The organism is Asticcacaulis sp. MM231, from assembly GCF_964186625.1.
Classification (GTDB): Bacteria; Pseudomonadota; Alphaproteobacteria; order Caulobacterales; family Caulobacteraceae; genus Asticcacaulis.
In genome coordinates this window covers 3148839-3206288 of record NZ_OZ075108.1, presented here as the reverse complement: position 1 = coordinate 3206288, position 57450 = coordinate 3148839, and the positions used below count along the sequence as shown (strand labels likewise).

Sequence of the window (57450 nt, the reverse complement as noted above, 5' to 3'; positions counted from 1 at the left end):
GCCTGAAAGAGGGTGCGCAGGCGTAAGGCCGGATGCGCCCGCCACAGCACGGTCAGGGAATGGATCAGCCGCACATAGGTGGTCTTGTGGTCGGGCTGGCGGCGCGGCAGGGTGAGGGCGAGCAGGCCGCCCATCAGCACCATGAAGGCGGCCGCGGTGAAATAGACGGCGCGCCAGCCGAAATGATCGGCGATCAGGCTGGACAGCGGCCGCGATAAAAGGATGCCCAACACCAGTCCGCCCATGATGTTGCCGACGATCTGCCCGCGCTTCTCATCGGAGGCCATGTGCGCCGCCAGCGGGATCAGCACCTGCACGGCGACGGTGGCCAGGCCGATCAGCAACGACACGATCAGGAACAGCGCGCTATTGCTGGTCAGGGCCGCCGCCAGTAAGCTCACGAAGGCAGCGGCCAGCAGGATCAGGGTCAGGCGGCGGTTTTCGGTCCGGTCGGCCAGTGGCACGATGAACAGGAGGCCAAGGCCATAGCCGATCTGGGTCAGGGAAACGATCAGCGAGGCGGTATGGTCGGACAGGCCAACCGCCGGCGCGATCAGGGCGATGATCGGCTGGGCATAATAGAGATTGCCGACGATGACGCCACACGCCAGGGCGAACAGACCGACAAGGCCGGGTGTGAGTTTTTGTGTGTTTGGCATCACAATCTTCCCCCCTCGCCCCTTTTTAGGGGAGAGGGTGGCTCGATACATCGAGCCGGGTGAGGGGTTTCAGATGGTAGAATTCCCTCTCACCTCTAAAAAGGGGCGAGGGGGCAGGAAAGGGAACGGAACATTTTGCGGATATAGAACTTCGGCTGTTACGGAACAAGCCGTAAGAACCGGTCATCTGTCTTGATAAATCCTGACCTTTGACTTGTGATGTGTTTTCAAGTTTACGTGAGCGTTAGCAATCCTGTCACTATGTTGTGGTATACGTGATTGGCAGTGACCTCCGAAAAGGCGTAAAACGGCAGCATGACCTTCGAGCAAATTAGCGAAAAACTGCAGCATTACCCGACGCGCTGGGCCCGCCATGCCGATCTGATCGTGCATATCGTTGGTCTGGCCTTTGCGCTGTTCGGCGGTGGCGTGGCCCTGGGCCTGGCGGTCAGTCACGGCCTGCTCGGCAAGGTGGCCGCCATCACCATCTATGCGCTCGGCATGATCGCCATGCTGGCCTTTTCGACCGCCTATAATTTCGCCGTGCCGCGCTGGCAGCCCCTGCTGCGCCGTCTCGATCACGCCGGCATTTTCCTGATGATCGCCGCGAGTTACACCCCCTTCACGACGCAGGCGCTGAAAGGCGGCTGGGCCTTGTGGATGAGCGTCGGCGTTTGGTCGCTGGCCGCCCTTGGCATACTGGCCAAGCTGTTCCTGCCTGGTCTGGGTAAGGGGTTCTGGATCGTGCTCTATCTTATTCTTGGCTGGCTGGTGGTTATAGCCATCAAGCCGATGGTGCAGGAAGTGCCGCTACCGGCCATGATCCTGCTGGCGCTTGGCGGTGTTGTTTATTCCGTCGGCACCATCTTCTACGCCATGAAAACCCTCAAGTTTCGCCGCGCCATCTGGCATGGCCATGTGCTGACCGGCGCTGTGCTTCATTATGTCGCTGTCCTGACCGGCGTCATATTGGTCGGGGGCCATTAACTACACTTGATAAAGTGTGACATTTATAATAAGATTCCCCTCAACAGGGTGGAGTATCAAAAAAATGTCTCCTTTAGTCGTAATCGTTGTTGCGTGGTTTGTGGCGATTTGTGCGTGTTTGATGGCGTTTGCCCATCGAAACAAGCATAAGAGCTAAGCAGAACTCGCGTTCGGCGCTTTTCAGAAACGCACAGAGTTCGTGTGCGTCTGTCGTGACACGGGTCTATTGCCCGGTCGTTGCCTAAAACTTTGACTTTTCAGCCTTGACGCTTTATCCGCTCAGGCATGTCAAATACACCCGAAACCGAAGCACCGCGCCGCAGAACCTTTGCCATCATCTCCCATCCGGACGCCGGTAAAACGACGCTGACCGAGCACCTGCTGCTCGCCGGCGGATCGATCCGCGCCGCCGGTCAGGTGCGCGCGCGGGGTGAAAACCGCCGCACCCGTTCCGACTGGATGAAGATCGAAAAGGAACGCGGCATCTCGGTGTCGTCCTCGGTCATGACCTTCGAGCACGACGGCAAGATGTTCAATCTGCTCGATACGCCGGGCCACGAAGACTTCTCGGAAGACACCTACCGCACCCTGACCGCCGCCGACGCCGCCATCATGGTGCTGGATGCCGCCAAGGGCATCGAGCCACAGACGCTCAAGCTGTTCGAGGTGTGCCGCCTGCGCGATATCCCCATCATCACCTTCATCAACAAGATGGACCGCGAGGCCGAGGATGCTCTGGCCCTGCTTGACGAGGTGGCCTCGAAGCTGCAACTCGACCCGTCGCCGCTTTACTGGCCGGCCGGTTCGGGTAACCGTTTCCGTGGCATGATCGAGCTGAAAACGGGTCTGTTCTATCCCTTCACCAAGCGCGATTCCGGCGCCGAATACGATCAGGGCCACGATGATGCCGTGCCGGTCGATGAAGCTGTCTCCAAAGGCTGGCTCTCGGCTTCCGAACTGACCGAGTTGAAGGATAACGCCGAACTGCTCGAAGGCGGCTTCAAAGCGTTTGACGAGGCGGCCTTCCTCGAAGGCCATATGACGCCGGTTATCTTCGGCTCGGCACTGCGCCATTACGGCGTCAACCAGCTTCTGGCCGCCATCGGTGGCTTCGCGCCGCCGCCCAAGGTGGTGAAGGCCTCGAAGGCCGGCGTCGATACGGTCGTCAACCCGATCGACAAGGAGGTCACCGGCTTTGTGTTCAAGGTTCAGGCCAATATGGACCCGAACCACCGCGACCGCATTGCCATGCTGAAACTGACCTCCGGCAAGTTCCAGCGCGGCATGAAACTTAAGGTGCAGAACACTGGCAAGCAATTGTCGGTCAACGCGCCGATCATGTTCTTCGCGTCTGACCGCGAACTGGCCGAGGATGCTTTCGGCGGCGACGTCATCGGCATCCCCAACCACGAAGTCCTGCGCGTGGGGGACAGTTTGTCGGAAAGCGGCACGATCCGCTTCGCCGGTCTGCCCAACTTCGCGCCGGAAATCCTGCAGCGCGTGCGCGTGAAAGATCCACTGAAGGCCAAGCACCTGAAGAAGGCGCTGGAATCCCTGGCCGAAGAGGGCGTTACGCAGTTGTTCCGCCCGAGCATCGGGTCTGACTTCATTGTGGGGGCCGTCGGTCAGCTCCAGTTCGAGGTCATGGCTGATCGCCTGGCCAATGAATATGGTCTGGATTGCGTGTTCGAGCCTTCGCCTTACGCCGAAGCCCGCTGGCTGGGCGGCACGGCGGAAAAGGTCGAGGATTTCGCCGGTAAGTATCGGGCGCAGATGGGCTCGGACATCGATGATGCGCCGGTCTTCCTCGGCAAGTCGGGCTGGGAGATCAACTACGTGTCCGAACGCTTCCCGGATGTATCTTTCCAGCGGACGAAAGAGCGGGGATAGAAAAAGCACCCGGCAGGTGCTCGACCTGCCGGGTGAGGTTTAGCACCGGCTTAAGGGTAAGCCGACGCCAGCAGATTGAGGGCGGCGCGCAGGATCATGACGGCCAGCACCAGCCAGGATGCGCCAAACAGAACCATCCGTATGCTGATGATATTGATCAGCGACTGCCACAGCGAATGCGCGAGGCGTAAGATCACATAGAGCCAGGCCAGCGCCACAAAGAGCGGATCGGCCTGTCCCAGCAGCACAATCACGATAACGACGGCGTAGAAGAGGGGCGGGGCCTCGGTCAGATTGTTGTAGTTGGCGGCCGGATTGAGCGCCCAGTTCGGCAGCTTGCGCATGGTGGCGTAGGTGGCGGTCGACGTGGTGACGCCTGCCTGTTTCATGGCCCACAGGCGGCTGACATAGAGCCAGACCATCATGGTGAAGTGCAGCGCCCCCATGGCGAGAATGGCGGCCAGCATCAGGTTCGCGGCATTTGCCATAACATCCCTTCTTGTATTTTTGTACTGAAATGCATAAATTAAGTTTCGAGGTCGCCTGTCAAGAGTTTTATGCAAAATGGTACAAAATAATCCCGATAAAGTCAGGGGCCGCCCCAGGGCCTATGATCGCCCGACAGCGCTGAAATCGATGCGCGAATCCTTCTGGGAAAACGGCTTTTCCGGTACGTCGCTCGATGATCTCAGCGCGGCGACAGCGATGAACCGGCCGAGCCTCTATAACGCCTTTGGTGACAAGTCGGCCGCCTTCATGGAGGTTCTGGAGGACTATATCGCCGAGACGCGCGCCCTCTATGTGGCGGCTTTCACCGCCGAGGTGCCGCTGCGCGAAGGCCTGAGGCGGGTCTATGATACCGCGATCCAGATCTATGCGCGCGAGGACGGCAAGGGGCGCGGCTGCTTCATGATCAGCGCCGCCCTGATCGACAGTCTGCGTGACCGCGAGATCGCCGAAGTTGTTCTGAAGGCCCTGCACGAGCTCGACCGCGCGTTTCACCGCCGCCTGAAGATAGCGCAGCAAAAGGGCGAACTGTCGCCCAATGCCGATATCGACGCTCTGGCGACGGTGGCTATTACCCTGCACAATACTCTGTCGGTGCGGATGCGCGCCGGCGAGGATATGGCGACTGTGCGCAAGTTCATTGACCAGACGATCGGTGTGATCTGCGGGTAGGGGAAGAAGGTTTATCCACAGATTGCACAGATTAACACAGATTTAGAAGGGCTTGAGGCGTCTGAGCCGTCTCTCGAACACGTTGTGCAGTACCAGGTAAGCAAAGGCGCTGACGCGCATAAATCTGTGTTAATCTGTGCAATTTGTGGATTCCTAACTTTCCTTCCGACTGGCGGGAAAGGCGGCGCGTACCTATTTTTGTATAAATAGAGAGAGACGCATGAGCACCACCTTCAAAATCGGCAACGACATCGCCATCAACCGCCTGGGCTATGGCGCCATGCGCATCACCGGACGTGGCGTCTGGGGCGAACCGACCGACCGCGCCGAAGCCCTTCGCACCTTAAAGCGTCTGCCGGAACTGGGGGTTAATTTCATCGATACCGCCAATTCCTACGGCCCCGATGTCTCGGAAAAACTGATCCGCGAGGCGCTATATCCTTATGATGGTCTCCTGATCGCCACCAAGGCAGGCTTTACGCGCTCAGGCCTGGATCGCTGGACGATGAATGGCCGCCCGGACTACCTGATCGCGCAGGCGGAAAAGAGCCGCGAGCAACTGGGCGTCGAACAGATTAGCCTGTGGCAACTGCACCGCATCGATCCGCGTGTGCCGGCCTCCGAACAGTTCGATGCGGTCAAAAACCTGCTCGATCGCGGCGTCATCCGTCATGCCGGCCTGAGTGAGGTTTCGGTGGCCGATATCGAGGCGGCGCAGAAGGTTTTTCCGGTGGCAACCGTGCAGAACCATTACAACCTCGTTCAGCGCGGCTATGAGGACGTGCTCGACTATTGCGAGGCCCATGGCATCGGCTTTATTCCGTGGTATCCGCTGGCCGCCGGCGATCTGGCGCAGAGCGGTGGTCCGCTTGATCATATCGCGCGTCTGCACAAGGCCACGCCGTCGCAGATCGCCCTGGCGTGGATGCTCAAACGCTCAAATGTCATGCTGCCAATCCCCGGCACCTCGAAGGTGAAGCATCTGGAAGAGAATGTCTCCGCAAGCAAGATCACGCTGTCGGACGAGGAGTTTGCAGCGCTGGATCGTGCAGGAAAGTAAGTTAAGGTTTGACCACGGATAAGCACGGATGATGCGCAAGCGCATCGACACGGATATTCAGGATATGTGAAAAATGCAGGTGTTTGTCGAAGTAAGACGGCCTTGCTATCCAAAACCGTGGTCAGCACGTTGTAAATACTCATCCGTGCTATCCGTGGTTAAAATCTTAAATTCGCCATCTTGCTCTACCGATAGTTTTGCTCCACAACCCAGTATAAGCTTTTCAGCTTTAAGGTGAAATATAGGGGCGAAACAATGAAGGGTATTTTTAGTGGGCTAGGAGCCCGTCCGAGTAACCAGTTTTGGGGTTAGGTATTTTCTGATTTGGTTCGGCAATATCGGGCCCGGCCATTTTTTCGTTGCTGCCAGTCTGTTCAGAAGGTGTTTTGTCTTTAGGTTGCCTTGGCGAGCTTCAGGATGTTGTGAACGGTACAGATCATTGCCCATTCGGCGGATACGTTTTCTATGCCTCGCATTAGAAACTGACGGAAGCCTCTGGCGTGTTTGATCTGGCCAAACACAGGTTCTACCGTCTGCTTTCGTAAACGGTATGGACTTTCATAGCCGCCTTCGCGCAATCGTTTGCGCATCTCTTCCGTTTTGGGCGTTTTGGCCCGGCCGCCATCCGCAGCCGGGCTGTTATGCTTTTGACGTCCGGTTGCAATAAAGGCGTCTATTTTCCGATTTTCCATGGCCGCTATATTGGCTTCGGAGCAATAGCCTGCATCAGCCGATAATTCGTCTGGAGCCTTGCCAGTATTGGCAATAACGGCGTCAACCATAGGCACCAACTGGGTGCAGTCGGCGGCGCAGTTGTTTAAGTCATGCGCCAATATGATCTGAGCCCTGGCGTCCACGGCCACCTGGGCATTATAGCCTTGGATAAATCCATCACGTCCCAGCATGATTTTGCTATCAGGGTCAGTGAAGTTCCGTTGTGTCTTATCGGATGGCATACCTTCGGGCGTTTTCGGCTTAGGTCCACGCTTCTTCCCGGATGATGCTGGTGGGTCATCTGGATCTTCCGGGTCTTTTCCGGACTTTGCCGCTTCAGCCTTTTTGTTCTCAGACTTTGCTTTGGCCTCGGCCTCAAAGGCGGCTCGTGCCTCCTTGATTTTCGCCAGCCTCTTTTCCTTCGAAGTCATCCAGTCTGGCGTTTCATCGCCACGCTTGTCACCAAACTCTGCATCTTCAGCGGCATCTGCAGCTTCTGCGGACTTAAGCCAACGCGCAACCTCAGCTTCCAGGTCAACCTCGGCGGTCTTCATCCGACCGTAGCTCATAGCCTTATTTTTTGACGCATTGGCCTTCATCTTCGTACCGTCCACAGACACATGGTTTAAGGCAACAAGACCAGCCTTACGGCATAGCGTCAACACCTGCAGAAATAGGCCGGACAACGCGCTCAAGTGACGTTTGCGAAAATCGGAGATCGTCCGATGGTCAGGACGGTTCATCGCAGTAACCGCCATAAAATCTAACCGCTCATCACACGACCTTGCCAGGCGACGAGACGAATAAATACCCCGGCTATAACCATAAAGTAGCAGGGCCGTCATCATGCGAGGATCATAAGGCGGATAACCACGATCCTCGCTGTAAACATCCAAAATAGAAGACAAATCAAGATCTTACCTGACCATGTCTCGGATAAAGTGAGACAGGTGACCTGCGGGAACGAATTCGTCCACAGAAGGTGGAAGAAGCTGAAGTTGGTCAACTAGCCAGGGCCGGAATGTCTTGGTGCTCATAGGAAATGAGTGAATCACCAAGACACACAACTGTCGACCAAAAACCTCAAAAAGGCTGATTACTCGGACGTGCTCCTAGCGTTTTTGATTGTGGCTGGCTTTCTGGTTTTCACGATGTTTGGAATACCAGTCTTAGCAATTTGGTTAGCGTGCATATACATCGGTGGCGATTCTCGCGCCGCGCAACTCGATAAGAAGATCAGCTCAACTTTGATGTCAGGCGAAACAGTTGTTGCACAAGCCGTGCAATATAGGGTCTTCGCACTTTTCAATCGTCGCGCATTTGTGGCCATCACCAACAGCCGAATTATCAAGATCAGCCGTGGCTTGCTTGGCGGCTTCAAAATGCAGGATATTCAGTGGAAAGACCTGAGAGACGTACAAATTGAAGAAAACGTACTGTCCGATTTGTGTGGGTCAAATTTGACCTTTAAGAATCCGAGTATCCCGCTTTTAGAAGTGAACGGTATCAAGGGGGATATCGCTTCCGCGATGTATTCCAAGGCGCAATTTGAAGAACAGGCATGGGAAGAAAAGCGCCGCGTTCGCGCTATGGAAGAGCAACGTGCAAGGGCCGGCGGGGTTGTCGTTAACACAGGGCAAGGCAATGAAGCGGCAGCCGCCGCACCTCTTAGCGATAGCAACCGTATTTTTGGCGAAATCGAGAAGGCGAAACAGTTACTGGATATGGACGCAATCAGCGACTCTGAGTTCCAGGAAATGAAAGCCAAGATTCTTGGCAAGGCCTGAATGATCAAGGCAAACGCCTGATTGTCCTGGGTTGACGGAGAAACGCCCCTCCGTCATCTCGCTTTGCTTGATGCCACCTCCCCAGCTTCGCTAGGGAGGAGGGAGACCACGCTCACCTGTGTAGAAGATCGCTGGCCGCCTAACTCCGGCACCTCCCTTGCATTTGTCCTTCCATCTCCCGGCAGAGCGTATCGTCCTGATACGTTTCCCGACCGGAAGGGCGATGGACAAGCGATGTTTGAATTCGGCCGTGAACTGAGGCGCATATTTCGTAATTCGGGCCGGATGGACTCCGACTCCAGCCTCTATGAGCTGCTGAACCTGCAATTGCTGATCACGCAAGGCCGCCAGCTCGATATCGAAGGCGGCCGCGTCTCGACCAAGGATCGCTTCGCCCCCTATCTCGAAGCCGCGCAGATCTGGCGCGAATATGGCCGCCGCACCGGTGATCCGGTGGCGCTGCGCCGCGCCGCCGCCGCCGCCGAAAACGCCGGCAAGGAAGCCAAAAACGCCGCCCAGGCCGCAATAGCTGCGCTCGAACAGGCCCAGACCTGCATCCTGTCGGCCGATCTTTTCGAGACCCACGAACTGTTAAGCTCAGCCGAAGACCTGCTGGCCGGTGGCCGCGCCGCCATCCAGGATGACGAGGCGGTCCGTGCCCGTTTCAACCGCGTGGAAGCGCAACTGGCGGCGCGTCTGGCGGTCAAGCAGGGCGTCGGCGAAGACCTGGAACTGGCCCTGCTGGCCATGTCGCATATCGACCGCGCCGTTGAGCGCGCCGACAAGCGCGTGCAGCACAGCCACGCCACCTGCGACAAGATTGATGCGGCGCAAGCCCGTTTCGAGCGCGGCGACCTGCTGATGATGGTCGGGCTCGATCGCTGCGATTCCTCGCTCATGCTGGCCGTGATCAAGGATTTTGAAGCCCTGCAATCGCGCCTCGATCCGGCCTATGAGCCGGTGACCTATTCGCGCGTCGTGCTGCGGCTGGCCATGGCCTACATCTGGAAAGGCGAGATCGAAGGCCGTCCGGACGTGATCAGCGAGGGCATCGCCCTGCTCAGCACCGAAGACGAGCCGGTCGATTTCGAACATTCGCCGCTCGATTGGGTGGCGCATAAACAGGCGCTGGCACTCGGTCTGCAGGCGCTTTCGGAGTTGATTGTTAATGACGATCTGCACGAAAAGGCGATGCAGGTTTATGGCATGGCGCTGAAACGGCCGTTGCAAAAGGGCCTGAGCCTGCGAGGTCAGCTCATCAACAACCGCGCCATCTGCATGGTGAAACACGCCGAACTGAAGGGCGACCTGAAGGCGCTCGACAAGGCCGAGGCCGGTTTCAAGGCCGAACTGCGCGCTATCAAGCCGGACGCCGATCCGATCGGCTGGGCCATTCTGCAAACCAATCTGGCGCGTCTCTATATCTCGCGCGGCGACAGCACCGGCTTTATGATGGAGCGCACCGAGGCCGCCTATGCGCTGGAAGCGGCGCTCGAAATCTTCGACGAGCATAAGCTGAAAAGCCTTGCGAAAGCCGCGCAAAGCCAGTTGGAGCGCGTGAGGGATCAGGGCTGATACGGTATTGTTTCTTAATGGCGATGCGTGGATTTTAGGCGCGCCATCAAGGGATACAGTTATGACCTATGCCATGGACCGCCTGATCGTGACGCCTGACGATATAGATCTGTCGCGTTCGCCGCTGACCGGGCATTTGCCAAAAAGCGTCCTTGGGGAGACCTATGTGCTGGGCGCCTTCAATCCCGGTCTGACCCGCCTCGATAACGGCAATCTGTTGTTGCTGGTGCGGATCGCCGAGGCGCTGAAAAACCCGATCTTCGATGGCCATGTCCATGCGATCCGCTGGGATGACGGGCGTTATGTGCTCGATGCCTGGCCGCTCGATCTGGTCGATAGCGCCGATCCGCGCGTCTTCAAACTGCGCGGCGGCGGCTGGAAGATCATCGCCCTGACCTCGCTGTCGTGGCTGCTGCCGGTGGAGCTGACCCCCGACGGGCTTGAGGTCGTGGCCATGCACTACGACAAGGCCGTGGCGCCGCAGGACAGCCTGCAATGCTACGGTATCGAAGACCCGCGCATCAGCCGGGTTGAGGGGCGCTTCCTGATGACCAGTTGTTCGGTCAGTCCGGAGCGCCATTCGACCACGCTGTACAGTTCGCCCAATGGGCTTGACTGGACGTTTGAGGACATTGTGCTCGATCACCAGAACAAGGACATGCTGATTTTCGAGGGCAAGGTCGGGGGTGAGTACTGGGCCCAGACGCGGCCGCTGGGGGATGTCTATTTCGCCTATCCGCCGGGCAGCGAATGGCGCGCCGGCCCTTCGATCAATCTGGCGACCTCGAAGGACGGGCTTTACTGGAAGCCGCACCGCAAGCCGGGGATACGGCCGCATTCGGCCACGGTGGCCACGGCGCGTATGGGCGGAGGCACACCGCCGATCCTGACGCCGGAGGGCTGGCTTAGTCTGTGGCATGGCGTCGAACCTAAGGAACTGGTCGGTATCTATCGCACCTACTGGTCGTTGCTCGATAAGGACGACCCTGCCTGCCTGGTGCGCACGGATCATGCGCCGCTGATCGAAGCCAGCCCGGAACTCACCCGGCCGATTGAGCACCAGATGTATCTGCGCGATGTGGTGTTTACCACTGGCATCGTTGATGGTGGTGACCACTATATCGTGGCGTCGGGTGAGGCAGATCTGGCGTGTCGGATCACGCATATTCCGAAGTCGGTGTTTGCGGCCAAGGTGGAGAGCATGAATTAGGCAAGTAACAACCCCCATCACTTCCCTTGCAAGCGAGGCGGTATGAGAAGAAAATTCATACTTCCCTGAAATCCTCTTGGATTTTTTTTGGCATGACCCGAAGGCGAAAGGGTGATGGGGCTTCTTGCTTTTTATGACGTGCCGAGTTGCTCCTAAACAAACGCATGCCTGCGCGTGTCCGACGGCGTTTCGCCAAACAGATCGGCGTAATATTTCGAGAACCGGCTGATATGCGCAAACCCCAGACTGCGCGCGATATCGGCGATCGGCCGCGTCTCTTGCGCCGACAACAGGGCCTGCCGTGCCATACGCAGACGCAAGACCCGCAGATAGGTGCGCGGCGTCATATCGAGATAGGTGCGGAAATTGACCTCCAGCGTGCGCACGCTGACATTAGCGACACGCGCCACATCGGCTATCGACGGCGTCTCCAGAACATGCCGCTCCAGATACTTCTGCGCCAACCGGATATGGTTCGGCAGCGGCATGGCCTGCTGCGATTGCAGGCGCTGACTGTAACGATGCGGGACCGTTTCCAGAAGCAGCTGCGTAAAGGTCTCGATGATGCGCTTTTGCAGCGAGGCCGACAGGGTCTGGCTCAATACCGAAAAGGTCCGGCTGCGCAGGCTGGTGATGATGCCGCAGAAGAACTGATGGCGCTCATCGGCCATGTCGATGAGCGGCGTGAGATTAAGATTACGCTCGATCGGGTGATGCAGTGTCTCCGACAGGAACTGCTGGGCATAGACAAAGCTCATCTTGACGAAGCAGCCCTCATACACGGCTTTCGCTGGGAAAAAACTGAGGCTCGAAGCCGCCAGAGGCTGGTAGATTGCCGCCTGGCCTTCACCAGCCCTGACATTCATGCCAGGATAGCTCATCTCGATATGGCCATGCGTTGGGATATGAACAACAAAGTCAGCACTCTCCGCTGCCGGCGTCTGACGAAAAGCAGCGTTGACCGTGAAGTGACCGACCAGCATTCGACCTTGCGAACTCTCAGGACCGCGCAGGATGGTGATGTTGAGCTTCCAGGTGAAAGGCAGTTCTGGCGCCAGCGGCGCGGCGTGCCACTCGAACAGACTGTTGAGCAGTTTGTGGCATGAGGCGAAATCATCGCCTTCATAGGCCCAAATCGCCTCACCGTCAGTTGTGTCTGTCACCATGAAAGGTTCCCGGTTGCAGGCGTGCCCTGCCGTTCACGGTTTCGATTATCGCAAACATCTGAAGTGATAAAGAGAACGACTATCCGTTAAGGGTAAGACTAGGACGCAATACGCAGAAAAATAACACGAAAACGACAATTCGCCTGACAGGCGTAAATGTTATCGTTTGCCTCTCTTTTTTCGACTGCGAGTTGTCATAAGTAAAGCACCAATTTACACCAATTAACTTACCCATCCGTTTACTGCGCAAGTTTGTCAGTAAACGCAAAAGCGCACCCTACGGTATCATTTGCATACTTTGTCAGGGCTAAAATCCGTTTACCAACTATTAGTAACTCACACGCAACTCTTAGTGCGCGCGATGTATACATTATATCTCCAGGCCAATAGTGTTCTTTTTTTTGGCTATAGACGTATAAATAAGTGGCATCGATGCGCATGACAGTAAGTGTAGGGTCCACGCCTGAGATCAGCGGCCGATGCCGGTGATCGCAAGGGGCCGGCGTAAAGCGTATCTGGGGCGTATGCCATTGCCTGCCTTGGCTTTTTTGAAGCGGCATGGTCATGCACCCCACCTTTCGCCTGTATTTACGGTCATTCAGACTATACTTATGTTTTGAACCCTGGTGTTTTGATGCCCCATATTGCCGTTTACAGATTTTTCCGTCGCGACCAGGACACCGGTGTCGACAGCATCGATGCACGCATGGCAACGGCGCTGGCGATCAGCACAGCCGGCTATGATATCATCGAACAGGATGTGATGGATGTGCCGGTAGACCACATCGATGCCGAAGGCTTTACCAGCGAAGGCTACTGGGATCGCTTCAAGCCGCCGCTCTATCTGTAACCAGACGGTAATTTTGGGCAAAAAAAAGCCGCGCACAACGGCGCGGCCAAGTTTACAGGGAGGAAACGCCCAGGAAGGGCAAAGGCCTCGAAAAAGGCCTAGAGCCAATCTATAGCAGGGTGATAGCGCTAACGCAAACAAATAATGACAGCGCTGTCATGTTTTTTGCCTTTTCTGCCATCTTGTCATGCCGCCCACGATCTTCGATAGTCATGGCTCACTCAGGGAGCCGGTCGATGCTGGGCAAACGCACATTTCTGACAACCGGCCTGGCCCTTATCGTCGCCGCCTGCTCCAAACCGGCCAGCCAGCCTGCGCCAAAGCCGGTCACCCCGGCAGCCGCACCGCCGCCAGACACCGTCAAGGTCATCCTCGTCAGCAGTGAAGGCGAGATCGTCCTTGAACTGGAAGCGAAAAAAGCGCCGGTCACCACCGCCAATTTCCTGCACTATGTCGATACCGGCAAGCTCGACGGCGGCCATTTCTGGCGCGCGCTGAAGGTCGGCAAGACGGACGGTTTTATTCAGGCCGCCATCACCACGCCGCCCTATCCGCCAATCGCGCATGAATCGACACAGCAGACCGGCCTCAGCCACACCGACGGCACCATCTCCATGTCGCGCTACGCACCAGGCACCGCCACCATCGATTTCACCATCTCGGTCGGCGACATGACCTATCTCGATGCCGGCGGCAGCGGCTCGGCCGATGGCGAAGGCTATGCCGCCTTTGGTCATGTGGTCAGCGGCATGGACGTGGTCAGGCGCATCCTGCGCGGCCGCACTGATCGCAAGCGCGACGAGGATGGTCTGGAGGACCAGATGCTGGCCAAACCGGTGACCATCACCACAGCGCACCGGCTTTAGAGAGCGCCGATCTGATCCAATCAGATCGGCGCTCACACACTAGTCGAGCCGCGTCCAGTCAACGCCCTTGCACACCAGACCGCCCAGCACGCAGCCGCGCGTCGTCATGCGACTTTCGGCCACCTTCATGGACAAACGATAGGTCAGCTTGCGTTGCGGATCATAGGCCTTGCCCTTCCAGTGGCCGTCGCCGTTGTGCGCCACGGTCATGACCAGCTTGTCGCCGGTCTTTTCGTCCTTGGTGCCGGCCTTGATCCAGGTGTTGACGGCGCAGAGATCGTCACCGCACGGCGCGATCTTCACCTTCGCCTTGCCGTCGCCGCGCGACCAGTTGCCTTCGGGCGAAGGCTCGGCGTGCGCCGCAGGCGCCAGGGTCGCGGTTGTCAGGGCCATGCTAGCCGCGACAGCGATGAGGGTCTTTATCATCACATCTCTCTCCGTTTTGCCGCTGTCCCTGACAGTCCATACGGCGGAAGACGGCATCCGGATCACGGCAAAATTTTTGACCGCGGCATGAACCAGCCCCTCCCCGCCGCCGTATCCGTCATAAGCCACATGGAAACCCACATGCCTCTGCTCACCACCAAAACGCTTGTCCTGCTCGGTCTCGCCGCCGGTATCAGCCTCATCATGATGGCCGCCACCGCTGTGCAGCTCGTCACCAAGAAAAGCGGCTGGATCGATACCCTGTGGACCTTCGCGGTCGGCGCCGGTGGCATCGCCGCCACGCTGCTGCCGGCCGAGGGCGCCAATGACACCCGCCGCCTTGTGGTGGGCGTTCTGGTCGCCGTATGGGCGTTGCGGCTTGGCCTGCATATCGCCAACCGCACCCATTCGGGCGACGACGATCCGCGCTACGCCGCTATCCAGAAAGAGCATCCGAAGGACTGGCCGGTCTATCTGTTCGGGATGTTGCAGGCGCAGGCCCTGGCCGCCTTCGTGCTGGTGCTGGCCGTGCGCTACGCCGCCATCAACCCTGCGCCCTTTCCGGCCCTGCTTGATATCGTCGGTGTCGTCATTCTGGTCATCGCCCTGATCGGCGAAGGCGTGGCGGATGCGCAGGTCAAGACGTTCGGCAAGACGCACAAAGGAGCCGTCGCCAATACCGGCCTGTGGAAGTATTCGCGCCACCCCAACTATTTCTTCGAATGGCTTAGCTGGTGCGGCTGGGCGCTGATCGCCCTTTCGCAACCCTTCGGCTGGCTGGCCCTGCTGGCACCGATCCAGATGTACGTTCTGCTCGTCCACGTCTCCGGCATACCACCGCTCGAAAAACACATGCTGGCGACGCGCGGCGATAAGTTCCGCGCCTATCAGGCCCGCACCAACGCCTTTTTCCCCGGACGTCCCAAAAAGGAAAAGCTATAAATCTCGCCACCACGCTCGCCGAACGCACGCCCCTGCCCAATGGCCTGACCCTGGCCGCCATCGACTGGCTGGTCGGCCGCAGCAAGCGCCAGATCGCCGAAGCCGCCCTGCCGGAAGAGGCCTTCGTGGCCGCCATGAACGCCTATCCGGTCGCCGTCCATGCCGATGCCGCCAACGCCCAGCACTATGAAATCCCCGACGCGTTTTTCGGGCTTATCCTGGGCAACCAGCGCAAATACTCGTGCTGCCTCTATGCCGATGACAGCACTACGCTCGACGAGGCTGAAACCCTGGCCCTGCTGGAAACCTGTCGGAACGCCGATTTGCGCGACGGGCAGACCATCCTGGAGCTCGGCTGCGGCTGGGGCTCCCTTTCGCTGCATATGGCGAAGGCCTATCCGAACGCGCGCATCGTTTCGGTGTCCAATTCGCAGTCCCAGCGCGCCTATATCGAACGTCAGGCCGTTTTGCGCAAACTGCCCAACCTTCGGGTCATCACCGCCGATATGAACGATTTCACCATCGACCAGACCTTCGATCGCATCGTCTCAGTCGAGATGTTCGAGCACATGTCGAACTGGCAAGAACTGCTGGCCCGCGCCCGCGGCTGGCTGAAAGCCGATGGCAGCCTGTTCCTGCACGTCTTCACCTCCAGCCGCCATTCCTACCGCTTCAACCACGCCGAAAACGCTGACGACTGGATCGGGAAATACTTCTTCACCGGCGGCATCATGCCGGCGCGTGACCTGCCGCACCGCTTCCCCGACCTGTTCACGGTCGAGGCCGAATGGCACTGGTCGGGCGAGAATTACCGCCGCACCGCCATGGACTGGCTCGATAATTTCGACGCGCAGTCTGAGCATATCTGGCCCATCCTGAAAACGGTCTATGGCAAGGACGCCAACCTGTGGCGCCGGCGCTGGCGCCTGTTTTTCCTCGCCACCGCCGGCCTGTGGGGCCATGACGGCGGCCGTGAATGGGGCGTCGGGCACTACCTGATGAAGCCGGTGGCTTAAGCAGGAAGTCCCGCCACCAACACGCAAGTGCGCGTCGGTCCCCCTCCCCAGCGAGTGGGGAGGTTTAAGAAAGGGTAGAGTATCCTGCAAAATCTCCAAATGTGAAGGTATCGTGCCTCACGTTTGGCAAGCGCGACTGCGCGCCGCCGCCGTTGCGGCGTATCTCTTATGCAGAATGCTTAATCGCAATTTGCTCCGCAAATAACGATTAAGCGGCATAACCTTCGGCGCGGCGCATGCGCCAGAAACGGATGGTGCGCAGGGCGGTGTCGCGAGGCAGTTCGGCATAGAGCCTGGCATATTCGCTGGCCTTGCCCATGGCGTTATCCTGATCGGCCAGCATGATCATGGCGTAGGTCAGGAAGAGGGCCTTATCGAGATCGGCGGCCTTGCAGGCAATCGCCAAAGCGTCGATTTCCTTCTTCTCGACGACATGACGCGCGGTCAGGAAATCGATATCGGCCATCTGCGACAGGGCGACGAGGAAATAGGTCGGGTTGGGATCGCGCATATATCTGGCGAGCAGGGCGGGGGTCAGGCGCGAATTGCTGCGAAGGGCCTGTACCTCCTGGGTGATGCGGGCGTAGTCTTCCGGGAAGCTGCCATAGGCTACGGCCACCTTTTCGCGGCCGCGCGACAGAGCCTGTTCGAGCATGGAGGGATCGAGCTTGTCGTTCTCCTGCATGATGCGTTCGCGCAGGCGGGCCTCGACGACGAAATACATGTCGTTGACCAGATCGACCGGCATGTCGCGGCGGTTGACCACCACTTCGTGCAGGGCCGGATTGGCCTGGGCGCGCTGGATGGCTTCTTCGTTGGAGGCGCGCGACAGGCGGGCACCGTCATTGCTCAGAAGGCTGTGCAGGGTGTCGTCGTCGCCACGGGTGACGATAACGCCGGATACGCTTTCGGACACTTCCTCGCGCTTCGAGACGGCGCGCAGGTGGTCCTGGCCCTGCGTCTGGACGATGTGCATCAGATCGTTTTCGCTCAGCGCCTTGGAGCGCGTCAGGATCGGCTCGGCGACGGCGATATCATCGCTCGCCAGGCGGCGCAGCATGCCCATCGGCGCATTGCGGACCTGAGAGATCGTGGTCGATATCTCAGCACGCACCATGGTTTCCATATCGGCCGATAACTGGCTCATCACCGTGTCGTAGAGTTCCATCTCGGTGCCATTGATCTCTTCCGGATGGCTCATGAAGATGCCGGTCACCTGACGCAGGAGGTCGCGGCGGCGGGAGCTGGAGGGCTCCTTGGCAAGCTCGATCAGATCCATCAGGGAGGAAGTCGGGACGCGGGACATTCTTATACCTTGTCTGGGTGGTTGGGCGCCTGCTGTTCTGGCAGGGCATTTTCGGCTGTATCAGTGCGAGGCGGATTTTTTATCTAAGTTGGCGGTCTTGCCAGAGGTGTTGTCAGTGTCGTTGTTCGGATCGCCGCCTTCTTCACCGGCTTCGACCGTATCGATCGTGCCGCCCGGCAGGGCGCCGCTCGCTTCGTGCGTGGCTGGGATCGGATCGGGCCGCAGGCCATACTGGCGGTGCAGGCTGTAATAGCGGGGTTCGTCGGCTGCGCTGGTATATTGTTCGCCGGGGATAAAGACGTGGTCGGTTTCCCGCACGGCCATCGAAACGCTCGGTTCCGGCGCGGTGGCGACGGCGGGCTTTGCGGCAGTCTTTTCCGGCGCCTTTTCGTTGGAGATCTTGTCACCCGGCTTCTTGTCGTAGGGTTTAGCGACGGTCGCTACCGTCGGGTTCGTTTGGGCCTGGGCGGCACGCGCCGATTCAATGCGCGCGGCATATTTGCTGGTGGCTGGCACCTGATAGCCGGCATCTGGCTGTTTAGCTGCAACCGGCGCCGCCGGGGCAGGTTTAGGCGCCGGAATAGGCCCTGGAATAGGCTTTGAGGCGGCCATCTGCTCTGCATGTGACGTGGCGGGCTTCGGCTGAGGGGCCGCGACCACTGGAGCCGGCGCGATATAGGGGGCATCATCGGCCATACCGGGATCGTCGGCGAGGCCCGGGTCTTCGCGCTCGACCGGTGGCACGGGCACGATTTCGACCGGGCGCGGCGCGCTCAAAGGGACCGGCGTGGAGATCGAGGCGGCCTGTGGCGCGCGGACTGGCGCTTTCGGCACGGCCACGAAGGTGTGTTGCGCTGCTTGCGGTTGGGGAGCCTGTGTTTCCTGAGGCTGATTCTGGGGTGCGGGCTCAGGTGCCTTGGCAGGCCAGCGCAGGGCGCGGGCGTAAGGGTCACCGACCTGACCATAGGGCGAGGGCGGCACCGGGTAGGGGCCATTGCTGGTGTTGACCACATTGGCGGAAGCTATCTGAGTCGGGGCGTTCGCTGCCTTGCTCTGCCAGTTGAGATAGGTGCCGGACGCATGGGCGAGGCCGGCGTACGGCAGCGCGATCATCGTTACGGTGATAGCGCTGATCAGCGAAGAAGCGGCGCGGCGGGCAGGCTGGGTCATGGCGTGCGAATAAACTTCCGGTCGGCATGGAGAGGTTGCAACACCTTAAACCTAAGCCATTGAGTTTAATTAAGGCCTAATAAGGCCGTAAAATTCGCCTTTATCGCGCAATACGGCTATGAATCGCGCGGGGTTTTCATACCGCGCTTTCAAGGTCCTTTGGGACAATATGGCCAGGGTTGGTCACTGGGGCAGTCATTTGGCCTGTCAGTGCCTCCAGTTGCGTGGTGATGAGATTGGCATCGCCGTAATTGGGGGGGGGCGCAATGCTTGATGCTTCAGGTGAATCAGCACAATGCGCACATGCTTCAGGAATTCGCCACGCGGTGCAAAAAAAGGCGCCGCCAGCAAGACAAGAGCGCTGAGCGTCACCCAGACCTGCCGCTTGAGAGGGCGGCCGGAGGTCAGCACCGCCTGATCGTTGACGAATGACGGCCATTGCATCGAAAAGGCCTTGAGGCAGGTCTCGATATCGTCTTCATAGGTTTTGTTGGCGAAGCCATTCAACGCTTTTTGCGTGCCGATGGCCCGCATGTACTGCACCTTGATGCTTTCCAGAACGGCGAAGCGTCGCGTCGGTGCGTCGGTCAGGCTGCACCAGTCCAGATCAATGCCGACTTCACAATCGATGGCAAACAGCGGGATCAGGCGTTTGAGGTAGGCGCTCTGAAAGAAGGGGCACATCATCTCGATGCCATTGATATACCGCACAGCGCACAGCGGGTTATGCAGCAGGCCTGCGAAGGTAGCGTAGCTGTTCCAGGGGTCAGCGACGGCTGCCACATCAGAAGATCGAGCCGCAGGCCTTCATCAAAGCAAAAATTCAGGGCGGCGGCGTCGGTATCGATGTCATCGTCGATCATGGCGATGTAGTCGTATTGGTCGAGCAACTCGGGCATCTTGGCGAAGGTTTGGCGCCAGCCCCTGACCTTGGGCATGGGCTCGTAGTCGTAAGATACGCCCTCTACCGGATTCTCAAGGCCTGCCTCGTTGTAGGCTACCACCAGCAGGTCAAAATTGCGCTCCGCGCCTTTTAACCAGTTACGTTAAAGGGCCTTACCGCCTGCGCGGGTGATAATCAGGTTTTTGCGCTTGAGCATACGGCATCCTCTTTGAATTGCCTTTATGGTTTGCAAAAAGGACTGATCCTGTAAACCCTAAGTTTGGGCTTATGTCATACGTGTCATGACGCTTGCCCCAGGGCGGCGCGCTTTTCTTCCAGTTCGAGCCATTCCATCTCGCCGTTTTCCAGCGAGGTGCGAGTATGGGTCAGTTGCCGGGTGGTCTGTTCGAAGGCCTTGGGCGCCTTGGCATAGAGGTTGGGATCGCTCAGGATCTCTTCCATCTTGGCGATTTCGGCCTGCCATTCAGGCATCAGACGTTCCAGATCTTCGAGGCGCTTCTGGTCCTTATAGGACAGCTTCTGCGCCGGCTTCTTGGCCAGGGTCGTCACTTCGACCGGCTTTTCAAACAGCACAGACGGCGCCTCGCCCTTGATCTTGATCGATTCCATACGCGAAATCGCCGAGAAGAAATCGGGGTTCTGGCCGATGAAATCCTGCCAGCCGCCTGGGGTTTCGGCCGCACCGCCCTTGCCGTTGAGCGCTAGGGTCGAGGTGGCCAGACGGTCGATGAAGTCACGATCGTGGGAGACCAGGATCAGGGTGCCGTCGTAATCGGCCAGCATGTCTTCGAGCAGGTCGAGCGTGTCCATGTCGAGATCGTTGGTCGGTTCATCGAGCACCAGCATGTTGGTGGCCTTCGCGAGCGCGCGGGCCAACTGGAGGCGGTTGCGCTCCCCGCCGGAGAGCGATTTCACCGGCTGGCGCAACTGGTTGTCGCGGAACAGGAAGTCCTTGGCATAGGCGGCGACGTGCTTCGGCGTGCCCTGCACCATGATCGAATCCGAACCGGAATTGGCCAGAACGTCCCACAGGGTCTCATCGCCTTTCAGGGCGTCGCGGCCCTGATCGAGATAGGCGACCTCCAGATTGGTGCCGAGCTTGATCTCGCCGGAATCGGCCGCCTGCTGGCCGAGTAGCAGCTTGACGAGGGTGGACTTGCCGGCGCCGTTAGGGCCAACGATGGCGAGGCGATCGCCGCGCATGATGCGGGTCGAGAAATTGTTGAGCAGGGTGCGTTCGCCGAAGGCCTTTGAGACATTTTTCAACTCGGCGACGAGGCGGCCGGAGGTGCCGCCGGAATCGATGCTCATCTCCATGGTCTTGGAGCGCTGCATCAGGCGGGCGGAGGCATCGGCGCGCATGGCGTTGAGGCGGGCGGCGCGGCCTTCGTTGCGCGTGCGGCGGGCGGTGATCGAGGAATAGAAGGTCTTGGTTTCGCGCTCGATCGCCTTTTGCAGGCGCGACAGCAATTCCTCGGCGTCCTTCATCACCTGTTCCGACCACGGTTCAAAGCCGGAATAGCCCTGATCGAGTTTCATTACTTTTCTATCATAGAGCCAGAAGCAGCGCTGGGTGGTGCGCTCCAGGAAGGTACGGTCGTGGGAGACGATCAGGGCGGCACCGCGGAAACTGCGCAGGCGGTCTTCGAGAGTCTCGATGGCGAAGATATCGAGGTGGTTGGTTGGTTCGTCGAGGAACAGCAGATCGGGTTCTTCGGCGAAGGCCTTGGCAAGCGCCGCGCGGCGCTTTTCTCCGCCCGACATCGAGGTGGTCGGGGCATTGGGGTCGATCTCGAAGGCGTAGAGTTCGGCCTCGGCGGTATAGTGCTCGGCGCCGCCGGAACAGGCCCAGTCGAGGATGGTATCGCCGACGGGCTCAGGCTCCTGCAGCACGAAGGCGTAGCGCACGCCGGAACTGACGACGCGCTCGCCGCTATCGGCCTCGATCAGGCCCGACATCAGGCGCATCAGGGTCGATTTGCCGGCGCCGTTCTTGCCGACGAGACAGGCGCGCACGCCACGCTCCAGCGCGAGGTCGACGCCGTCGAACAGAGGGTTCATGCCGTCCATCAGGCGGACGTCTTTGAGCGCGAGCAGCGGCGCTTTTGTTGCGGGTGTTTTGGCCATGACGGGGATGTAGTGCGTCAGGGCTTATTTTACAAAGTGTTTTTGATCATGACGAAGAAATAGAGAAACGGCCTTGCCAATTTCGCTATGCGAGTGTCTTGAGGCATCCTATAATTGTGTGTCTGGGGGTTTCCACGATCTGAAGACATCTGCGGGGGGATTTATGAAGGTGTTGGATAAGGGAGCGCTGGTTACGGTTCTGGCCGTATCGGCGGGGCTTTTGAGCGGATGTGGCCGTCCATCCCCTGTGCGCGTGTGCGGCGATATGTGGGGGCGTCGCCTGCCGGATGCGGATTGTAGCGGCGGTGGTGCACGCGGAGCTAACTGGGTCTATCTCAATAGCGGCGGTAAGCCTGCGCTTAGGGAGCGGATTTCTCGCGGCTCCAGCACGCCAAAGACCGGCCTGAACTACGGCCTTGTGCCGGAAGGCGGAGTCAGCCGTGGCGGTTTCGGCGGCACAGGTAAAGGCTATGGCGCGAATGGTTTCGGCGAATAGATGCGCCGCCTGATATTGAACCCGCGACCGGACTGGCAATCGCGGGTGGAAGCTTGCGGTCTGGTCTGGCATTCGACCGATGGCGCGCCCTACTGGAATGAAAGTGCGTGTTATGCCTTCAGCACGGACGACATCGCACAATTGGAAATGGCGACTTCTGAGCTGTATCGCCTGTTTTTGGCGGCTGGCGAACATATTGTTGAAAACCGCCTGTTCGAGCGGTTCGGTATTCCGGACTGGTGTGCACCTCTGATCGTGGAAGCGTGGGAAAACGAGCTGCCAGCGCTTAATTACGGCCGGTTTGATCTTGGCTTCGATGGTGATGGGCCGCCGAAGCTCTTCGAGTTCAATTGTGATACGCCGACCTCTCTGTTGGAGGCAGCGGTGGTACAATGGGACTGGAAGGCGGAGGCTTTTCCAAAAGCCGATCAGTTCAACAGCCTGCATGAAAAGCTGGTGGCCAAGTGGCGCGATATCGCTCCCTTGCTCGGCAGCCCTTTCGTACATTTCGCCCATATGCGCGATGAAGCGGGCGAGGATGCCGTGACCGTGGCCTATCTGATGGATACGGCGCGCGAGGCAGGACTTGAGGTCAGGTCTTTAGGGATGAACGATATCGGCTGGGCGAACAATGCCGCGGGCGTGGGTTTCTATGATCTGGATGACGTGGAAATCCGCACGCTATACAAGCTCTATCCATGGGAATGGCTGGTGCGGGAGCCTTTCGCACGCAAAATCGCCGAAAGCCACCGCACACTCTGGATCGAGCCGATCTGGAAAATGATCTGGAGCCATAAGGCCATACTGCCGATTCTGTGGGAATTGTTTCCGCATCATCCGAATCTGCTGTGGGCCGGCATGGACAGGCCGAAAGGCGACAGTTTCGTGCGTAAACCGGTTCTGGCGCGGGAAGGCAGCAATGTGCAGGTGGTGCGCCATGGTCAGGTGGTGGCCGAGACGGGCGGGTTTTATGATGGCGACGTCGTCTATCAGGAGCTTTACGAGTTGCCGGATTTCGGCGGCGTGTCACCAGTGATCGGCGCCTGGGTGGCGGATGGCGAACCTGCCGGCATGGGCATCCGCGAGGACGGGTTGATTACCGGCAATCTTGCGCGGTTTGTGCCGCATATCATCGAATAGATATTACGGCTTTTCGGCTGTGGTTTCGCAGTCGCGATTGTCGTTCATGCGGCTGACCCAGAGCGGTTCGATATAGCGGTCGCCGGCGCGGAAACCGGGGGCGCAGCCCTCCGGCGTCGAGGCGGTGGCATTGCGGCCATTCATATCAAGCGATACGGCCAGCGACTGCGACTTGCCGCCGCGACGGCTCCACATGGCGCGATTGCCGTAGGGGGCGCCGTAGCCGTAACCATAGGCGTCATCGTAGCCGTAAGGGTCGTAGCCGTAGCCATAGACGCGGTTATTACCGTAGTCGGTTTGGCTGACGGCGATGCCGAGCAGGCCGTTTTCGCCGACCGGAATCACCGAGGAGACATAGGCGCTGTGGTAGCCGCCGGTGCCGACGCTGACGCTCACCTGACCGTGGATCTGGCGCGGATTAGCGCGTGTATCGACGGCGGCCGGCAGATCATAGCGGGTGTCGTTCGGATCGAGGCGTTTGATCGGCTGGGTATTGGCCAGGGAAGCGATGACCTGATCCTGCGTGGCGGCGGGCTTTGGCGCCTGTTCGGCGCGCAGCTTAGCCTCGGCCACGGCCTTGTCCTGCTGTTCTTGTGTTGGCAATTTGGCGCGTGCCGCCACCACAACCTCATCGGCCTGGACAGCGCCTGTCAGGCCTGCGCCAAGGCACACAACCGACAGGGCAAGAGCGATACGGGACGCAACCATGAACAGAACCTCCGACAGCGCACACTGAACGCCATCTGTAGCCGAATTATGACCTTATTGTAGCCCATAGGCAAGGCGATGCCGGCGCATCGGATCAATCAACCCATCACAAGTGCGCTAATCGTGCGTGCAAAATCATCCGCGTGGCCCTATATAGCCGCGCATGAACGATACGGATGCGCAAAAACCCTTCTGGGAAACCAAGACCCTGGCAGAGATGAACCCCCAGGAATGGGAAGCCCTGTGCGATGGCTGCGGACTGTGCTGCCTCGTGCGTTTCGAGGACGAGGACACGCTTGATGTCATCCCCACGCGGGTGCACTGCAAGCTCTTCGATACCGATACCTGCGCGTGCTCGAACTATGCGCAGCGCAAGAAGCACGTGCCCGACTGCATCAAGCTGACGCCAAAAAACATCGAGGCTCTGCAATGGATGCCGCTGTCGTGCGGGTATCGCCGTCTCAACGAAGGCAAACCGCTGCCGCGCTGGCACCATCTGATCACCGGCGACCGCGAGACGGTACACCGCGCCGGGGTTTCCATTCGTGGACAGACGATCTCGGAACTGGCGCTGGGTGAGCCTGAAGAAGCGCTTGATTTCGCTGCCTGGGACCTGAATGAAGACCGCTCGGACTGGCCGGACGATATTGACGCGCCGTTACGCGATTGAGCGACGCACCGAACGAGGTTGAGGCCGGCCTGATCGCGGCCTGCCTGGCGCCCTATTGGGACGTGTCGTGGGGGCTGCTGGCGCCGCTGGTGCAGTCACGCGACTATAACCCCGCCGGCGGCTACATGCATTTCCTGCTCGATGACGACGAGCGCCTGCAAAACCTGCTCGATGTGCTGACCGCGCACAAGGACGATTACCCCTTCGGCGTTACCTTCTCGCTGGCGCATTATCAGCTCGGCGGCGGGGCTATTCTGTGGTTCCCCAACGCACAGGAGGACTTCTTCTCGCTGGAGGTCTATGGTTACGAAGACCACGACTGGCCGGCGGTGATGACCGGGGGTTTCAGCGATTTTGAGATACATGAGGACTGACGATGACGCACCCTGTTGAAATATCGGAAGAATTCACCCAGTTGATGAGCGATATCAACGATCCGGCCGTGGCGAAGGTGGCGGCCAATCTCGGCATCGATGTCGCCGACTATTTCCTTGATTACGGCCTGACCGATCCGAAAGCGCAGAAACGCCTGAGCGTCTATCTCGATTATATCCTGACGCACAAGGATAATCAGGACAAGGCCGGGCCGCTGTGGCGCGAGTTGGACAAGGTGGCTGAGTTTGGTGGCGTCAGCCGCGAACTGAAGTTCTTCGCCAAGATGCGCGATGCGATCCGCAAGCGCCTGAACGCCAAGGAACCGACCGGTAAGGGTGGCAAGACGCGCCGTCGTTAAGATTTCGTTTACAATAAATTAACGCCATCGCAAGGTTTCCGGCTTTTGCGCTTATCCCTAATGACGCAAGCATCACGTGGGGTTTTGGGGCTGCTGGAAAGGCATCGCCATGAAGCGTTTGATTACAAAACGTCCACTCCTCTTCGCCCTCTCGATCGGCGCCGCGCTCGGGCTCAATGCCTGCGTGGCCTATGACAGTGGTTACGGCCGGCATTATCAGGCCTATGACGTCTATTACGACAACCATTACGGGCCGGTGCGGGACGGTTACTGGAACGACGACGGCTGGTTCTATTATCGCGATACGCGGTCGCGCGAGTGGCGGCGCGATGATGGCCGCCATTTCCGCAGGGATGCGGCCGACGGTTATCACTCGTCGCGGGTGCACGACCGGCGCGATCAGCGCGGCGGTCATCGAAGGATACGGGAGTGATTGGCGAAATTTAGAAAGCAAGAACCCCCACCACCAACGCGCAAGGGCGCGTCGGTCCCCCTCCCCACCAGAGGTGGGGAGGTACAAGAAAACAGGCCGTCTCGTGAAAACGAGGCGGCTTTTTCGTGCAAACAATCCTCGCGGGTCGGGGGTGGTTTAGATTGAGGGCATGGAACAGCCACTCAATGATTTAGCCGGATGGCGGCAGGCGATGCGTCTGCGGGCCGTGGCGCAGGCCGATCGGCTGGTGAGGGCATTTGAAAGTCTCACGAAACTCGACACGCCGCTTGAGGTCGAGCGCGCCGCCAAGACGTTGAAAGCCATTGACGCGGTCGCCGAGCAGATTTTTAAGGCCGATGATCCGTCATCCGCCGACACAGGTTCAGAGGAAGACGAGATGAATGACGACTTGTCCGGAAACACCCTGGTGGGAAGAGACTGGCGCGCAGACCTCGAACGCAAACTGCATCGCCTTGCGGAGGCACGACGAGAGCGCGGCCTGGGTGGCGCACCTGCCGGACGGGCCGGAGCCGCCGGACCTCGTGAAGAGGTGGGACTTCTGGAGCCATCCGGCCCAGACGCCACCGGTGGGGGATTGGTATAGCTGGCTTTTCCTCGGCGGGCGCGGCGCCGGCAAGACGCGGGCAGGGGTCGAATGGCTGGCCGCAGAGGTTAGGCGCGGGGTGCGTTGCGCCCTGATCGGCCCCAGCCTGCACGATGTGCGCGAGGTGATGATCGAGGGGCTTTCGGGGCTCAAGAGCCTTGCTCAAAAAGGTATGGCGGACCGGGCGGATCGGTTTTAGCGGCGTGGCGGAGAACGCGCTCGATGTGAGCGCGACCTGGACGGGGCTGGCCTTGCGCCCGCGCGCGCCACGTTATGGCGGCGATAACTGGGAGGCCGAATTGCCCCTGTGTGAGGACTATGAGCGCTATCGCCTGCAGGTGTTTGATGGCGCGGATATGGTGCGTGAGGTCGAAGTGGATGCACCGGCGTGGGTGTATACGGGCGCGGCGCAGGCGGTGGACTTTCCGGCTGGGTTTGGGGGAACGGCGCGGGTGAAAATCGCGCAGAAATCGCAGATCTGGTGTTATGGGCCGGTTTTGAATGTGGAGTTGGGATAGGGAAGAGCGGCCCCAACCGTCTCGACACACCGCGCTTTGCAGGGAAGGAGGGCGTGTGATCTCCAAAATTCATTCGTTGAATTTTGGCAAAGGCGCCAAAGACCTGACATGTCCGCCGCGCACGTTTGCGCGTCACCTCTTATGAAAAATGCAAGAGGCAAGCGTCGCCAAGGCGATGCTTGCCTCTTGAAACGATAGGGTTTAGGACACACCTCTATCGCGGAGGTATGTTTTACAGTGGCAAATGATCCTTATTCTGAATTGGGCGTGAAAAAAGGCGCCAGTGATGCCGAGATTCAGAAGGCCTTTCGTAAACTGGCCAAGGAACTGCATCCGGATACCAACCGTGACAACAAGGTCGCCGAGGAGCGCTTCAAGCGCGTGACGGCCGCCTATGATTTCCTGAAAGACGCCGACAAGCGCAAGAAGTTCGACCGGGGCGAGATGGATGCCGATGGCCGCGAAATCCATCGGGGTTTCAGCGGTGCCGGCGCGGGTGCCGGCGGTTCGCCGTTTGGCGCCGGTGCGGGCCGCAGCACACAGTTCGAAGGCATGGACATGGACGACATCATGAGCATGTTCGGTGGCGGTCTTGGGGGTGGCGCCGGGGCGCGCGGTGGTGGTCCGTTCGGCTTCGGCGGTGCGGAGCGTCAGGCGCCACCCGCCAAAGGCCAGGACATCAAGATCAAGCTCGATATCGACCTGCTCGACACCATCGTCGGCAATACGCGGCGCGTGCTGCTGTCGGATGGCCGCACGGTCGACGTTAATATTCCCAAGGGCAGCCGTGATGGCCAGACCCTGCGCCTGAAAGGCCAGGGCGGGGCCTCGCCGTCCGGACGCGGCGCGCACGGCGATGCGCTGGTTGAACTGAGGCTGAAAGCCCATCCGGTTTTCCGCATGGACGGCAACGACCTGCATATGGATCTGTTCGTCTCTCTGCCTGATGCGATTATGGGCGGCAAGGTGCAGGCGCCGACGCCCGATGGCCCTGTCAGCGTCAATCTCGCCAAGGGTTCCAATTCGGGCGCGATCCTGCGCCTGAAAGGGCGCGGCGCCTTTGATGCCAAGGATGGAAGCCGTGGCGATCTGTTCGCGCACGTCGTGCTGGCCATGCCCGACAAGGGGCTGGACGGGATGCCGGAGGACTTGCGGACGGAGTTCGTCAGCCTGCTGGAGCGTTGGCGCGACCAGGCCGACTATACGCCAACGGTTTCCGCAAGGCGCAAGTAGGCGTTGAGTAAGTCTCGAAAATTTCCATTTTGAAATACCTGTTCAGATAAGGTTCAGGTCTGTACATCTATAAACGACCTATGAAACAGATTTGGACCCTTCTCTGTGTTGCCCTGATCGCCGCGCCCGCGGCGGTTGAAGCCGCGCCTGTGGTGCAAACCTCGCTGTTCGGGGACGCGCCCGCCCAGGTGATTCGCGCCGGCTATGTGCCGAAAAAGGATCAGAAGCGCCCCGACGATAACAGCGGCAGCAACCGTCGCCGCAACGACGACAACCGCCGGGATGACGACGGGCCGCAACGTGATCCCAACCCTTCGCGCGATGATGGCCCCCGTCAGGAAAGCCGCGACAACCGGATAAATAGCGCCATGTCGATCGCCAGGAGCCGCGGACGCGTGCTTGACGCCGGACCGCAGGGTGGGTCTATCTTCTGGGTGCGGGTGGCCACCGATCACGGGCGGGTCGATCTTCTGGTCGATACCGATTCCGGCCGCATCATTGGAGAACGCTAAGTTGCGCATACTGTTAGCCGAAGATGATCCCGATCTGTCGCGTCAACTGAAGGCCTCTCTGTCCGATGCTGGCTATGTGGTCGATCATGCGCCCGATGGCGAGGAAGCGCATTTTCTCGGTGATACCGAGCCCTATGACTGCGTGATCCTCGATCTCGGTCTGCCCAAGATCGACGGCGTGTCGGTGCTGGAAAAGTGGCGGCGCGACGGCAAGACGACGCCGGTGCTGATCCTGACCGCGCGTGGCGCGTGGAGCGACAAGGTGTCAGGCTTCGATGCCGGTGCAGATGATTACCTGACGAAACCTTTCCATACCGAGGAACTTCTGGCGCGTCTTCGCGCGCTCGTGCGGCGCGCCGCCGGCCACGCCCAGCCGATGCTGGTGTGTGGCGGTGTGCGGCTTGATCCGCGTGCGGCACGCGCTTCGGTCAATGGCGAACCTCTGCGCCTGACCTCGCTGGAATACCGCCTGCTGCATTACCTGATGATGCACCAGAGCCGCGTGATCTCGCGCACCGAGCTGGTCGAACACCTTTACGATCAGGATTTCGACCGAGATTCCAATACGATCGAGGTTTTTATGGGCCGTCTGCGCAAGAAGATTGGCACCGACCGCATCGAGACCGTGCGCGGGCTTGGCTATAGGCTCAAGCCGCTGCACGACGAGATCAGCGATCTGTGACGCAGAACGATTCATCTCCAAATGCGTCAGCATTTGGCAAGGGCGACCGCCCGCCCGAGGCTTTGCGAGGAGCCGGTGCGGCACCTGAGCACATACTCAGCAAGCTGTGGCGTCGGCTGACGCGTAAGGATTCGCTGGTCACTCGCCTGATCGGGCTGGCCTCGCTGTGGTTCTTCTTCGCGCTGGTGGTCACCGGCCTCGCGCTTACCGCCTATTTTCATCAGGTGACGATGCACCGCTTTGAGGTCGGGGTCGGGCAGTTCGCTGACAATCTCTTCTCGGTCACCAATATCGACGACACTCTGGGGCCGTCGGGTATTGATACAGCGCGCTTTGTCGATGCGAGGTCGAGCATTATTCATTCTGGACTTTACTGGCAGGTCGGCGAGGTCGATGCCAAGGGCGCGCTTGTCGGCCCCGTAACCTCGCGCTCGCTATGGAACGAGCAGTTACCCCTGCCGCCAGCGGTGCTGGAAAAAGCGCGCAAGTCGACCGGCACCAGTGTTTTCTATGATGGCCTCGGGCCGGTGGGCGAGCCTTTGCGCGTCGCCGTCATCTATTCGATGGTCGGCAAGAAGGCCTATGTCTTCATGGCCGGCGAGGACGCCAGCCCGGTCAATAAGGACGTGCGCACCTTCGCCCTGCTGACAGCGGCGGCGCTGATCGTTCTGGCGCTGGGGTCTCTGATCGCCATCTTCCTGCAGGTGCGCGTCGGTTTGCGGCCGCTGTTCGACCTGACCGACGAAATCGCCAGCGTGCAGGGCGGGCGGCAGCAGCGCCTGCTCAAAACCTATCCGGCCGAGATCACCCCGGTGGCGACCCAGCTCAACGCCTTTCTCGACTATTCGCAGGAGGTGGTAGAGCGCCAGCGCATGCACGTCGGTAATCTGGCCCATGCGCTGAAGACGCCGCTGTCGGTGCTGATGGCCACGGCGGGCGAAGCCGAGGGGACGCTGCCTGAAACCATGCGCAAGCAGGCCGAAACCATGCGGGCGCAGGTCGATCACCATCTGCGCCGCGCCCGCGCCGCCGCGCGCTCTCAGTCCATGGGCGAACGCACCCCGGTCGAACCGGTGCTCGATGAACTGGCGGTCATGCTGGAGCAGGTGTTTCACGACAAGGGCGTCATCATCGACTGGCGCGCGCCCGATGATCTGGCATTCCGGGGTGAGAAACAGGATTTGCAGGAAATCGCCGGCAATCTGCTCGAAAACGCCTGTATCTGGTGCAAGCGCAAGGTACGGATCACGGCGGCTTTTCATGATGCCGACCAGACCATGACTCTGGGTATCGAGGATGATGGTCCGGGGCTTGATGAGGCGCGTTTCGACGAGGTGCTGAAACGGGGCGCCCGTCTTGATGAAAGCGTGCCGGGATCGGGCCTTGGCCTCAGCATTGTCGATGAACTGGTGCGCGCTTATGGTGGCCAGTTGCAGTTCGAGCGCGCCGCTCTGGGCGGGCTGATGGTGCTGGCCCGGCTGCCGGCCAACCGGGAAGCTTCTGTTTTATAAGCATTGCCTGTCCGTCAGGAGAAAATTAACCAAAGCCTTCCTATGATGCGGTTCCCGAAGATATTGCGGCGTAAGGATTTCCCACACCCCATGAGCGTCCCGTGAGCGCCATTGCTGCAAATCGCCTAACCATGCTTAAGGGGCTGGTCAAGACCTTGCCCGCCTCCGCCCTGCGCTCGCTTGAAATGGCGCTGGGTCTGAGCAATGACGCCAAGATGACCGAGGTGCGCAACCTGATCTCGACCGAGATTGAGTTCCGCCATGTCCGCGAGGCTGTTTTCGAGCCTTTCATGCCGCTATTTCGCGGCCGCGACGATGGCCTTGATCATATCGAGTTCGAGCCGTGGATCGTCAACAACCTTTGGAACGAACTGGAAAAGCGCGAGCCGGATTTGCAGGCGCAGGCGGGTTTCGTGCTGCGCAGCCTGCGCAGCGACGACCCGACGCCGGTGGTCTTTTTTCGCCTGGTCACCGCCGCCGCCGAAATCTGCCGCGACACGCCGGATGTCATCCTGCCGCGGGGCGGCGGGGATGAGGCGCGCGACGAGGTCGCCGAATTTGCCAACTATCTCGACCTTCATCGCCTTGCCAGGCAGGTGCTTGCCAAGCTTTACGATTTCATGGGACGCATCGACGCCGAAAAGGCGGCCGCCCTGCGCGTGCTGTTCAAGGACGCCTGCGAGTTCGATCCGGAGAGCGGTTATCGCTTTCTGGAGATCATTTTCGCCAATCTCGAAGACGGCGCCCATATCATTAAGTTCATGGCCACCGTGTCCGACCGGCCCAAGGACCGTTTCCTCGCCGCCTCCGAACTGGCCGATTTTGGCACCCGTATCCTCGATCAGATCGAGGAGCAACTGGCCGAACTCAAAGTCTTCATGGGTGGCAAGAATCAGGTCTGCGATGATCTCGAATTGGCCGGCGATCGCGTGACTCAGTGTCTGGGGCAACTCCAGTTTTTTGGGCAGTATATCGAACTGGCGCGCGACGGACCTTGGGGCAAGCGCGTGCATCAGGCCAATCGCACCATCGCCGATCTGGTCGAGCAGCAACTCAAGAGCGCTGAGAAAAAGCTGGAAAAGGTTCTGGTGCGGCGCCGCGAGCGTGTCTATGGGCGGGTACAGACCGAGGTGCCCGATATCGCCGGCTATCCTGCCGAAGAGGCGCTGAACAACGTGCGCCAGACGCACAACTTTATTCGCAAGGTGCGCAATATCGCCATGGCGGGCGGTTTTGCCAGCCTGCACGCCAAGACATTGCTGGCCCTGGAAACCATGCTCGACACCTATTTCACCGAGTTGCTCACCCTGGCCAATGATCAGGAACCCTATGATCAGGAACAGCTTCTGGCCATGTTCGAGATGGTGACCGGCCTGATGGAATCGCTGTGCGGCGAGGAAAAGGCCAGCGTGGCGCGACGCCGTGTCGCATCCTCCGATCTTTTCAACCCCTCTCGTAGCGTGGCCTGACTTTGCGGGCACCGCGACCCTGCTTGCGCGGACGCGTAAAATAAAGCCCTCTTGGCATTGCTGGAAATTGCTCTATTGAGGCGTGATGCTCATACTTGCCTTGATCTGTGTGCTGATATGCGCCGCGCTGATCGCCCTGGCGGCGCTGTGGCAGCGCTTCAGCGTGCCGGCGCCGGAACTGGCGCATGAAAAGGCGCTCTACAGGGGTTTCGTCGCCGATGTCGAACGGCGCGTTGCCGCCGGCGAGATCGATGCCGAGCAGGGGCAGGAAGAACAGGCGCAGGCCGCCCGCGCCCTGCTGAAGGTCAGCGATACGGCAGAGGAGACCGCAAGCTTCAAGCCGCTCTATGGTTATGTTGCGCTGGGGCTCGTGGCGGTGTTAAGCGTCTGGCTCTATCTTTTTACCGGCCATCCCGACCTGGCCGATCAGCCCTACCGTCAGCGTCTGCAGGCCTGGACGACGATCGCCAAGTCCGATCCGGATAGCCTGTCACCGCAAAAGATGGCGGCGGTGCTGCGTCAGGGCCAGGTCGAGCACGCCCGGGAGGTCGATTACTGGCTGTTTCTCGGTCGCATCGACATGATGGCCGGCAATAATTACGATGGCGCGCAGGACTATCAAAAGGCGCGCGCCCTGTCGCCGGAGACCTTCACGGCGTGGTCGGAATTGGGCGAGGCCCTGACCTTTGTCGGTAACGGCACCAGCGGTCCGGAAGCACAACAGGCGCTGCATAACGCGCTAAAGCTAAATCCGAACGATCCGCGCGCCCATTATTATCTCGGTCAACAGGCGCTTGAGGACGGCCGGTACGAAGACTCGCGCGGTCATTTCAACGCGGCGCTGAATGCCATGGCGCCGGGTGATGTCAGCCGCCCGCAGGTTCAGCAGGCCCTGGCGGCGGTGGCGCCAGCGGAAGCGGCGGCCAAGGCGATGAGCGAACGGATCTCCGGCATGGTGGCGTCGCTTGAGGCGCAACTGGCGGCCGATCCGGAGAATGCCGATGGCTGGGCGCGTCTGCTGCGTTCCTATGATGTGCTGGGGCATAAGCCCGCACGCGCCAAGGCGGAGGCGGCCATGCGGGCGCACTATGCCCGCCGGCCTGAGATCATCGCCGATATCCTGACCAAGGCGCAGACCCGCGTCGGTTCGGAAGGGGAGGCGAAATAATGTGGCCAAAAAACTTTAGAATGTGGCCTAAGTCTGTTAAGGCGCGTCGTCGCCTGACGATCTTTCTCATTGCCGCGCCGGTGTTTATCGCCGCCGTGGCCTTGAGCCTCTATGCGCTGAAAGGCACGGCGATCTATTTCTACACGCCGGCGCAGTGGGTCGAGGCGAAGGTGCCGGTTGGCAAGACGGTTCGGCTCGGCGGATTGGTCAAGCCGGGCAGCGTGGTCAAAACCCCAGATGGCGCGACGCATTTCACCGTTCAGGACAAGCTGAAAGAGGTGACCGTGGTCTATCGGGGCGACCTGCCGGATCTGTTCCGTGAGGGGCAGGGGGTTGTCTGCGAGGGCGAGGTTACCGGCGTGACGGCCTTGAAGGCGACGCAGGTTCTGGCCAAGCACGACGAGAAATATATTCCGAAGAACGTCCAGAAAGAGCTGGAAAAGCAGGGCGAATGGCGGCCGGAGTCAGGCATGGACAAGCCGCCTGCGACGGTGCAGAGGCCGTTTCAATGAGTTTGTTGATTAAGGAAGCAAGACACCCCACCACCACGCCGATAAATCGGCGCGGTCCTCCTCCCCGGCAAGCGGGGAGGTATAAGATTTCTTCATCCTTCCCTGCGAAGCGGCAACTTCGTTGTGAGGCAAGGTGGCAGCGCGAAGCCCGCAGGGCTGGTGTCGCTGACGGAAGGGGCCTCTTATCTGACTTCGGGGTCGCCCCCTCCATCGCCGATTGCGCGGCGACACCTCCCTCGCTTTGCAGGGGAGGATGGTAGTCGCATGACCCATATCAATGAAATCGGCAGCTATTGTCTCGTGCTGGCCTTCAGCCTGTCGCTCGGTCAGGCGCTGGTCGTGGCGGCGGGACAGACCAAACCCTTACGCGGACTGGCGCTCTATGCCGAGGGCCTGTCGCTGGCGGCAGCGCTCGCCGTCATCATCAGCTTTGGCGTGCTGATCTTCGCCTTCATCCGCTCAGATTTCTCGGTGGTGAACGTCTTTGAACATTCGCATACCGACAAGCCCCTGCTCTACAAGATCTCCGGCGCCTGGGGCTCGCACGAGGGCTCGATGCTGTTATGGTGCACCATCCTGCTCGTCTTCGGCGCCATGATCACCTTGAGAGGCGGCGGTTTGCCGCCCGGCCTCAAGCACAAGGCGCTGGGCGTACAAGGGCTTCTTGGCGCGGCATTCGTCGGCTTCACCCTGTTCAGTTCCAATCCTTTGTGGCGGCTGGCCGATGCTCCGCTGCAAGGCCAATCGCTCAATCCGGCCTTGCAGGACCCGGCGCTCGCCTTCCATCCGCCGATGCTTTATCTCGGCTATGTCGGCCTGTCGGTGGTCTTCTCCTTCGCCGTTGCCGCCCTGATCGAGGGCCGGCTGGATCGTGCCTGGGCTCGCTGGATCAGGCCGTGGGTGCTGCTGGCCTGGAGCTTTCTGACCATCGGTATCACGCTTGGCGCCTTCTGGGCCTATTACGAACTCGGCTGGGGTGGCTGGTGGGCCTGGGACCCGGTCGAGAACGCTTCCTTCATGCCGTGGCTGGCCGCCACCGCCTTGCTGCACTCGGCCATCGTCATGGAAAAGCGCGACGCCCTGAAGGCGTGGACGGTGTTTTTGGCCATCCTCGCCTTCACCTTCTCGATGATGGGGGCGTTTCTGGTGCGCTCCGGCCTGCTCACCTCGGTGCACGCCTTCGCGGTCGATCCGCAGCGCGGCATCCTTTTGGCCACCATCCTTCTGATGACGTCAGGAGCCGGTTTCACCCTGTTCGCGGTGCGCGCGCCGACGCTTTCGCCGGGAGGCTTGTTTGCTCCGGTCAGCCGCGAAGCGACCCTTGTACTGAACAATCTGCTGCTGTCGGCGGCGCTGTGCTCGGTCTTCCTCGGCACGCTCTACCCGATCCTGATGCAGGCCCTGTTTAACAAGACCATGTCGGTGGGGGCGCCCTATTATCTGGCGGTCTTCGGGCCGATCATGATTGCGGCCCTGGCCATCGTGCCGATCTCAGGCCTGATGGCGTGGAAACGCGCCGACCTGAAAGGCGTGCTGCAAAGGCTGATGGCGTCGTTTGCCGTGGCGGCGCTGGCGGCGGCAATCGGCGCCATACTCTATCGCGGGCCTACCCTGTTATCTCAGGCGGAATATATGATCGGCCTCCTGACCGGTTTCTGGCTGATCCTGGGGTCGCTGCGCACCCTGATGCAACATCTCGACTTCCGCCTGAACCGCGTGGGCAAGGCGCTGCGCCGGCTGCCGGCCGTGCCGCTCGCCACCTGGGGCATGCTGTTCGCCCATATCGGGCTGGGCGTTTTCGTGCTGGGGGCGGTGGTGGAAAGCCACCAGAAGCTCAGCGTCATGCAGAGCGTGGCCATCGGCGATACGCTGAAGCTCGGTCAGTATAACCTGACCTTCACATCACTGTATAAGCAGGCCGGTCCCAACTACGATGCGCAGGGCGGTGCGTTTGAAATCACCGACGCCAAGGGTAAGTTGGTATGCGAACCGCGCCCGCAGCGCCGTTTCTATCCGGCTTCCAATCAGGTGCAGAGCAAGGTTGCGCTGTGTTTCACGCCGCTTGATGATCTCTATATCGTGATGGCCGAACCGCAGATGGCAGCTGATGGCCCAAATGCTGGCAAGGCCTCCTGGCAGGTTAGGTTCTTCTATAATCCCTGGGTGCGGCTAATCTTCTTGGGGCCGCTGCTGATGGCGCTGGGGGGTGTCTTTAGCCTGTGCGACCGGCGTTTGCGCCTGGGAATTGTGAAAAAGGCGGTGAAGGCATGATGCTCACACAGCAGGAAGCTCCAATTTTATACCTCCCCGCTTGCCGGGGTTTGGCGCCAGCGAACGCATGCCGTTCGCCAGCCATGGGACCGCACGAACCGCGAAGCGGTGAGTTGTGGTGGCGGGGTATCTTACTTTCCAATCCTCTCGCCAAACTCAAAAAAGCAAGTAACCCCACCACCAACGCGCAAGGGCGCGTCGGTCCCCCTCCCCGGCAAGCGGGGAGGTACAAGATATTTGCTTTGCTGTGCCTCCTGTTTCTCCCCCTCCATGCCTTTGCGGCGACGGAAAAGGACGAAGCCCGTGCGCGGCAATTGTTCACCGAGGTGCGCTGCGTCCAGTGCCAGAGCGAGAGCATCGCCGACTCCGACGCCCAGATCGCCGGCGACATGCGCCGCGAGATTCGTGCCGATATCGCTGCCGGGCGCACGGACGCTGAAATCCGCAAGGAACTCTTTGATCACTACGGCGATTATGTTCTTTTTCGGCCGCGATTGACCTTAAGCAACCTCATTCTGTGGACCCTGCCACTGCTGATCGTCGGGGTTGGTGGCGTTTTCATGTTCACCAGACGTAAAAATTTAGTTGAATCAACGCAATATGCCCTGAGCGACGAGGAAGAAAATAAGCTTCGCATAATCATGAAGAAACGCGATTGATGTCACGATTTTGCCTTAGGGCTTTGATTAGCTAAGCGCTGACAACAGGTATTGATGTGTCTTTAAGCCTTAATGGTTGTAATCAGACGTAAAAGCTCTGATATCTGGAGACACAAGGTTTATGCGGATGGATAAAAGGTAAGATTATGGGGAATTGGAATTTCAAGGTTCTGCTCAAGAACCGCTCGGCCGTGGCGGGTGCTGTCGCCGGTCTGGTGCTCGGCGCCGGTGTGGCTGGTGCGGCCATCACAGGCTTCGGCACGCACGGTGCCAACTATGACGGCGCTTCGCTGATCAAGGCTGCCGACCTGACGCCGGTCAAGCCGCCCGCAGGCGCGCCGATGTCGTTCGCGGACCTGATCCAGCGCGTATCGCCAGCCGTCGTCTCGATCGAGACCAAGGGCAAGATGAAGATCGACACCGGTCTGCCGAACCTGCCCGGCTTCACCTTCCCCGGCCAGGATGGCGCGGCGCCGAAGGAACAGGAAGTGCGCGGCGCGGGCTCCGGCTTCTTCATCACCGCCGATGGCTATGTCGTCACCAACAATCACGTCATCGACGGCGCTGACGAAATCATCGTCAAGCTGACCAATGACAAGGAACTGAAGGCCAAGGTCATCGGGCGTGACGTCGCCACCGACCTGGCGGTGCTTAAGGTAGAGGGCAACGATTTCCCCTTCGTGCGCTTCGAACTCGATCGCAAGCCGCGCGTGGGTGACTGGGTCATCGCGGTCGGCAATCCGTTCAACTTCTCCAACACCGCCACCGCGGGCATCGTTTCGGCCTATGGCCGTGACCTGAAGGAATCCGGCACCGATTACGTCGATTACCTGCAGATCGACGCCGCCATCAACAGAGGCAACTCCGGCGGCCCGACCTTCGACCTCTACGGTCGCGTCATCGGCGTCAATACCGCCATCGTCACGCCTTCGGGCGCCAATGCCGGCGTTGGTTTCGCCATCCCGGCCGATGTGGCTGACAAGATCACGACCCAGCTCATGAAGGGCGTTTCGATCTCGCGCGGCTATATCGGCGTGTCGATCCTGCCGGTGACCAAGGATACCGCCGAAGCGCTCGGCATCACCGACCTGACCGGCGCCTATATCGCTGAAACCACCCGTGGTGGTCCGGCCGACAAGGCCGGCGTTCAGCTTGGCGATATCGTGAAAACCGTCAATGGCGCCGCGGTCAAGAGCCCGACCGAACTGACCCGCCGCATCGCCGATATCAAGGCGGGCGAAAAGGTCACGCTCGGCGTGCTGCGCAATGGCAAGATCGTCAATGTGACGGTCACGGCGGCGCTGCGGCCTTCGGAAGACGACCTGGCCAAGGGCATCAACGGCGGCAGCACGACCGATGACGAGTTGTCGAGCGCAACGCCCGGTGCCGGTGCGCCGGTCATCGGCCTGTCGGTCAAGGCGATCACGCCGGACGTTCGCAAGGCCTTCGGTCTAGAAGACACGGTCAATGGTCTGGTGATCACCGACCTCGACACCAATTCCGATGGTGCGCAAAAGGGCCTCAAGCCCGGCGACGTCATCATGCGCGCCGACAACCGTCCGGTTACCAGCCAGGCCGATTTCGCCAGCATCGTGGCGGAACTTAAGAAGGCCGGTCGTCCGAGCATCCTGCTTCTGGTCAGCCGTGACGGCCGCAATATTCCGCTGCCGCTGACGCTTAAGGACGAGGTCAAGAAGTAGGCCCTCGGTTTATTGCCAATATTTTAGAGGAAAAGGGTCGTAACGCATGTTATGACCCTTTTTCTTATTGGCCTTAAGCGAGAGTCGAGAATGAATGTCCTGATCGTCGAAGATGATGTGGAAGCCGCGCAAAACATGCAAAAAGGACTGAAAGAGGCCGGTATCGAAGCGCGTCTGGCCGGTGATGGCGCGCAAGGCCTGGCGGCGATCAAGGCGGAAGTGCCCGATGTCATTATCCTCGACCGCATGATGCCGGTGATGGACGGCGTCACCATGTTGCAAACCTTGCGCGCCGAGGGTGTTGATGTGCCTGTGCTGTTTCTCTCCGCGCTTGGCGAACTGGAAGACCGCGTGTCGGGCCTGCGCGCCGGCGCCGATGATTATCTCGTCAAGCCCTATGCCCTGACCGAACTGGTAGCGCGCGTTGAAGCGCTCAGTCGTCGCAAGGAAAAGGATCAGGTCGAGACCATCCTGCGCGTTGGCGATCTGGAAATGAACCTGATCTCGCGTGTGGTGAAGCGCCAGACCAAGGTGATCGACCTGCAGCCGCGCGAGTTCCAGTTGCTGGAGTTCCTGATGCGCCATGTCGGTCAGAGCGTCACCCGCACCATGTTGCTGGAGAAGGTCTGGGCCTATCATTTCGACCCGCAGACCAATGTCATCGACGTCCATATCTCGCGCCTGCGCTCCAAGCTGGACAAGGATTTCGACCGTCCAATGCTGCATACGGTCAGAGGCGAGGGCTATCAGCTTAAGGCGTAATCCACTTTTCGCCCTCCCTGCGAAGCGGGGAGGGGGGACCATCGCTTGCGATGATGGGAGGGGCTAAGGGCGGTGGAATGGCCCCTTCCGTCATTTGCTGCGCAAATGCCACCTTCCCCATAAACGGGGGAGGCGAGATGAGCCTCGACAAGGTAACGTCCATTTCATGACCGACGCATCTTCCAATAACCGCAAGGACCTGATCGACGCCGTATGGCGGCGCGTCGATGCGCTCGCCATCCTGCGACCGAACTTCTTCCGGCAGACGCCTTTCCGCCTGACCATGGTCTTTCTGTGCGTCTATGTCTTCGTGGCGGCGCTGGTCTTTGGCTACATCTACCTCGCCACCTCGACGGAATCGCGCGCCTGGGGCAATGTCTCGGTCGACGCCCGCATCAAGAGCCTGCAGGATATCGACGCCCGCGAAGGCCACGCCGCGGTGGTGGCCAAGATCCTGGGCGATGACGCGGTGGAATGGGTGTTCGCCAAGGGCGCGTTCGACAATTCCGGTCAGGTGCTGGCGCAGAACGGCCGCGCCCGCATGGAAGGCCGCAACCTGCCCGACACGGTGATCCGCGAAGGGCTCAAGCAGGTCAGCGCCGACAATCCGATCGCCTCGATCAACTTCTTCTCACTGTCTCCGAGCGATCCGAACTGCTGCCGTTTCCAGGGCCGCGTGGTGCGGCTCGATGACAACTTCTATCTCTACGTCGCCATGGATATGTCGTGGGCCGATCATGGTTTCCAGCAGGAGATCAAGGCCGTGGCGGGCGGTGGCCTGCTGGTGGTGATCCTGGGCCTTTTCGCTGGCACCCTGATCAATCAGGAGGTGACGCGCTCGGTGGCGCGGGTGACCTCGGTGCTGACCCAGGTACAGGAGGGTGACCTCAAGGCGCGGATTTCGGTGCGCGATTCCGGCGATGAGTTCGACGCGCTGTCTTTACGCATCAACCAGACGCTCGACCGCATGGAAAAGACCATGGGCAATCTGAAATATGCCGGCGACGCCATCGCGCACGATCTCAGATCGCCGCTGTCACGCCTGCGCACCAAGCTGGAGGTCAGCCTGTTCGAGGTCGAGAAGGACACCGCCGAGGCGCCGCAGGTGGCCCGCGATGCCCTGGCCAAGGCGCTGGAAGAGACCGATCAGCTCCTGCGCACCTTCCAGACGGTGTTCTCGATGTCACGTCTGCAGGCGCAGGGGCAGGCGCCGGATCAGGTGCTGTTCTCCGCCACCGAACTGGCCGAGGACATGGCCGAACTGTTCGAGGCGGTGGCGTCGGACAAGGGGCTCGAGTTCGAATCCGAAATCGAGAAGAACGTGCGCGCCATGGGCAACCGCGATTTTCTGGCGCAGGCCCTGGCCAATCTGCTCGATAATGCCATCAAATATACGCCGGTGCCGGGTGGCGTAACCTTCCGGATGCGCCACACCTCGCAGCGGGAAATCGAGTTCTCGATCACCGACACCGGGCCCGGCGTGCCGGAAAAGGACCGCAAGCGCATCGCCGAACGGTTTGTGCGGCTGGAAAATTCGCGCACCCTGCCGGGGGTTGGTTTGGGGTTGTCGATGGTCGAGGCCGTGGCGGTGGCGCACAAGGGCCGCCTGACGGTGGCCGAAGGGCCGGGCGAATTCGACGGCAAGGGACCGGGTCTGCGTACGGCGCTGGTTTTGCCGCCGGTTTAGGTTTGCGATGAAGCGAACTTGGCCTGTGATTTTTAAAAATTAGTCAGGTATCATTGTCACGTCAACGTGGTGGAATGGGTAGACATATCGCTACAGCGATCCTGAATTAAAACTCAGGTGCAGGTTCAATCCCTGCCGTTGACGGTTATCACTCCTAGTGAAGCCCGTGACGGAGGGGCCGACCCGAAGTAAGTCAAGAGGCCCCTTCCGTCACCGACACCAGCCCTAAAGGGCTTCGTGCTGCCACGGCACGGGCCGCCCCGCTTCCCCGCTTCGCAGGGGAGGAGAAGACATAAGCGCTTTGCGATAGGCGTGCCTCATCCGCGGCAAAACCTTCCTGTGTCACAGTAGGAATGGATTAAAACTCACCAAATCTGCCCCAGCGTCAGCTTCTAATCTCAAAAACATGTTGGAAAGCTTGGTATTGTCCGCGATTCAGGGTTAAACATGTAGGACAAAAGACGCAGGGACCTGTATCTCTACCTCATGGCTGACGTTTTATTCTCTTCTCTGGTGGACCGGCTGCATAGTTGCGGGCCGGTGCTGAACGCGGGCGCGGCGGATTACGTCTTCGAGACCCTGTATGAGGTCGCCACGGCCGAGGGCTGGCGCGATGTGCTGCAACAGGCCGAACCCGCCCTGCGCCCCGTGGTCTCTGCCTCGCCCTATCTGGCCGGCCTGATGCGGCGCGATCCGCAGCGCCTGCGCGAAACCCTGATCTCGGCGCCGGAAGCCCGCCTGAAAGCCATTCTGCTCGCCACCGAGGCGCTGGAAGCACAGGCCGCCACGGTCGATACGCTCGATATCCCTGCCGCCAAGAAGATTCTGCGTCACCTCAAGGCCGATACCCACCTGCTGACCGCGCTTGCCGATCTCGGTGATGTCTGGAGCCTCGATCACGTCACCGCCGCCCTGACGCGCTTTGCCGATGCGGTCACCAGCGCGGCGCTGGCGCTGGTGGTGCGTGAGGAGCGCGACAAGGGACGTCTGTCCACCTATGAAAACGGCGAACGCGGCATCCTGCCCGGCATGTTCGTGCTGGCCATGGGTAAGCATGGCGCCGGTGAACTGAACTATTCCTCCGATATCGACATCACCTTCTTCTGCGATCTCGATCGTCTGCCGGTCAAGGATCAGGTCGATCCGCAGACCTTTGCTGACAGGGTGGCGCGCGGGGTTTCGACCCTCCTGTCCGAGCGCACCGGTGATGGTTATGTTTTCCGTGTCGACCTGCGCCTGCGTCCCGATCCGTCCTCGACGCCCACCGTGGTCAGCGTGCCGTTTGCGCTCCACTATTACGAATTGGTCGGGCAGAACTGGGAACGCGCCGCCTTTATCAAGGCGCGGGCGGTAGCGGGCGACAGGGTCGAGGCCAAGGCCTTCATGAACGATCTGTCGCCCTTTATCTGGCGGCGCAGTCTTGATTATCCGGCCATCGCCGACGTCCATTCGATCAAGCGCCAGATCCACGTCTACAAGGTCGATGAACGGCTGGAAGCGGCGGGCGCCAATCTCAAGCTGGGCGCCGGCGGCATCCGCGAGATCGAGTTTTTCGCTCAAACTCAACAGTTGATTCTTGGCGGGCGTGATCCCTCCCTGCGGTCGAAACGCACACTCGATGCTCTTGATGCCCTGCGCCGCGCTGGTCATCTGGCCCCCGCCGTCGCCAAGGAACTGAAGCAGGCCTATGTCCGCCTGCGCGACTGGGAACACCGCGTCCAGATGATCCAGGACGAGCAGACCCACGAACTGCCGGAAAACGACGACGAACGGATGCGCGTGGCGGTGCTGGCCGGCTTCTCCAATCTCAGCCGGTTCGATCTGGCCGTGTCGCGCACCCTGCGGCTGGTCAATGCCCACTATGGCGAGTTGTTCTCCGAATCCGAGCCCCTGTCGTCATCCTTCGGCTCGCTGGTCTTCACCGGCGTCGAGGACGATCCCGAAACGATCAAGACGCTGGCGCGCATGGGATTCGACCAACCGGAGCAGGTGGCCTCGACCATCCGCGCCTGGCACCATGGCCGCATCCCGGCGACGCGCTCCGAGCGTGGCCGCGAGCTGTTCACGAGATTAGTTCCACGCCTGTTAGAGGCGTTGAACGAAACCGGGACTCCGTCGATCGCCTTTACGCGCTTTTCGGTCTTCTTCTCGGCCCTGACCGCCGGGGTGCAGATCCAGTCGCTGTTCCTGGCCAATCCGAAGCTGTTCCACACCATTGTCGAGATCATGGGCTTCTCGCCGCGTCTTGCCCAGATGCTGGCGCGTCATCCGACCTCATTCGACGCCATGCTCGACGCCGGTTTCTTTGATCCGCTTGGCGAAGAACTCGATCATCTGGTCAGCCGCGAGGTCGAGCGCGTGCCGCCCGATCTGGAAGCGGTGATGAATGCGCTGCGCCGTATCGGCCGCGAGCAGCAGTTCCGTATCGGCATGCAGATCCTTTCGGGTCGCCTCAGCACCGAGGCGGCGGGCGCCGCCTATGCCCGTCTGGCCGATGCCTGCGTGCATCATCTGGCGCCGCTGGCGCTGGAAGATATTGTCCGTCAGGCCGGCCGGCTTGATGGTCAGGTGGCGATTCTGGCGCTCGGCAAGCTCGGTTCGCAGGAAATGACCGCCACCTCCGATCTCGATCTTATGGCGATCTACCTGCCCGATGATCCGAGCACCGGCTCATCGGTCAAGGGCTGGGCGGCGGAGACGTGGTTTGGCCGCTTTACCCAGAGACTGATCTCGGCGCTTTCGGCCCCGACGCACGAAGGCCAGCTCTACGAAATCGACATGAAGCTGCGGCCGACCGGCGCCAAGGGGCCGGTGGCGGTATCGCTGGCGGCGTTCGAGAACTATTACACCAAGGACGCCGACACCTGGGAATTCCAGGCCCTGACGCGGGCGCGCATCGTCTGGTCGACCTCGGCCGATTTCGCCGATCTGGTGCGGCTGAAGGTTGAGACCATCCTGCGTCGTCAGCGTTCGCGCAGCCATACGGCGCTCGATGTGCTGGCCATGCGGGCGCTGATGGAAAAGGAACGTCCGGCCAAGGGCTTCTGGGATTTCAAGCTGTCAGTCGGCGGGCAGGTCGATGCCGAATTCGCCGCGCAGTATCTGCAACTGATCCATGCCGAGGCGGGCGGGCCTTTGCGCGTCGGCACGCTGGCGGCGCTTTCGGCCATGCAGCGCGCTGGTCTGGCGCCTGCGGCCGAGATCGAGGCGCTGAGTACGGCGTGGAAGGTGCAGCAATCGCTGGCTCAGGTCATGCGGGTGTCGCTGACCGCGCAGGATGATCCGCACAACGAACCGGAAGCTTTTCAGCGCAAGCTGGCGCGCGCGGTCCATACCCGCCGGCTGGATACGCTGGAGAAGAAGCTGCGTGATATCCGCAAGAAGGCCCGCATTGCTTTCGAAAAAATCGTCCGCCCTGCCGATATATAGATTGGCGGGCGGACGGGGGCGTTTGAAAAGATTGTGACGCCCAGCGACGGATAAAGGCGCATCTGGCGTGAAAGAGATGAAGGTGAGCGGCGGGTCATCTGTTCGTCACTTCATCGTCAAAGCTGCTCTGACCTATGATACAGACATATTTCAAGCCCGTTTGGCGTGCTAAAGGACACTAGCCCATGCCGCAGATGCTTGCTTTAAAAGTGGTTGATCTCGAAACCGAGCGGCGCAGGCGGGCGCAGTTGGCACTTGTGCTTTCTAGAAGCAACGTGGCGGGGAACAGTGTGACGACGGACCCGGATGAGGTTTTGCTGGAGCGGATCGGACGCGGCGATATGGCAGCGGTGTCGGCGCTTGTCTCGCGCAAGCTGCCGCGGATTCTGTCGCTGGGGCGCCGTATGCTGAGCGATCCGGCCGAGGCCGAGGACGTGGCGCAGGAGACCCTGTTGCGGACTTGGAAGCAGGCGGCGACCTGGGTGCCCGGCAAGGCGCGCATCGATACCTGGATGCATCGCGTGGCGCTCAATCTGTGCTATGATCGCCTGCGACGCCGTAAGGATACGGTGAACACGGATGATATCGAGATTATGGATGATGCAGCAGGGCCGTCAGCTCAGCTTGAGCAGGCCCAGGCCACTCAGGCCTTGCAGAAGGCCCTGGCGCAGTTGCCCGAGCGTCAGCGTACCGCCATCACCCTGAACTATTATCAGGAGATGTCGAATATTGAAGCGGCCGCCACTATGGGGGTGAGCATCGAGGCGATGGAAAGCCTGCTGGCGCGGGCGAGGCGCACCTTGCGCAGCCTGATGCGTGATGACAAACATGTATCTGGCGATACCAGAGTAAGAGCCGCGAGCGTAAACCCGTCGAAAGCGGGAGGTGAGATATGACACGTACAGTAGATAACCAGCGTTTCCAGACGATTATCGAGGCCTATGGCGCGACACCCGCGCGCTGGCCCGAAGACATACGCGCGGCCATGCACGCCTTTATCGCCGCACATCCGACCGAAGCGCAGGGTGTGCTGGCCGAGGCGCGGGCGCTGGACGATATGATGGAGGCGGTGAGGGTTGCCGACCATCGCCATGCCGAGGCCGATCAGGCGCTGTTTGAGAACGTGCTGGCGCAGTTTGTGCCGGTCGATACGGTGGTGGCCCTTCGTCCGGCGCGCGCCGTGAGCGGCAGCCACCGGGCGGTTGTGTGGGGCATCGGTTTTGGTCTCGCCGCCTGTCTTGCCGGCGCGATTTTTGGTGTTAATCTCAGCCTGATGAGCCTGAGCGATCTGCGCGTGCAGACCGTGCTGGAACAGGTGGCCATGATTGATGGGGATCGCTGAGCATGACGGATCGTCGCCTGAAATGGGCTCTGGTGATTTCGCTGGTGCTGAACCTGTTCCTGATTGCCGCCGGTATCGGCGCCGGCATCGTGTTCAAGCGCCATATGCGTGATTTCCAGCGCCCGTTGGCGATGTCGAAGGCGTGGCATGACGCCAGCAAGAACACCACGAAGGAAGAGCGCCATCACATCTATCTGCTGCTCAAATCGGCGGCCCTGAGTGGCGAGGCTGACATGACCAAGGCGCGGTCCCTGCGCGCCCAGGCCAATGATCTGGCGGCGAAGGACCCATTTGACGCGGCACAGGTCGCCATGCTGTCGGAGCAGGCCCGCAGCGCCGAGAACGATGCGCGGGGCAAGATCGAGAACACCCTGATCCTCAACATGAAGGAACTGCCGGCGCGCGAGCGCAGCTTCCTCAGCAAGACGCTGCTGCGGCCAAGCGGCCGTTTCGATCGCTTTATCGAAAAGGACGACAAGCCGCCGGTACAGGTCGGCGGTGGTGATATGAGCGCTGCGGCTAGCGTATCGCGGTGATTCTTCGCCCGCCCCGTTTACGGGGAGGGGGGACCATCGCTTGCGATGGTGGGAGGGGAGTTTAGTGCGAAACCTAAGAAAAGGTGCTAGAATTGGGGTTGCGCGTCACTTGCGCCGGAATTTGACGAAGCCGGAATTATGGCTTTGGTTGCGCTTGAAGCAGCGTGAAGCTGATGGTCTTATTTTTCGTAATCAGCATCCGCTGGGCCCCTATGTGCTGGATTTCTACTGCCCCAAAGCGAAGTTATGTGTTGAGGTTGATGGCGAAATTCATACGCTTGATCATCAAAGGGAGCATGACTCCAAGCGTGGTCGTTGGCTGATGGATCGGAACATTCTCACCTATCGTATTATAGCGCGTGATCTACTGATGAGACCTGATGAGGCTGCCGAGGGTGTTATTATTTTGGCTTGGGAGCGCGTCAAGGCGCTTAAGGCCCCTCCCACCGCCTGACAGCGGTCCCCCCTCCCCGTAAACGGGGCGGGCGAAGAGAATTACTTAGCGTATCGCGGTAATCTCGACACCGGCGCCAGCCACCTGAACCTCGTCGCCGATTTCCTTGCCGAGCAGGGCGCGCGCCATTGGCGACACGTAGGAAATGCTGCCCTTATTGGGATCGGCCTCGTCCTCGCCCACGATCCGGAAGGTCTGTTGGCGGCCATCCTCGCGGGCGATGATGACCTCACAGCCGAACACCACCTTTTGCGGCGATGTTACCGGATCGATGCGCTGCGCCGAACCCAGGCGGGCGGTGTAATAGCGCAGGTCGCGGGCGGCGCGCGCCATGGCGGTACGGTCTGCGTTGATCAGGCCTGAGGCCTGTGCGGCGCTATAGGCGGCCTTGGCCTCGGCGAAGGCGGTTTCCAGAAAAGCCAGGCCTTCGGGCGTGACGAGGTTGGGATGGGGCGAGATCGGACGATCGGGCAGGTTGGCGGCCGCGGCTTCGTGATCTTCGTCTTTGGTAAAGGCTACACTCATGGGGGATTGTAGCATCGGGCATTGTAAAGAAGCAAGAAACCAACCACCCCGCCTCAAAGGAGGCGCGGTACAAGAATAGACTTATACCTCCCCATCTTTGATGGGGAGGGGGACCATGAGCCGAAGGCGAAATGGTGGTGGGGTTTCTTGCTTTAAGCTGCCCTGCCGCTGCGTCGGTGATCATCGCCTTCCGACGCGCCGGCGGCGGTCTGGCGGATCGGCAGGATGACCGTGGCGCGGGTGCCTTCGCCCAGCAGGCTGTCGACCTCGAAGCTGCCGTTGTGCATCTCGATCAGCGACTTGGTCAGGGCAAGGCCGAGGCCCGTGCCCTCCTTGGTCTTGGAGAACTGGTTCTCGATCTGCTCGAACGGCTTGGCGAGGCGTGCCATATCCTTGGCGGCGATACCGATGCCGGTGTCGCTGACCGTGATGTGGACGTTGTCTTCCGTGGCGGCCGCCGTGATGGTGATAGTGCCGCCCTGCGGGGTGAACTTGACCGAATTGGTCAGGAGATTGAGCAGAACCTGCTTCAACGCGCGGAAATCGGCTGAGATTTCTGGCAGTTGCGGCAGATGCACGCGCACTTTCAGGCCTGCTTTTTCCGCCTTTTGCCGCACCAGGCGCAAGGTGTCTTCGACCATTTCGTCGATCGCCACCGGCTCGAAATGCAGGTTCAGCTTGCCGGCCTCGATCTTTGACATGTCGAGAATGTCGTTGATCAGCGACAGCAGATGCTGGCCGGAACTTAGGATATCGCCGGAATATTCTTTGTAACGCGGATGGCCGAGCGGGCCGAACATTTCCGACGCCATGATCTCGGAGAAACCGTTGATGGCGTTGAGCGGCGTGCGCAGCTCGTGCGACATGTTGGCGAGGAATTCCGACTTGGCGTGGTTGGCGGCTTCGGCGCGGATCTTGGCCATTTCGTACTTGCGCGCCAGAACCGTCTGTTGCTGGCGGCTGTGTTCGAGCTTTTCGACCAGACCCTGAAGCTGTTCCTCGTTCTTGCGGCTCAGTTCTTCCTGCAGCTTCACCGCGGTGATGTCGGTGCCGGTCAGCACGCGGCCGCCTTCCAGCGTGCGGCTTTCCGATACCTGTATCCAGCGGCCGTTGTTCATTTCGGCCTCGAAGACGCCCTCGCGTTCGTCCTGTGTCGGTTGCTGGCGGCGGATGGCGATCTGCATCACCTGATCGATCAGATCACGCGGCGTGCCGACGCGCAGGAAGCGCTCGTCGATATTGAAGGTGTCGCCGAAGGTGGCGTTCCACATCAGGAGCCGGTTGCGGCGATCCCACAGCACGAAGGCGTCCGACACCGAGTTGATGGCATCGCGCAGGCGCGCCTCGGCGCGCTGGGCGCGAAGCTGGGCGATGCGCTCCTCGCTGACATCGAGCGCCACACCCGACAGGCGGGTGAAACCGGCAGAGGTGCGTTCGCCGACCGACTGGCCGCGCGCATCGACCCACAGGGCCTGACCATTGGGGCCGGGCACGCGGAACGAGACATCGAGCGCCCCGGTGGAGCGGGCCGTCACCAGTGCCTTGACCACTTCGTCGCGCTGTTCGGCCGAGATACGGTTCAGCACCTCGGTGGTCGAGGCCACGCCTCCGCCGCCCCAGCCGAGCATGACGCCGGTCACGTCGGACATGTAGATCAGGTCCTGGTCGAGATCCCAGTCGAAGATACCGCATCGCGCCGATTCGACGGCGAGGCGGTAGCGCTGCTCATTGACCTGAAACTGCCGGGCGTCGTCGCGGTTCTTGCGCGCCTGGAAGAACAGCAGAAGGCCGAACAGAGCGCCGATCAAAAGCGGGCCGCCGACGAAGACAATCGCCTTGATCAGGCTTTGCGAAGCGAAGAAGAAGCGTTGGGTCGGCATGGCCTTGAGCAGGATCAGGCCGTTGCCGCGGCTGCCGACGGTCTGTGGCACCGAGGCGATCTTGACGAAGCCGCCTTCGGTCAGGGCGCCCTGGATCAGATGACCGGAGTCGGCGCGATTGCGGAGTTGCGTGTACGAGATGGCCAGCGCCGTCTTCACGTTCTTGCCGATCAGGCGCTCATCGGAGGCCTGCACGATCACGCCGGCCTCATCGACCAGGGCGCTGGTGGCGCCGGTCGCCGTATCATCGCGGATCAGACCGTTTTCGAGGCGGGCGACGAGATCTGGCCGACCATCAGCGCCCTTGAGGACGGCGTAGGGGCGCTCGCCCTGGCTGAGGCGCGAACCCATGGCTTGCAGGGTGAAGCCGCTGCGGGCCGGCGCGGCGGCTGCAACCTCGGCCAGCAGTTCCGGATCGTCCTTGCCGCTGATGGCGAGTACGGATGATCCTTTGACGACGGCGACGCTGATAAGGCTGTCGCGTCCGAGCCTCAAACCTTGTTCGGCGGCGCTTAAGGGCTCGCTCTGACGTAAGCTCCACTGGCCCTGCGCCGCTTCGAGCGCCAGCCGGGCCGTGCTCAGGCGGGCGTCGAGCTGGGCGGCGCTCAGGCGCGTGGCGGTCAGCAGGTTCTGACCTTCGGCGTCCTTGTCGGCGGAGAGACTATTGCCCAGTTGCAGGGTGGACAGGCCCATGAAGGTGACTAGGCCGAGGGTCAGGCCAAGGGCGCCAATGCGAATCCACAGAGGCATAGCCTGACCGACCGAGGTATGGACGGCGCGCGACAGAGAGGTCTTGCGCGATGTCTTCGAGGGTTTCTTCGAAGGTTTTTGGGCTGGTTTTTGGGCTGGCGTCTTCGTAGTCGGCGTGGCCTGTCCATTGGACGACATTCCGACGCGCTTTCTCAAGGCCGCGGGGCCGGTCGAGGCCGGACGCGTTCCCGACAGGGCGCTTTGAGAGCGGGAAGGTTGACGCGGCTCCGTCACAAAAGGTCTCACCCGTGAATTAGACGAACAGATCAGCCAACGGGTTCGCTTGCCCCCTGATTCGGCATATTCTGTCAGGGTAAGCGCGGCGTTAACCTGTTGTCGAGAAGTCTTAAGACTTTATAAACTTAAATAACTTGCCTGTTTTCAACGCCGCGCCCCTCACGTGTCAGCTTCAGGTGTGTTCATCCTCTTCATGGTGGCCGCTGCTGGCCTCGCCTGACTTTTTAGCGACGGGTTGCGGCGGCTGATGGTCTTCGCTCCAGCCTTCGCGGCGCTCGCGGCCGTGATACTTGCTGTCCTGCTTGCGGCGACGATCGGGGCCGAAATAGTTGCCGCTGCTGGTCTTGATAAACGGGCGCGGGAAATCGACAATGGCGACGATCTTGCGGCGCAGTTCGATGGCCGTGACCGGCTTGCAGCAGAATTCGTTGGCGCCGGCGTCGCGCGCGGCCACCACTTTTGAGCGTTCCGAGTGCGCCGTCAGCATGATGATCGGCACGTAGCGGTTGGGGCTGTCCGATGAATTGCGCACAAGCTGGACGAACTCGACGCCATCGAGCACCTCCATCTGGTAGTCGCTGATGCAGATATCGATCGCGTCGTGCTTGAGGCGATGGAAGGCTTCGGTGGCGTCACGCGCTTCAAAAATGTGCGTGGCGCCAAACCCGCGCAGCAGAGTCTTGACGATGTTGATCATGTGGGCGTTGTCGTCCACCACCAGGAACCTGACCCGTTCGAGGCTTGCCAATACTGTCTCCTGGTAGGCTAACTAAAAAGGACTGTGCGCGCCCGTGTTAAGCGCATCATTCTAGTTAGCGAACCCTTAAGATAGATTAATGCACCTTCACGTTTGATGTAAAAAGGCTCTAATCGGCGAGCGCTTTCGTCGCCAGTTCGAGCACATTCTTCGACAAATCGGGCGACAGGGTGATCGTCTGCAGTGCCTTTTTCATGTTGGTACGATAGGGTTCGGCGTAAACGCGGTAGCGGCTTAAGGGTTCGATCAGGCGAGAGGCGGTCATGGGGTTGAAGGCGTCAACCGCCAGGACCTGACCAACCAGGAAGTCATAGCCGCTGCCATCGGGGGCGTGGAAAACGCTCTGGTTGTTGGCGAAGCTCTGGACGAGGGCGCGCCAGCGATTGGGCGTCTTGGCGTCGAAATCTGGATGCTGGCTAAGCGTTCTGACGCGCGCCAGCGTATCGGGATGGGCGCAGCCGGCCTGCAGGGCGAACCATTTGTCGATCACCAGCGGTTCATGCTTGAAGCGGGCATAGAAGATATCGAGCGCGTCCTTGTAGGGGCGATCCTGCACGTGCATCAGGGCCCCTAGCCCACCGACCATATCGGTCATGTTGCTGGCGGTCTCGAAATGGCGGAAGGCGAGATTGACCGAGGTGGCGTTATCGGCGCCGCGGTTATGACCGGCCAGCATCAGGTCGAGCAAGGCGTTGCGAAGGGCGCGGGTGCCGGCGGCGTCCGCGTCGGGCGAGAAGGTTCCGGCCGGGGTGAGGGACGTGTAGAGGCCGCGAATGGTCTCATAGAGGCGCAGGGAAAGCGCCGTCTTGAAGGCCTTGCGGTTACGGTGGATGAAGGCCGGATCGATAGGCGACAGGCTCTGCGCCAGGTCGGATTCGGTCGGCAGGCCCATGATCAGGGCCTTGAAGGCGTGATCGAGGTGTTCATCGAGCAGGCTGGCCTCAAGCCCTTGCGCGAAGGCGTCGATCAGATCTTCGTCAGGGGGTTCGGACAGGATGATCGCCTTGGCCAGACCCTGCGCGGCCTCCCAGCGATTGAACGGATCGCTGTCACCCTTGAAGCGGGCGAAGGCGTGGCTGGTCGGTTCTTCAACCGTGAGGACCACCGGCGCCGAGAAGTGGCGCAGGATCGACAGGACCGGCGCGTGCATGACGTCGGTCATGACCAGTTCGGCACTGGCGTCACGCAAAATGAACAGGGACTCGGCCGCCAGTATGCCATCGCGCGTGAACATCTGCTTTTCGCCCTCGGCGGTCAGCAGGCCGAAGCGGATCGGGATGGGCAGGGCGGATTTGTCAGGCTGGCCGGGTGTCGGCGCGGTGGCCTGGGTGAACGACAGGGTAAGGGTTTTCGCATCGGCGTTATAGGCGCTGGTGACGTGCAGGCGTGGTGTGCCAGCCTGGGTATACCATTGCAGCCAGGGCGAAAAGTCATCGCCGGTGACGGCTTCGAAGGCGGTGAGGAAATCTTCCAGCGTGGCGGCGGTGCCATCATTGGTGGCGAAGTAGTGATCAAGCGCCTGACGATAGGTGGCGGGGCCGACGAACGTCTTCAGCATGCCGACGATCTCGGCGCCTTTTTCATAGATGGTGGCGGTGTAGAAGTTGTCGATCTTGACGTAGGACGAGGGGCGCACCGGATGGGCCAGCGGGCCGGAATCTTCCGGAAACTGACGGGCGCGCAGCGCCCGCACGTCCTTGATGCGCGCAACCGCGTGACCGCGCTGATCGGCCGAGAAGCCCTGATCGCGGAAGACGGTCAGGCCTTCTTTCAGGCAGAGCTGGAACCAGTCGCGGCAGGTGACGCGGTTGCCTGACCAGTTGTGGAAATATTCGTGGGCGATCACCGACTCGATACGCTCGTAGTCCATATCGGTGGCGGTGGTCGGATCGGCCAGCAGCAGCGAGGCGTTGAAGACGTTCAGGCCCTTGTTTTCCATGGCGCCGAAGTTGAAATCGCGCACGGCGACGATCATGAACAGGTCGAGATCGTATTCACGGCCATAGACCTGCTCGTCCCACAGCATCGAGCGCTTGAGGGCGTCCATGGCGTAGAGGCTGCGGTCACGCATCCCGGTATCGACATAGATTTTCAGTTCGACCTTGCGGCCCGACATCGTGGTGAGGCTGTCTTCGAGCACGTCGAGTTCGCCGGCGACGAGCGCGAAGAGATAGCACGGCTTGAAAAAGGGGTCTTCCCACAGGGCATAGTGTTTGCCGTCATCGAGATCACCCGTCTCCAGCAGATTGCCGTTGGACAGCAGGTGCGGGAACCCCTCTTTCGGCGCTACGATGCGCACGCGGTACTTCGACAGGCTGTCGGGGCGGTCGAGATAATAGGTGATCTTGCGGAAGCCCTCGGCCTCGCACTGGGTGCAGTAGCGGCCGGAGGACATGTAGAGCCCTTCCAGCGTCTTGTTGCCGAGCGGGTTGATCTCGACCTCGGTTTCCAGCGTGAAGCTGTCGGGTACGCTGGCGAGGGTCATGGTTTCATCGCTCAGTGTGTAATCGGTCACCGGCTGGCCATCGAGCGTGACGCTGAGCAGTTTCAGGCGTTCACCCATCAGCACGAGCGGCGCATCCTTCGCGCCCTGCCGGGTAATTGTCAGCCTTGCCGTGACCCGTGTCGTTTCCGGCGCCAGATCGAAATCAAGTTCCGTGGTGGCAATAAGAAAGTCAGGAGCCTTGTAATCGCTGAGCTGGATCGGCTGGGGCGTGGTGGTGAGCATGGTAGTCTCGCTGAAACGTCGAATAGGAGTCGATGTGGGACTCTTTCAGCTAAACTCAAGCCATTCAATACAAATCGGTTTTATAAACGCAACGGGTTACGGCAAACCGCAAGGATTTGAGCTGATACCGTCAAAGGTGTGCGGCATAAATCGTTCAAAGAGTTGCGTTTATAAACGCACCATTAAGTAAAACGACGTTACTTAAGATTCGGACCGGGAAGGACAACGCCTTCAAATGTCTGAAACGGGGAGTGAAACGATGGCGTTTTTAAATCTTATGGGCCAGCAAGGACAGGGATCCAAGAATGCGTTCGACGCGCTCAATAAAGCGTTAGACCAGTCGCAGGCCATCATCGAATTCGACCCCGAAGGGCTGGTTTTGACAGCCAATGATAATTTTCTGAACATCATGGGCTATACCTTGGGCGAGCTTAAAGGCCAGCCGCACCGGATGTTCCTGGAGCCTGCCTATGCCGGCAGCGCCGACTACGCCGATTTTTGGGCCAGGCTCAGGCGCGGCGAGGCCCAGTCGGGTGAGTTTAAACGTCTGACAAAAAGCCATAAGGATGTGTTTATCGAAGCGGCCTATATGCCTGTCCTCGACAAGGCCGGTCGTGTCACCAAGATCGTCAAGTTTGCTTATGATGTCACGCAACGCAAGCTGCGTGACCTTGATCTCGAAGGCAAGGTGGCCGCTATTGAACGGGCTCAGGCGGTTATAGAATTCTCCCTGGACGGCACAATTTTACGCGCCAACGAAAACTTCCTGGCCGTCATGGGTTATCAAGCGGCTGAGATCGTAGGTAAGCACCACAGCCTTTTCGTCGAAACGGCCCAGCGCGACAGCCAGGCCTACACGGACTTCTGGCGCAAACTGAATGCGGGAGACTATGTTTCAGCCCAGTTCAAGCGCATCGGAAAAGGCGGCAAGGAGGTTTATATCCAGGCGACCTATAACCCTATCATCGGCGCTGACGGCGCGCCGGTCAAGGTGGTCAAATTTGCTTCCGATGTGACGGAGCGCGTGCTTAAGGATGCCGATTTTTCGGGGCAGATCTCGGCTATTTCGCGCGCGCAGGGCGTTATTGAATTTGAGCTTGATGGCACAATCCTGACCGCCAACGACAATTTCCTGAAGGTGATGGGGTACAGCCTTGCCGAGATAAAGGGCAAGCACCACAGCCTTTTCGTTGATGACACCACGCGGCTAAGTCAGGACTATCAAGATTTCTGGCGCCGTCTGGCGTCTGGGGAGTATGTCTCCGGTGAGTTCCATCGTTACGCCCGGAACGGACACGATGTCTTTATCCAGGCCTCCTATAATGCGATCCTTGATCTCAATGGCAAGCCCTACAAGGTCGTCAAATACGCCTCGGACGTGACCAAGCGCAGACAGGCCTTAAACCGCACTACTGAGTTGTCACATTCGTTGCAAAGCCTCTCAGCCGCGATCGAAGAGATGGCCGCGACAGGTCGCTCCATCGCCGACACGATGGAACAAACACGCGTTGCCGCAGATAAGGCCACCGCCTGTGTGACCGAGGCGGACGCCAGCGCCCAGGCCTTGTCAACTGCCACGACCGCCATGGACGGCATTGTGGTCATGATTACCGACATCACCAGTCAAATCAACCTTTTGGCTTTGAACGCCACGATTGAATTGGCGCGGGCCGGTGAGGCGGGGCGCGGGTTTGCGGTTGTTGCCACCGAAGTCAAAAACCTCGCCAGTCAGGCCAGGCATGCCAGTGAGCAGATCGGCGCTGAAATTTCGGGCGTCAGAACACGGACCCTGTCCGTTCTGGAAGCACTGGAGACCATCCGCAAAACGGTCGACGCCGTTCAGGAGCAGGTCGTGGTCACGGCGGGTGCCATTGAAGAGCAGAGCGCCACGTCACAGGATATGGCGCGCAACATGCAGGTCGCGTCAGATGAGGCCGATAACATCGTGCGGGTCGCCTGACGTCTAGCCTGGCTGACGGGCCTTGGGCGCTTCGACCTGTTCCTCAGCCTCGATTTGCTTGCGCAACTGGCCGGCGCGGCGCGCCAGGGCGATCAGGTCATCGTCGAGTTCGCTGTTCTGGCTGGCATATTCGCGCAGATCCTTGGCCAGCTTGAGCAGGTGCGGGGCGTAGGCGATCAGGCGGGCCTGCATTTCGATCAGCGCCGGATCGCGTTCGTATTCGGCGCCAGGCACGCGCCAGCCGCCCCAGTCGTTCTCGTCGGTGACGACGATCGGATAGGTGCCGGGGAAGGGGTGGTTGCGGCTCTCTTCGGGAGTCTGCCACTTGTTGCGGGCGCGCATCAGGCGCCAGTGGCTGAGGTGGCGTTCGTCGCCCTTGGCGTCGCGGGCGTTTTCAGGGGTCAGTTCTTCGGCGGCGAAATCACGGCCAAGGCCGCAGTCATAGGTGACGCGGACGGGCTCATCAAAGCCCTTGACCCAGACCGGATTGACCTTGTCGATCACCGCCCAGGTGCCGACGGGTTCGACATAGACTCTCTGATGGCGGTGGTAGGTCGCTTTTGCCATTGGACATGTTCCCGAGCTATTTGATGGCTGTTATAGCGCAAGAGTCTTAACAACTGGCCAAACGGGGTATCTTCGCCTTCCTTAAACCTTAAGTCCGTTTGCAACGCGGAAGATCGTACAAGGCTTTGTTTCTAATGAAACATTTGCCCGAAAAGTCGCATCCATAAAAATTATTAAATCAGACAATAATAAGCAAGTCTCTGGAATCCTTTATCATATGATTGGGGATAGTTTTGAGCATGAAATTGTCGTCTTGCAGCGCACAAAAATGACGCTAAAGTCTCTGTTCGGAGCGCAATTTTATCCGAAAATCGGGTTGCGTTTCGGATAAATTACAAACCGGCTTGACCCTGAGCATAACGTCGTCGGACAAACTGATCTTTAAGTCTTTGTTTGTGTGGCGAAAAATGCCGGGTATGCGCCGATAAACGGGCACTCTGGAAGATCTGACATCATGACCGACACCGTCCTCAACCACGTCAAGCAACACACCGCCCTGCTCGATGGCTTCCTCAGCGAAGCCGTCCATGAATTCGGCAAGGCCGAGGTGATGGACAAGGTTGAGGCGCTGAAGGACAAGGATTTCGATTTCGGTAGTCTCAGCGAATCCGAAGCCGCCCATGCCGCGCGCATCATGACCTGCATGTCGATGCTGTCGGTGATTTCAGAAGATGTCGGCCAACTTGGCCAGATCGATACGTTTGAGAGCGCCGACGGCTCGATGCAGCCGATCAGCCTGGCCAATGCGGTGGAATTCGGCGCGCAAGGAAGGGCTGGACCGCACCGAGATCGACACCATTCTGGGGGATATGCTGGCTTCCCCGGTCTTCACCGCCCACCCGACCGAGATGCGCCGTGCCTCGGTGGTGGAGCGCGAAACCGAGATCGCCAACCTGTTGCAGGCCTATGAGAAGGCCGCCAACCCCTCTGAAAAACGCCAGATCGAAGATGACCTCTATCGTGAAGTGGCGCTGCTGTGGAAC

55 protein-coding genes, 1 tRNA gene and 1 pseudogene (2 of these 57 running past the window's edge) are annotated in these 57450 nt (G+C 60.0%); 41 read left to right on the top strand and 16 right to left on the bottom strand.

Annotated elements, in window-relative coordinates; translation table 11 throughout:
- Positions 1-659, bottom strand: partial view of an MFS transporter gene (locus ABQ278_RS15640; protein ID WP_349320412.1) — the 5' portion only. 511 nt of this gene lie to the left of the window's left edge; only the first 659 of its 1170 coding nucleotides appear in the window; the start codon lies at positions 657-659; its stop codon lies beyond the left edge, outside the window.
- Between the two features lie 315 nt (positions 660-974).
- Here ABQ278_RS15640 and ABQ278_RS15635 point away from each other — a divergent pair, with 315 nt between their 5' ends.
- A complete protein-coding gene (locus ABQ278_RS15635) occupies positions 975-1646 on the top strand; it encodes a hemolysin III family protein (RefSeq protein ID WP_349320411.1) in 672 nt (223 codons plus the stop codon).
- A gap of 285 nt (positions 1647-1931) precedes the next feature.
- Positions 1932-3536, top strand: a complete 1605-nt coding sequence (locus ABQ278_RS15630) for a peptide chain release factor 3 (RefSeq protein WP_349320410.1) — start codon at positions 1932-1934, stop codon at positions 3534-3536.
- 50 nt (positions 3537-3586) lie between these two features.
- Here ABQ278_RS15630 and ABQ278_RS15625 read toward each other — a convergent pair whose 3' ends face one another.
- Positions 3587-4024 (bottom strand): MAPEG family protein, encoded by a 438-nt coding sequence (locus ABQ278_RS15625; RefSeq protein WP_349320409.1) that lies wholly within the window; start codon positions 4022-4024, stop codon positions 3587-3589.
- A 76-nt stretch (positions 4025-4100) separates the two neighbouring features.
- Here ABQ278_RS15625 and ABQ278_RS15620 point away from each other — a divergent pair, with 76 nt between their 5' ends.
- Positions 4101-4715 carry a TetR/AcrR family transcriptional regulator gene (locus ABQ278_RS15620; protein WP_349320408.1) on the top strand — a complete coding sequence of 205 codons (615 nt, stop codon included), beginning with the start codon at positions 4101-4103 and terminating at the stop codon, positions 4713-4715.
- A gap of 220 nt (positions 4716-4935) precedes the next feature.
- Positions 4936-5775: an aldo/keto reductase gene (locus ABQ278_RS15615; RefSeq protein ID WP_349320407.1), complete on the top strand. Its 840-nt coding sequence runs from the start codon at positions 4936-4938 to the stop codon at positions 5773-5775.
- 392 nt (positions 5776-6167) lie between these two features.
- Here the strand turns inward: ABQ278_RS15615 and ABQ278_RS15610 are convergent.
- Positions 6168-7526, bottom strand: a pseudogene (locus ABQ278_RS15610) (IS1182 family transposase).
- A gap of 9 nt (positions 7527-7535) precedes the next feature.
- On the opposite strand from ABQ278_RS15610, the gene ABQ278_RS15605 reads away from it, so the two are divergent.
- The 3 genes from ABQ278_RS15605 to ABQ278_RS15595 all read left to right on the top strand — a co-directional run bounded on the left by ABQ278_RS15605 (position 7536) and on the right by ABQ278_RS15595 (position 11061).
- A complete protein-coding gene (locus ABQ278_RS15605; protein ID WP_349320406.1) occupies positions 7536-8276 on the top strand; it encodes an SHOCT domain-containing protein in 741 nt (246 codons plus the stop codon).
- A gap of 234 nt (positions 8277-8510) precedes the next feature.
- Positions 8511-9851, top strand: a complete 1341-nt coding sequence (locus ABQ278_RS15600) for a hypothetical protein (RefSeq protein ID WP_349320405.1) — start codon at positions 8511-8513, stop codon at positions 9849-9851.
- A gap of 61 nt (positions 9852-9912) precedes the next feature.
- Entirely contained in the window at positions 9913-11061 is a 1149-nt protein-coding gene (locus tag ABQ278_RS15595) for a glycosidase (RefSeq protein ID WP_349320404.1), read from the top strand.
- Positions 11062-11213: 152 nt separating this feature from the next.
- On the opposite strand, the gene ABQ278_RS15590 is transcribed toward ABQ278_RS15595, so the two are convergent.
- Positions 11214-12227, bottom strand: coding sequence for a helix-turn-helix transcriptional regulator (locus ABQ278_RS15590; RefSeq protein WP_349320403.1), 1014 nt, complete (start codon positions 12225-12227; stop codon positions 11214-11216).
- A 634-nt stretch (positions 12228-12861) separates the two neighbouring features.
- On the opposite strand from ABQ278_RS15590, the gene ABQ278_RS15585 reads away from it, so the two are divergent.
- Together ABQ278_RS15585 and ABQ278_RS15580 are read left to right on the top strand one after the other, a co-directional pair.
- Positions 12862-13077, top strand: coding sequence for a hypothetical protein (locus ABQ278_RS15585; RefSeq protein ID WP_349320402.1), 216 nt, complete (start codon positions 12862-12864; stop codon positions 13075-13077).
- 236 nt (positions 13078-13313) lie between these two features.
- The gene (locus tag ABQ278_RS15580) at positions 13314-13943 is read left to right on the top strand and encodes a peptidylprolyl isomerase (RefSeq protein WP_349320401.1); all 630 of its coding nucleotides are present in this window, start codon (positions 13314-13316) and stop codon (positions 13941-13943) included.
- A 39-nt stretch (positions 13944-13982) separates the two neighbouring features.
- Here ABQ278_RS15580 and ABQ278_RS15575 read toward each other — a convergent pair whose 3' ends face one another.
- Positions 13983-14369 (bottom strand): DUF2147 domain-containing protein, encoded by a 387-nt coding sequence (locus ABQ278_RS15575; RefSeq protein WP_349320400.1) that lies wholly within the window; start codon positions 14367-14369, stop codon positions 13983-13985.
- Positions 14370-14456: 87 nt separating this feature from the next.
- Between ABQ278_RS15575 and ABQ278_RS15570 the strand changes: the two genes are divergently transcribed.
- Together ABQ278_RS15570 and ABQ278_RS15565 are read left to right on the top strand one after the other, a co-directional pair.
- The gene (locus tag ABQ278_RS15570; protein ID WP_349320399.1) at positions 14457-15311 is read left to right on the top strand and encodes a DUF1295 domain-containing protein; all 855 of its coding nucleotides are present in this window, start codon (positions 14457-14459) and stop codon (positions 15309-15311) included.
- Positions 15308-16327: a cyclopropane-fatty-acyl-phospholipid synthase family protein gene (locus ABQ278_RS15565; RefSeq protein ID WP_349322181.1), complete on the top strand. Its 1020-nt coding sequence runs from the start codon at positions 15308-15310 to the stop codon at positions 16325-16327. Before ABQ278_RS15570 ends, ABQ278_RS15565 begins: the two co-directional genes overlap by 4 nt.
- 208 nt (positions 16328-16535) lie before the next feature.
- Here ABQ278_RS15565 and ABQ278_RS15560 read toward each other — a convergent pair whose 3' ends face one another.
- From ABQ278_RS15560 to ABQ278_RS15540, 5 genes are all read right to left on the bottom strand, one after another.
- A complete protein-coding gene (locus ABQ278_RS15560) occupies positions 16536-17633 on the bottom strand; it encodes a DUF2336 domain-containing protein (RefSeq protein WP_349320398.1) in 1098 nt (365 codons plus the stop codon).
- A 60-nt stretch (positions 17634-17693) separates the two neighbouring features.
- Entirely contained in the window at positions 17694-18803 is a 1110-nt protein-coding gene (locus ABQ278_RS15555; RefSeq protein WP_349320397.1) for a hypothetical protein, read from the bottom strand.
- 207 nt (positions 18804-19010) lie between these two features.
- Positions 19011-19514: a hypothetical protein gene (locus ABQ278_RS15550; RefSeq protein ID WP_349320396.1), complete on the bottom strand. Its 504-nt coding sequence runs from the start codon at positions 19512-19514 to the stop codon at positions 19011-19013.
- Positions 19487-19807 carry a hypothetical protein gene (locus ABQ278_RS15545; RefSeq protein WP_349320395.1) on the bottom strand — a complete coding sequence of 107 codons (321 nt, stop codon included), beginning with the start codon at positions 19805-19807 and terminating at the stop codon, positions 19487-19489. Before ABQ278_RS15545 ends, ABQ278_RS15550 begins: the two co-directional genes overlap by 28 nt.
- 179 nt (positions 19808-19986) lie before the next feature.
- On the bottom strand, positions 19987-21834 hold the full coding sequence (locus ABQ278_RS15540) for an ATP-binding cassette domain-containing protein (RefSeq protein ID WP_349320394.1): 1848 nt from the start codon (positions 21832-21834) through the stop codon (positions 19987-19989).
- A gap of 163 nt (positions 21835-21997) precedes the next feature.
- On the opposite strand from ABQ278_RS15540, the gene ABQ278_RS15535 reads away from it, so the two are divergent.
- Both ABQ278_RS15535 and ABQ278_RS15530 read left to right on the top strand, forming a co-directional pair.
- The gene (locus ABQ278_RS15535) at positions 21998-22330 is read left to right on the top strand and encodes a hypothetical protein (protein ID WP_349320393.1); all 333 of its coding nucleotides are present in this window, start codon (positions 21998-22000) and stop codon (positions 22328-22330) included.
- Entirely contained in the window at positions 22331-23470 is a 1140-nt protein-coding gene (locus ABQ278_RS15530) for a glutathionylspermidine synthase family protein (RefSeq protein ID WP_349320392.1), read from the top strand.
- A 3-nt stretch (positions 23471-23473) separates the two neighbouring features.
- Here ABQ278_RS15530 and ABQ278_RS15525 read toward each other — a convergent pair whose 3' ends face one another.
- Positions 23474-24178, bottom strand: a complete 705-nt coding sequence (locus ABQ278_RS15525) for a hypothetical protein (protein ID WP_349320391.1) — start codon at positions 24176-24178, stop codon at positions 23474-23476.
- 163 nt (positions 24179-24341) lie between these two features.
- On the opposite strand from ABQ278_RS15525, the gene ABQ278_RS15520 reads away from it, so the two are divergent.
- The 25 genes from ABQ278_RS15520 (at position 24342) to ABQ278_RS15400 (ending at position 47063) form a co-directional block, all read left to right on the top strand.
- A complete protein-coding gene (locus ABQ278_RS15520; RefSeq protein ID WP_018081965.1) occupies positions 24342-24848 on the top strand; it encodes a YcgN family cysteine cluster protein in 507 nt (168 codons plus the stop codon).
- Entirely contained in the window at positions 24845-25222 is a 378-nt protein-coding gene (locus ABQ278_RS15515) for a hypothetical protein (protein WP_349320390.1), read from the top strand. The genes ABQ278_RS15520 and ABQ278_RS15515 overlap by 4 nt, the downstream gene beginning before the upstream one ends.
- 2 nt (positions 25223-25224) lie before the next feature.
- On the top strand, positions 25225-25581 hold the full coding sequence (locus ABQ278_RS15510; RefSeq protein ID WP_349320389.1) for a hypothetical protein: 357 nt from the start codon (positions 25225-25227) through the stop codon (positions 25579-25581).
- 109 nt (positions 25582-25690) lie between these two features.
- Positions 25691-26014 (top strand): hypothetical protein, encoded by a 324-nt coding sequence (locus ABQ278_RS15505; RefSeq protein ID WP_349320388.1) that lies wholly within the window; start codon positions 25691-25693, stop codon positions 26012-26014.
- Positions 26015-26225: 211 nt separating this feature from the next.
- On the top strand, positions 26226-26618 hold the full coding sequence (locus ABQ278_RS15500; protein ID WP_349320387.1) for a hypothetical protein: 393 nt from the start codon (positions 26226-26228) through the stop codon (positions 26616-26618).
- The gene (locus ABQ278_RS15495) at positions 26602-26817 is read left to right on the top strand and encodes a terminase large subunit domain-containing protein (protein ID WP_349320386.1); all 216 of its coding nucleotides are present in this window, start codon (positions 26602-26604) and stop codon (positions 26815-26817) included. The genes ABQ278_RS15500 and ABQ278_RS15495 overlap by 17 nt, the downstream gene beginning before the upstream one ends.
- 25 nt (positions 26818-26842) lie before the next feature.
- Positions 26843-27136, top strand: coding sequence for a hypothetical protein (locus ABQ278_RS15490; protein ID WP_349320385.1), 294 nt, complete (start codon positions 26843-26845; stop codon positions 27134-27136).
- Between the two features lie 237 nt (positions 27137-27373).
- Positions 27374-28369 carry a DnaJ C-terminal domain-containing protein gene (locus ABQ278_RS15485; protein WP_349320384.1) on the top strand — a complete coding sequence of 332 codons (996 nt, stop codon included), beginning with the start codon at positions 27374-27376 and terminating at the stop codon, positions 28367-28369.
- A gap of 80 nt (positions 28370-28449) precedes the next feature.
- Entirely contained in the window at positions 28450-28881 is a 432-nt protein-coding gene (locus ABQ278_RS15480) for a hypothetical protein (protein WP_349320383.1), read from the top strand.
- A gap of 1 nt (position 28882) precedes the next feature.
- Entirely contained in the window at positions 28883-29563 is a 681-nt protein-coding gene (locus ABQ278_RS15475; RefSeq protein WP_018081957.1) for a response regulator transcription factor, read from the top strand.
- A complete protein-coding gene (locus ABQ278_RS15470) occupies positions 29560-31074 on the top strand; it encodes an ATP-binding protein (protein WP_349320382.1) in 1515 nt (504 codons plus the stop codon). The genes ABQ278_RS15475 and ABQ278_RS15470 overlap by 4 nt, the downstream gene beginning before the upstream one ends.
- 101 nt (positions 31075-31175) lie before the next feature.
- Positions 31176-32543 carry a hypothetical protein gene (locus tag ABQ278_RS15465; protein ID WP_349320381.1) on the top strand — a complete coding sequence of 456 codons (1368 nt, stop codon included), beginning with the start codon at positions 31176-31178 and terminating at the stop codon, positions 32541-32543.
- A gap of 85 nt (positions 32544-32628) precedes the next feature.
- Entirely contained in the window at positions 32629-33711 is a 1083-nt protein-coding gene (gene ccmI / locus ABQ278_RS15460; protein ID WP_349320380.1) for a c-type cytochrome biogenesis protein CcmI, read from the top strand.
- 20 nt (positions 33712-33731) lie between these two features.
- Positions 33732-34223 carry a cytochrome c maturation protein CcmE gene (gene ccmE / locus ABQ278_RS15455; RefSeq protein WP_349320379.1) on the top strand — a complete coding sequence of 164 codons (492 nt, stop codon included), beginning with the start codon at positions 33732-33734 and terminating at the stop codon, positions 34221-34223.
- A gap of 264 nt (positions 34224-34487) precedes the next feature.
- Positions 34488-36494: a heme lyase CcmF/NrfE family subunit gene (locus ABQ278_RS15450; protein ID WP_349320378.1), complete on the top strand. Its 2007-nt coding sequence runs from the start codon at positions 34488-34490 to the stop codon at positions 36492-36494.
- Positions 36491-37153 carry a cytochrome c-type biogenesis protein gene (locus tag ABQ278_RS15445; protein WP_349320377.1) on the top strand — a complete coding sequence of 221 codons (663 nt, stop codon included), beginning with the start codon at positions 36491-36493 and terminating at the stop codon, positions 37151-37153. Before ABQ278_RS15450 ends, ABQ278_RS15445 begins: the two co-directional genes overlap by 4 nt.
- Positions 37154-37299: 146 nt before the next feature.
- Positions 37300-38853 carry a Do family serine endopeptidase gene (locus ABQ278_RS15440; protein WP_349320376.1) on the top strand — a complete coding sequence of 518 codons (1554 nt, stop codon included), beginning with the start codon at positions 37300-37302 and terminating at the stop codon, positions 38851-38853.
- A gap of 90 nt (positions 38854-38943) precedes the next feature.
- On the top strand, positions 38944-39615 hold the full coding sequence (locus ABQ278_RS15435) for a response regulator transcription factor (RefSeq protein ID WP_349320375.1): 672 nt from the start codon (positions 38944-38946) through the stop codon (positions 39613-39615).
- Positions 39616-39781: 166 nt separating this feature from the next.
- The gene (locus tag ABQ278_RS15430) at positions 39782-41302 is read left to right on the top strand and encodes a HAMP domain-containing sensor histidine kinase (protein ID WP_349320374.1); all 1521 of its coding nucleotides are present in this window, start codon (positions 39782-39784) and stop codon (positions 41300-41302) included.
- Positions 41303-41362: 60 nt separating this feature from the next.
- Positions 41363-41446: transfer RNA gene (locus ABQ278_RS15425), tRNA-OTHER, on the top strand.
- Positions 41447-41788: 342 nt separating this feature from the next.
- Positions 41789-44731 (top strand): bifunctional [glutamine synthetase] adenylyltransferase/[glutamine synthetase]-adenylyl-L-tyrosine phosphorylase, encoded by a 2943-nt coding sequence (locus tag ABQ278_RS15420; RefSeq protein ID WP_349320373.1) that lies wholly within the window; start codon positions 41789-41791, stop codon positions 44729-44731.
- 290 nt (positions 44732-45021) lie between these two features.
- The gene (locus ABQ278_RS15415) at positions 45022-45627 is read left to right on the top strand and encodes an RNA polymerase sigma factor (RefSeq protein ID WP_349320372.1); all 606 of its coding nucleotides are present in this window, start codon (positions 45022-45024) and stop codon (positions 45625-45627) included.
- Entirely contained in the window at positions 45624-46073 is a 450-nt protein-coding gene (locus ABQ278_RS15410; RefSeq protein ID WP_349320371.1) for a hypothetical protein, read from the top strand. Before ABQ278_RS15415 ends, ABQ278_RS15410 begins: the two co-directional genes overlap by 4 nt.
- A 2-nt stretch (positions 46074-46075) precedes the next feature.
- Positions 46076-46609, top strand: a complete 534-nt coding sequence (locus ABQ278_RS15405; protein WP_349320370.1) for a periplasmic heavy metal sensor — start codon at positions 46076-46078, stop codon at positions 46607-46609.
- A 121-nt stretch (positions 46610-46730) separates the two neighbouring features.
- Positions 46731-47063: a DUF559 domain-containing protein gene (locus ABQ278_RS15400; protein ID WP_349320369.1), complete on the top strand. Its 333-nt coding sequence runs from the start codon at positions 46731-46733 to the stop codon at positions 47061-47063.
- A gap of 45 nt (positions 47064-47108) precedes the next feature.
- Here ABQ278_RS15400 and greA read toward each other — a convergent pair whose 3' ends face one another.
- The 4 genes from greA to pepN all read right to left on the bottom strand — a co-directional run bounded on the left by greA (position 47109) and on the right by pepN (position 53940).
- On the bottom strand, positions 47109-47588 hold the full coding sequence (gene greA / locus ABQ278_RS15395) for a transcription elongation factor GreA (RefSeq protein ID WP_349320368.1): 480 nt from the start codon (positions 47586-47588) through the stop codon (positions 47109-47111).
- Positions 47589-47740: 152 nt separating this feature from the next.
- Positions 47741-50356 carry a PAS domain-containing sensor histidine kinase gene (locus ABQ278_RS15390; protein WP_349320367.1) on the bottom strand — a complete coding sequence of 872 codons (2616 nt, stop codon included), beginning with the start codon at positions 50354-50356 and terminating at the stop codon, positions 47741-47743.
- A 271-nt stretch (positions 50357-50627) separates the two neighbouring features.
- Complete coding sequence (locus ABQ278_RS15385) at positions 50628-51203, bottom strand: response regulator (RefSeq protein WP_349320366.1); 576 nt, start codon at positions 51201-51203, stop codon at positions 50628-50630.
- A gap of 118 nt (positions 51204-51321) precedes the next feature.
- Positions 51322-53940 carry an aminopeptidase N gene (pepN, locus tag ABQ278_RS15380; RefSeq protein WP_349320365.1) on the bottom strand — a complete coding sequence of 873 codons (2619 nt, stop codon included), beginning with the start codon at positions 53938-53940 and terminating at the stop codon, positions 51322-51324.
- A 259-nt stretch (positions 53941-54199) separates the two neighbouring features.
- On the opposite strand from pepN, the gene ABQ278_RS15375 reads away from it, so the two are divergent.
- Positions 54200-55900: a PAS domain-containing methyl-accepting chemotaxis protein gene (locus ABQ278_RS15375; RefSeq protein ID WP_349320364.1), complete on the top strand. Its 1701-nt coding sequence runs from the start codon at positions 54200-54202 to the stop codon at positions 55898-55900.
- Between the two features lie 3 nt (positions 55901-55903).
- On the opposite strand, the gene ABQ278_RS15370 is transcribed toward ABQ278_RS15375, so the two are convergent.
- Entirely contained in the window at positions 55904-56467 is a 564-nt protein-coding gene (locus tag ABQ278_RS15370) for a hypothetical protein (RefSeq protein WP_349320363.1), read from the bottom strand.
- Between the two features lie 454 nt (positions 56468-56921).
- Between ABQ278_RS15370 and ABQ278_RS15365 the strand changes: the two genes are divergently transcribed.
- Both ABQ278_RS15365 and ppc read left to right on the top strand, forming a co-directional pair.
- On the top strand, positions 56922-57377 hold the full coding sequence (locus ABQ278_RS15365; RefSeq protein ID WP_349320362.1) for a hypothetical protein: 456 nt from the start codon (positions 56922-56924) through the stop codon (positions 57375-57377).
- Positions 57265-57450, top strand: the beginning of a protein-coding gene (gene ppc, locus ABQ278_RS15360; RefSeq protein WP_349322180.1) for a phosphoenolpyruvate carboxylase. Its footprint extends 2154 nt past the window's final position; 186 of the gene's 2340 nt are visible here — the first part of the coding sequence; its start codon is at positions 57265-57267; the stop codon falls past the right edge of the window. The genes ABQ278_RS15365 and ppc overlap by 113 nt, the downstream gene beginning before the upstream one ends.

Coding starts and splice junctions, on each gene's coding strand:
- ABQ278_RS15630 (WP_349320410.1), top strand. CDS start 1,932: ATGTCAAATACACCCGAAACCGAAGCACCGCGCCGCAGAACCTTTGCC.
- ABQ278_RS15625 (WP_349320409.1), bottom strand. CDS start 4,024: ATGGCAAATGCCGCGAACCTGATGCTGGCCGCCATTCTCGCCATGGGG.
- ABQ278_RS15390 (WP_349320367.1), bottom strand. CDS start 50,356: ATGTCGTCCAATGGACAGGCCACGCCGACTACGAAGACGCCAGCCCAA.
- ABQ278_RS15615 (WP_349320407.1), top strand. CDS start 4,936: ATGAGCACCACCTTCAAAATCGGCAACGACATCGCCATCAACCGCCTG.
- ABQ278_RS15505 (WP_349320388.1), top strand. CDS start 25,691: ATGAAGCGTTTGATTACAAAACGTCCACTCCTCTTCGCCCTCTCGATC.
- ABQ278_RS15600 (WP_349320405.1), top strand. CDS start 8,511: ATGTTTGAATTCGGCCGTGAACTGAGGCGCATATTTCGTAATTCGGGC.
- ABQ278_RS15635 (WP_349320411.1), top strand. CDS start 975: ATGACCTTCGAGCAAATTAGCGAAAAACTGCAGCATTACCCGACGCGC.
- ABQ278_RS15445 (WP_349320377.1), top strand. CDS start 36,491: ATGATGCTCACACAGCAGGAAGCTCCAATTTTATACCTCCCCGCTTGC.
- ABQ278_RS15500 (WP_349320387.1), top strand. CDS start 26,226: ATGCGTCTGCGGGCCGTGGCGCAGGCCGATCGGCTGGTGAGGGCATTT.
- ABQ278_RS15580 (WP_349320401.1), top strand. CDS start 13,314: ATGCTGGGCAAACGCACATTTCTGACAACCGGCCTGGCCCTTATCGTC.
- ABQ278_RS15405 (WP_349320370.1), top strand. CDS start 46,076: ATGACGGATCGTCGCCTGAAATGGGCTCTGGTGATTTCGCTGGTGCTG.
- ABQ278_RS15530 (WP_349320392.1), top strand. CDS start 22,331: ATGCGCCGCCTGATATTGAACCCGCGACCGGACTGGCAATCGCGGGTG.
- ABQ278_RS15560 (WP_349320398.1), bottom strand. CDS start 17,633: ATGTCCCGCGTCCCGACTTCCTCCCTGATGGATCTGATCGAGCTTGCC.
- ABQ278_RS15540 (WP_349320394.1), bottom strand. CDS start 21,834: ATGGCCAAAACACCCGCAACAAAAGCGCCGCTGCTCGCGCTCAAAGAC.
- ABQ278_RS15440 (WP_349320376.1), top strand. CDS start 37,300: ATGGGGAATTGGAATTTCAAGGTTCTGCTCAAGAACCGCTCGGCCGTG.
- greA (WP_349320368.1), bottom strand. CDS start 47,588: ATGAGTGTAGCCTTTACCAAAGACGAAGATCACGAAGCCGCGGCCGCC.
- ABQ278_RS15435 (WP_349320375.1), top strand. CDS start 38,944: ATGAATGTCCTGATCGTCGAAGATGATGTGGAAGCCGCGCAAAACATG.
- ABQ278_RS15535 (WP_349320393.1), top strand. CDS start 21,998: ATGAAGGTGTTGGATAAGGGAGCGCTGGTTACGGTTCTGGCCGTATCG.
- ABQ278_RS15590 (WP_349320403.1), bottom strand. CDS start 12,227: ATGGTGACAGACACAACTGACGGTGAGGCGATTTGGGCCTATGAAGGC.
- ABQ278_RS15420 (WP_349320373.1), top strand. CDS start 41,789: ATGGCTGACGTTTTATTCTCTTCTCTGGTGGACCGGCTGCATAGTTGC.
- ABQ278_RS15375 (WP_349320364.1), top strand. CDS start 54,200: ATGGCGTTTTTAAATCTTATGGGCCAGCAAGGACAGGGATCCAAGAAT.
- ABQ278_RS15370 (WP_349320363.1), bottom strand. CDS start 56,467: ATGGCAAAAGCGACCTACCACCGCCATCAGAGAGTCTATGTCGAACCC.
- ABQ278_RS15430 (WP_349320374.1), top strand. CDS start 39,782: ATGACCGACGCATCTTCCAATAACCGCAAGGACCTGATCGACGCCGTA.
- ABQ278_RS15520 (WP_018081965.1), top strand. CDS start 24,342: ATGAACGATACGGATGCGCAAAAACCCTTCTGGGAAACCAAGACCCTG.
- ABQ278_RS15365 (WP_349320362.1), top strand. CDS start 56,922: ATGACCGACACCGTCCTCAACCACGTCAAGCAACACACCGCCCTGCTC.
- pepN (WP_349320365.1), bottom strand. CDS start 53,940: ATGCTCACCACCACGCCCCAGCCGATCCAGCTCAGCGATTACAAGGCT.
- ccmE (WP_349320379.1), top strand. CDS start 33,732: ATGTGGCCTAAGTCTGTTAAGGCGCGTCGTCGCCTGACGATCTTTCTC.
- ABQ278_RS15510 (WP_349320389.1), top strand. CDS start 25,225: ATGACGCACCCTGTTGAAATATCGGAAGAATTCACCCAGTTGATGAGC.
- ABQ278_RS15575 (WP_349320400.1), bottom strand. CDS start 14,369: ATGATAAAGACCCTCATCGCTGTCGCGGCTAGCATGGCCCTGACAACC.
- ccmI (WP_349320380.1), top strand. CDS start 32,629: ATGCTCATACTTGCCTTGATCTGTGTGCTGATATGCGCCGCGCTGATC.
- ABQ278_RS15450 (WP_349320378.1), top strand. CDS start 34,488: ATGACCCATATCAATGAAATCGGCAGCTATTGTCTCGTGCTGGCCTTC.
- ABQ278_RS15480 (WP_349320383.1), top strand. CDS start 28,450: ATGAAACAGATTTGGACCCTTCTCTGTGTTGCCCTGATCGCCGCGCCC.
- ABQ278_RS15620 (WP_349320408.1), top strand. CDS start 4,101: ATGGTACAAAATAATCCCGATAAAGTCAGGGGCCGCCCCAGGGCCTAT.
- ABQ278_RS15570 (WP_349320399.1), top strand. CDS start 14,457: ATGAACCAGCCCCTCCCCGCCGCCGTATCCGTCATAAGCCACATGGAA.
- ABQ278_RS15595 (WP_349320404.1), top strand. CDS start 9,913: ATGACCTATGCCATGGACCGCCTGATCGTGACGCCTGACGATATAGAT.
- ABQ278_RS15410 (WP_349320371.1), top strand. CDS start 45,624: ATGACACGTACAGTAGATAACCAGCGTTTCCAGACGATTATCGAGGCC.
- ABQ278_RS15585 (WP_349320402.1), top strand. CDS start 12,862: ATGCCCCATATTGCCGTTTACAGATTTTTCCGTCGCGACCAGGACACC.
- ABQ278_RS15555 (WP_349320397.1), bottom strand. CDS start 18,803: ATGACCCAGCCTGCCCGCCGCGCCGCTTCTTCGCTGATCAGCGCTATC.
- ABQ278_RS15525 (WP_349320391.1), bottom strand. CDS start 24,178: ATGGTTGCGTCCCGTATCGCTCTTGCCCTGTCGGTTGTGTGCCTTGGC.